The following is a 56959-nucleotide window of genomic DNA, read 5'->3' as shown; positions in this document are numbered from 1 at the left end:
GACGGACTTCTCCGCCACGGGGACGCAGGGTTCCTTGGCCATCGACAACTCAGGCATCAAGCTGATACTCGTCTCCTTGGGTGTCCGTGGCGACACCGGTCACGACCTGGCGCTTGACCTCGGGGTACCGCTTCCCGCGATCGTCTCGGCCGCCTCAGCCCAGCTCCCACCACCGCCGGGCACCCCGATGACCGGTGGGCCGCTGACGCTGACCCCCAGCATGACGAGACCGCCCGGAACGGCTGGCGTCCTCACCGGTCAGCTGCGTGTCGCCACCGCCCAGGGTTCGGTGACGTTGGACGTCAACTGGCCGCTGGCGACGACGTAGCCCGACCTGCGACAGTGCTCGAGATCGCAGCCACCTGACTGTGAGGTGCCACCTCCCACCGCTGGCAGCGCCTCCGACACCGACGGTCCACGGTTGCCTTCTTGGCCGCCGCGACGTACGGCGTGTCAGCGTCAGTGTTGGCCATAGTGTGCACACCTCGATCAGTGCTCCTGGTGCATCCAGCGTTCCTCCGCCCGTACGCGACACCGCGGAGCGCTTCCCCGCGCGGCTGCCCAAGCAGGTCGCTCAGCCGCACCCGTCTCAGTGCAGGCGTGTGCGTATGTAGCGTGTCGCCCCTCGGACACAGCACCGCCCCGGTGTCTCTGCAGGTCAGAGGCCCGGGGCGGAGTCGTTTCAAGGTCAACATAGGCCTCGTGATACCAATTTGATCCTTCGCGGGCTCTGTCAGCCCCGCAGCAGGGCGGCGTAGCGCTCGGCGGCCTGGCGGCCCACGCCGGGGTGGACGTGCTGGTAGACGGTGAGGGTGATGGTCGCGTTGGCGTGGCCGAGGCGCTCCGAGACCACCTTCACCGGCTCGCCCGCGGCCAGCAGCAGCGTGGCGTGGGTGTGGCGCAGGTCGTACAAGCGGATCCGCGGCAGCTCGTCCTCCCCCAGAGCTCGGCGGGCCTGGGCCACCTGATCGGTGAAGCGGCGGGAGAAGCGCTCGGGATGGCGATGCCCGCCGGTCAGGCTGCCGAGGACAAGGGCGCTGTCCCGCACCAGCCCTGCGTCCAGCCGGCCGCGCACGGCGCGGTAGGCCTCGAGCGCGGCGACGGTGTCCGGGTCGATGTCGACGACGCGCGCCTGACCTGTCTTCGTCGGCCCCTCGAGCAGCTGCTGCCCGTCGCCCTTGGCCTTGACGACGCCCACGCTGCGCCGCACCTGCAGACGGCCGGCCTCGAGGTCCACGTCCCGCCAGCGCAGGGCGAGAGCCTCACCGCGCCGCATACCTGTGGCCGCGAGCAGCCGCCAGGCCATGGCGAGGTCCGGATCGCGGTCCTCGGCCCAGGCCAGGAACTTCCCGAGCTTTCGGGCGGTCCAGGCCTGCATCTCCGGCGGCCTGGCCTCCGACGGGCTCGGCGGCGTGGACCGGTCGGTGGGGTTCACGGCCAGCCGCCCGTGCTTGACGGCCTCCCCCAGCGCGGACCGCAGGATCGTGTAGACGTAGCGCACCGTGCGGGCCGACAGCCCTCCTCGGCCGTCCGCACGCCCCGAGGTCTCCAACGTGCGCATCCACGCGTCCACCGCCGTCCCGGTGAGCCGGGACAGCGGCGTCGCCCCCCAGGTGGGGGTCGATGTGGAGCCGGATGTTCTTGCGGTAGGAGGAGAGCGTGGACGCCTTCAGCCGCTGGCCCTCGACCCACTCGGCCAGGTACGTGTCGAGTCGCATCTTGGCGGGCTCGACCCACTCCCCCATCTCGACGTTGCGGATCTCCGCACGGAGGGCCGCGGCGGCGTCTGCCCTGCGCATGAAGCCGCGCTTGAGGACGACGCGCTTGGTCCCGTCCTCCAGCAGGACCGGGTACTTGATCAGGAAACGTGGGCCGACCTTCGTCGCGTACTCGCTGATCCCGCCCTCGCCTGCCTGTCGCCGCCGCGGCTTCCCCATCCAGGACCTCCTCGTGACGTCCCTCGTCGCGCGTGCCGACGTGGGACGTCGCGCGATCGCAGGTCTCACCCCGGACCTATACGCATCGAGCGGCGCTCGGGTACGAGCCGGGCGTTCTGTGGACGCATGGACACCCTGTGGACGAGGCCGTCGCGCGCCAGCCGGAGCCTTTCTGCCGATCCCCGGTAGTTCTCCAGTACAGACGTCGACACTGCTGTGCGTGGGTCCTGGCGAGCCGCCGTTGTCGTGAGCCACTCGGGCTCGCAAGTCGCAGCCTCACCCTGAGCCGTGGGACGAGGGCGGCTGCAGCCCGTCCGCGCCGCCGGCATCCCGACCTGACCGCAGGCACGCTGGCCGACGGCGCGACCGGTCGGCGTGGTCCGGTGCCGCAGCAACGATGCCGTCACCAGCGCCGCCGTCGACCTCTCGGCCGCCGGTGCCCGACGTGGTGGTGGCCGCCGGCGGGACACCGATAGGCGTGCACCGTGCGCCCGTCGTACGCGCAGCGGTTGAGCGTCATCGCGCGGGCACGTGCCGCTTCCTTCATCAGGCGCTCTTTCTCCGGGAACGGACAGCTGCGGGCCACCGCATCGCCTCCTCGACTGGTGGAGGACGCGATGATGCGGGCCGATACCGACAAGGCATCACCTCCCCGCCCCGCCGAGGCGTACGCCGCGTCCGGCTCGGCCACGCGGCAGCGGACCCCTCGGGTCAGGGGGCCGTGTGAACGGAGCCAGGGTGCCCCGGTCGAGACGAAGGCGTCCCGGTGGTGCAGCCCTCTCGCGGTCCGGTCACCAGCCGACCGCCACGGCAACCCGAGTGCACGACCGGGTGCCGTCGAGCGGGGGTGGCGGGGTCAGCGGTCAGCCGCCGTCGACCGTCACGGAGTTGAAGGGCATGTAGGGCTCCACGAGGGGGAAGACGACGAAGAGCAGCAGCGCGCAGGCGGCGAGGGCGAGCAGCAGCGCGAGCACCGAGCGGCTCGCCGTCCCTCCGGGCAGGTGGCGCCAGATCCAGCCGTACACGGGGCGTCTCCTCAGTCCTCGGTTGGTCAGCACGACCAGCAGCCCCGCGCCAGCCCGCACGCCGTCTCAGGGCCGGCGGCCCGTCGGGTGCGTCCGCGCGGGCGACGCCGGGCCCGTCGGCGGTCACCGACGCCGAGCAGGGCGTAGAGGAACGCCTGGCGGAGCGCCAGCCAGGCGGACGCCGAGCTGGCCCACGCAGGTGACCAGCTGGTTCTCCGGCTGACTGCCCCAGTCGGTGATCCGGCTGACTGCCCCAGTCGATGATGTCGCCGCTGTTTAGCACGGCATCGACCCGAGACTGCTGGGCCACCTGGCGCATCCATTTCTGGTTCAGGCGCCCGCAGTACGGGTCGTGTGTCAGCGTCGCCACCTTCCTTGCGCCGCAGGACGCGCGGCACAGGTCAGGGGGTCTGGAGCGGTGATCCGGTGAGCACCGCCTCGACGACGTCGTGGATGGCGTCGGCCGATATCCCAGCGCCCTCTTCGTCCGCCAGCAGCCCCACGTGTGTGGTGTCGGCGGCCAGGTGGCTGCCGTTGGTGGAGAGCGCGGCCATCCGGGCCTGGGCGGCCGTCCAGCCGTTGATGATCTGCACTGATTCGCTCGCGGTCAGCACCACGAGTGGCGTGCTACCGAGGGTGGTGAGCGCCTGGGCTTGGCTGAACAGGGCGGGCATGGCGGCGGATTCCTCGGCTCCGTTGCGCCAGCTACGGGGGCTGTGGGCGAATGCCTGGAACTGGCCGGCGGCCGGCTCGGGAAGGTCGGACGAGGACGGGACGAGTTGCCCGATGCCGAGTCGGGCGAGGCTGGGCGTCACGGCCAGCAGGGCGGGGGCGTTCGGCTCGGCCGCGCCGTCGGCGGGCGTGGCCTCGTAGGGGTCGGACGCGTCGAGCAGGACCAATCCGGCGACCTGCTCGGGGTAGCGGGCGGCATAGGTCATGGCGTAGCTGCCGCCGATGGAGTGTCCGACGAGCACGTACGGGCCGTCCTCGCCGGCGCGGTCGAGCAGCGTGTTCAGGTCAGACGCGGCCTGCACGCCATCCTGGATCTGCGGTGCGTCGTCGCTCCAGCCCTGCCCCGCACGGTCATACGCGCACACGCGGGTGGTCCCTGCGACGGCCGGGGCGATGTGGGCCCAGGATGGCGAGAACTCGCCGAGCCCGCTCAGCAGGATGACGGTCGGACCACCGGAGCCGGTGCAGTCCAGGTGCAGGCGATGCCCACCGACGTCGTAGAGCTGCCCAGGAATGGGATAGCTGCGCTCGTCGGAGGCGAGGGCGACGGTCTCGAACGCGCCGCCCACCGCGGCCGCGGCCAGGGCGGCGACGACCGGGTAGAGCAGCCAGCGGCCGCTCCCGGCCGCCAGGCAGCGGCGCACCTGGGATCCCATCCAGACGGCGAGCACGAGAAGGACCGCCGGCCACACCCACCCGGCCGAGGTCAGGCCGGCATCGCCCGGGGCGAGGACCAGAAGCCCCAGGCCGGTCGCTGCCATACCGGCGGCCGGGACGAACGGCCAGCGCTGGGGCTGGTCGGTCATCTGCACCGACAGGACGGCCAGCATCGCCCAGCCGAGCGCGAAACCGAGCAGCGCCGTCCCGGTGATGACGTATTCGTCCGCTCCGCCGAACACCACCAAGGTGAGGACCGCGGCCGCGACCAGCCCGGCGGCCAGCGACCCGACGATGATCCGGCGGATCGGCCCGGTGTGATCGTTGCGGCCCGGGCGGGCGGGGAGCGGCGGTCGTTGGGTGGGCTGCGTGGCAGTCGTCATGACAGTCCGGCTTCCGTGAGAGGTATGCCGGATCCGATGGCGGGCCGGCGGGCGACGGTGCTTGTGGGGGGCCGTCGGGCAGGGGCCGAAGGTCCCAGTTGGGTCAGGAACGCGGTGTGACCTGCCGAGGCAGTCGGAGATGGTGGGTCGCTCACCACCCCAGGTGGAGGTGCGCGGCGATCCCGACGGCGATGAAGGCGGCGGCGACGAAGTCGACGGTGGCGCAGAACGGCGGCCACCACCGGGTGTTGGCGACGAAGCCGGTGCGGTGCTGCCAGACATCCTTGAGGCCGTGACCGGCCAGGCCCGCGACGAGAAGCCAGGCCGATCCGGTCACCGCCGCCGCGGCGACGACGACGAACACCGACGCGACGCCGATCTCGACGGCGATGACCGTGCCTCGACCGTCGGCGACGGCGAACCCGATGTAGACCGCTGCGATCAGCACGAGTCCCAGCGCGTAGACGGTGGCGTCCTCGAGCCAGAAGAACGCCAGCGGCGACGCCGCCTGCAGACAGCCCCAGACCACACCCCAGGCCACCGGCGTGCGCAGCTGGCGGCCGCGCCCGTCAACCGCGGTGCTACGTCGCCCAGCGACCACCCGCATCACGGCATCCCCGCGACGCCTCAGCACGGCGGGGCCTGCTCCCCCATACGCTCACCGAGCTGGGCGAGGACGCGTGTGCTGGTCATGGCTTCTCTCCGATCCGATGAGCTGGGGCAGGTAGGTCGGCTGGCGCGGCCGCAGGAGTGACCGCGCCAGCCGGGTCGTGTGCAGGGCGTGCGGTGGTGCTAGGCCACTACAAGCTCGCTGTCCGTGCCGTCAGCAGCCAGGCTGTCGGCGGGCTTCCTCAGCAACACGGCAGCGAGGACCGCACCGACGGCGGCGATGCCGGCGGCGCCGAGCAGAGCGGCGGAGAACCCGTCGGTGAGCTCGGCCGGGTTGCCGACCGCGTCGGCACCGAACGCAGCCGCGACCGCGGTCATCGCCGCCAGGCCCAGCGCGGAGCCGATCTGGTAGCTGGTGTTGACGATCCCGGCGGCCAGGCCGCCCTCCTCCGGCGCCGCAGACGACAGCGCGGTGCCGAGCGAGGGGATGAACGCCATCGCCATACCGGCCGCCGTCACCAGCGACGCAGGCAGCACGTCCACGACGAAGCTGCCGTCGGCGTCGATGAACGACAGCCACACCAGACCAGCGGCCAGCGTGGCGAGACCTGAAACGATCATCGCATTCGGGCCGAAGCGGGCGATGAGCTTCGGCGCGACCGCGACCATCCCGATCATGATCGCGACCGTCAGGGGCAGCAGCGCGGCGCCGGACGCGAACGCACCCAGGCCGAGGATCTGCTGCAGGTACAGGTTCACGAAGAAGAACATCGGGATCCAGGCGGCTCCGAGCAGCAGCTGCGCGATGTTGGCTGCGGCGAGGTTCGGTGCGCGGAAGATGCCCAGGCGCATCAGCGGCTGACGGAGCCTGGCCTGCAGCGCGACGAACACACCCAGGAGCGCGAGGCCGCCGAGGCCGGCGAGGAGCGTGCTGCCGGACGTCCAGCCGGCCTCCGGAGCGCGCACGATCGCGAAGACGACCGCGCCGAGGCCGAGCGTGGCGGTGGTCGCACCGGCGAGGTCGAGCGAGCCGCGGCCGGTCATCCCGGCAGGCATGACCGAACGGGTCAGCAGCAGGACGACAGCGGCGACCGGGATGTTGATGAAGAACACCCACGGCCACGACGCGTACTCGGTCAGGACGCCGCCGAGGAAGACGCCGGCGGTGCCGCCGGCAGGTGCGGCCGCACCGTACAGGGCAAGGGCCTTTGGGAGCTCGTTGGTGCCGCCGAACACCTGGAACAGCAGGGTGAGCGCGGCCGGGGCGATGAGCGCCGAGCCGGCGCCCTGGATCGCACGGCCGGTCAGCTCGACCGCGACGCCGTCGGCCAGGCCGGCGACGAGCGAGCCGACGGCAAGGACCAGCCAGCCGGTGGTGAAGATCCGGCGGGCGCCGAACAGGTCGGACAGCCGCCCACCGAGCAGGAGCAGACCGCCGAAGGCGACGACGTACGCGTTGAAGACCCAGCTGAGGTCCTGCGGGTCGAAGCCGAGATCGGCCTGAATCTTCGGCAAGGCGACGCCGATGATCGAGGTGTCCAGGATGACCATGAACTGGGCGGCGGCGATGAGCGCGAGAGCCAGCCAGCGCCGGCTGCTCGTCGGACTCGCCGCGGGTGCGGTGGGTGTCATGACGGTTCCTGTCTTCCGCGAAGGACAGCCGGCGGTGGCTGTCGAGACGCAGGTTCGCGAGCCCCTCTGTCCTGCCGCTGTCCTCGCACTGTCGTTCCCGCCACCGCACAGCCGCGTCAGCCGGGGCCGTCGAGACCCGTACCGGCCCTGTCGGCTCGCGTCCGTCGCCGTGGGTATGTCTTCCGCGGCCCGTGCTGTCGCCGAGCCTGAGCGTCGTGGCTGTCGGCGTCCCAAACGACGCTCTCGCGGCCTAGCTGGTCTCGGGCGCTCTCCCGGGTCGCGTCGGTAGACAGCGGACGGACAGCGCAGCGAGGCACCTTGGGTGGCGTCAGAAGAACGCCCGCTGGACGAAGGTGAGCGCGATGCCCGAGGTGAGGCTCTCGGTCGGATCGATGCGGTGCAGGCACTGTGTGCGCGAGGTGACCGGCTGGCTCCGTGACGTCGTCGGCGTCGAGACCATCACGGCCGACGCGAAGACCGGCACGGTGGTCCTCGGCGGCACGATGACCGTCGCCGACGTCCTGGCCGTGTTCGTCGGCTCCGACTACGCCCCGCAGGTTGTGGACGCAGCACCGGTTACTGCGACGTGAGCTGATCCGACCTCGTCACGTCCCCGGGAGCTCGCGGCGCAGTCAGCCGAACGGCCGCCCCGGCTGCCTCGTCGACCTGACCCCAGAGGGCGTCGAGCTCGGCCTGCTCGTGCGGCGGTGCCGGGCGCGCCGACGCCTGCCGCACCTCGACGGCTTCGTCGAGCCGCGCCTGGGCCTCGGCCCGCTGACCCACAGCGGCGGCCACGCGCGCCAGACCTTCCAGGCCGATCGCGAGCAAGGTCGGTTCGCCGTAGTGGTGCCCGGCAGCGTGCACCTGCGTGTACCGCTCAGCCGCGTCGTCCAGCATCCCGTCACGCCAGTCGCACCATGCGACACCAGCGAGTGCGTGCCCGCCCCACAGCGGGGTCCCCAGCCGGGTCAAGCCGCGCACCGCCTCCTCGAACAGCGGCCGGGCCGACGCCGCATCCCCCTCGACCTGTGCGATCTGCGCCCGTCCCAGGCCGGCGAGAACCACACCTGCGGCGTCACCGACCTCCTCGGACGCAGACGCAGCCCGGTCGAACGCGGCCGAGGCCGCCGCGCGCTCGCCCAGAGCCAGCAGCGCGACGCCGAGGTCGGACAGCGCCCACTGGGCGGTGTTGAACACCCCAGCCGAGCTCGACACCTCGATCGCCTGCTCGAGGACGGGTATCGCCTCGGCGTACCGGCCGAACTCCTTCAGCCCCCAGCCCAGGTGGTAGAGCACAGCTGACAGGCCCCAGCCGTCATCGAGCCGGCGGAACGCCTCTGACGCGGTCCGGCCCATCGCCCGCGCCCGCAGCTCGTCGCCCCGGCGGATGAAGTTCTGCAGGCGGACGAACGCGACGACCGCATGACCCCAGTCGTCGGCCCGGGTGGTGAACTGCTCGTCCGCTTCGGCGAGCAGCTGTGCCAAGCGGCCGGGGTCCGAGCCGTTGAGCAGCTCGACGGCGAGCAGCACCTTCGACAGGGCAGCGCGATGCGCATCACCCTCAGCCTCGAACAGCTGCAAGCTCTCGAGCGCCGTTTCCGCACAGCGCGGGCTCGGATGCACCAGGCACGCCCGTGGACGCTCGACGATCGACACCGCCTGCAGCGCCCGGGCTCGTGCCTGCCGGCTCGCGCCGGGAGTGGCGATGAGCTTCGACAACACCTCTCGCCCCTCGCCGTGCCGTCCCAGGTGCCAGAACAGGGCGAGCGAGCCGGCCAGTCCTAGCCCGTCTTCGACCCGGCTCGGGTCGGCCGACAGCCACGCCAACGCTGCCCGCAGGTTGGCGTGCTCGTTGCGCAGCCGCTGCAGCGCCGCCCGCTGTCCGTGGCCGCGCAGGCCCTGCTCGGCCTGCTCGGCGACGTGCCGGAAGAACATCGCGTGCCGGGCTGCCGCGTCGTCTCGCTCCCCGGAGGTGTCGAGCTGCTCGACCGCGTAGTGCCGCAGCGTCTCGAGCATGCGGTACCGCGACGGCGAACCGGGCTCGAGCACGACCATCGACCGGTTGACCAGGTGGTCGAGCGCGTCGAACACCTCACCGGCGGGGATGTCCCCGCCCGCGACGACGGCCTCGGCTGCCTCGAGCGTCCAGCCGCCGTGGAAGACGGCCAGGCGCCGGAATGCCTGCTGTTCGGGCTGCGAGAGCAGCGCGTGGCTCCACTCGACGGTCGCGCGCAGGGTCCGTTGCCGGGCCTCCGCCGTGCGTGGTCCGCTGGTGAGCAGACCGAAGCGGTTCCCCAGTCGGTCTGCCAGGTCCGGCAGGGACAGCGACGACATGCGTGCCGCGGCGAGTTCGAGCGCGAGCGGCATGCCATCGAGCTGCCGGCACACCTGCGCCAGCGCCATCAGGTTCGGCTCGGCCAGATCCAGGCTCGCGCGGACAGCCGACGCCCGCTCGATGAACAGCGCAGCGGCTGGAAACTGCAGCACTTGCTCGGCGGGGGTCCCGTCGGGAGGCACCGCGAGCGGCGCGACGCTGACCTGCACCTCGCCAGGAACGGCGAGGGCTTCCCGGCTGGTCGCGAGCACGGTGACTTCTGCGGCCGAGCCGAGAATGAGGTCGACGAGCGTCGCGACCGCGTCGATGACGTGCTCGCAGTTGTCCAGCACGAGCAGCAGCCGCCGGTTCGCGAGATAGGCGAGCAGGCGGGCGCGCACCGCCGCATTAGGGTCGGCACCGTCCAGCGGCACGCCGAGCGCGTCCGCGACCGCCAGCGGCACATCAGAGGGGTTGCTCACCGCCGCCAGACGGGCCAGATGGACGTGCTGCTCGAAGTGGTCGGCGAGCTGGTGCGCAGACGCCATGGCCAGTGACGTCTTCCCGGCGCCGCCAGGGCCGACCAAGGTGACGATGCGCTGACGGGTGAGCGCGTCGTTCAGCCGCGCGAGCTCGTCGTCGCGTCCGATCAACCGCAACGAAGGGATCGGCAGGGTCCGCTTCGGTCCGGTGTCGGCATCCTGGCCGACCGCCGGGGTCTGCGGTGCAGGCGCGGCCGGTCCGGCCTCGGCGGCAGCCGCACGGGCCGAACCGGGCTGTGCAGGCACGGCTGTCAGCGCATCGTCCTGCTCGAGGACGCGCTGGTGCAGCGAGCGAAGCGCAGCGGAAGGCTGCAGCCCGAGCTCGTCATCGAGGTGACGGCGGGTGCGGGCGAAGACCTCCAGCGCGTCCGCCTGCCGACCGGCGCGGTACAGGGCCGTGATCAGCAGGCCGGCGAGCGCCTCCTGCCCGGGGTCCCCCGCGACGATCGGCTCGAGGTCGGCGGCGACCTCGACGTGCCGGCCCGCCACCAGGGCCGCCTCGGCCCGCTCGGCCAGCGCAGCCTGGTGCAGCTGATCCAACCGGGCCGTCTCCACGCTCGCCCAGCCCTCGCCGGCGAAGTCAGCGAGCGGATCACCACGCCACAGCGCCAGCGCCTCGTCGTACAGAGCCAGCGCGTTCGCAGCAGCGGTGTTGCGCGCGGCGGTGCGCGCAGCCTGCACGAGTCTCACGAATCGGTGCAGGTCGACGCGGTCGAGGTCGACGTCGGCGCGGTATCCGGATGCCTCCCGGACGATGACGTCAACGCCGTGCGCGGCAAGCGCCCGCCGCAGCTTCGACACCCGCAGCTGCAGGGCGTTCAGCGGGTCGGCCGGCAAAGCGGACTCCGACCACAGCCGGTCGATGAGCGAGCTGGCGGCGACGGTCCGGCCCGGTGAGAGCAGCAGCAGAGCGAGCAAGCCGCGCTCGGCCGCCCCGGGCAGCTTCGCCGGTTCAGTGTCGACGCGCAGCTGCATGGCGCCGAACAGGCGGAACTCGACCTCGGTCACGGCGCACCCCCTACTGGCCGTCCGAAGTCTGTACCCGGCGCCCCCACTCGTGCAGGAAACGGAGCGCCGCTGTCCGCGGCGGCCGCATCCGGCCGGGTGCGGACAGCGCGGCGACAGCCCCGGCCGCGATTGTGACGTCACCGGCCGGCACGCCGCCGGCACGAGGAGGAGGAGAACCCATGAGCAGCCAGACCTGCACCGTGACCGGGATGACCTGCGACCACTGCAGCCGCTCGGTCCGCGCCGAGGTCAGCGCCGTCGCCGGAGTCACCGCCGTCGACGTCGACCTGGCCACCGGCACCGTCACCGTCACCAGCGAGCAGCCCGTCAGCACCGACAAGGTCCGCGAGGCGGTCGAGGAGGCTGGCTACACCCTCGCGTCCTGAACGCCGCTCCGGCGGAGCCCAGATCTCCTGCTCCGCCGGAGCGCCGACAGGCGCAACCCGGCCATATCGCCGGGGCGAAGCCGGCCCCCACCGCTCACAGTCACCTCACCAACGAGACGCCCTGAGGAGGACGCCATGACCACCACCCCGTCCGAGAACATCCCGGCGATCTGGGACGACGCCCGCGACATCCCGTTCTTCCGCATCACCGCCCGACTGTTCACCCCCGAGCTCCGCCTCGGCGCCAGCCTCCTGCTCGCCTGCAATGACAAGGACACGGCCGCCACCGCCCACTGCATGTGAACCCCTCACGGGTCGAACACGACCGCCCCGGCCAGCGTCGACAACCACACCCAGCCCGAGCGTGACCTCATCCCCGTCCGGGTCCGCTGCAGCCGCTGAACCGCCACCCGCCAGCACCTGGCCGAGATCAGCGGGCGCAACACCGTCCGGACAGCCGCCGGACAGCGCCGCTGAGCAGCCTCACCACCGAAGCACCCACACCGCAGCGCGCCCCATCAACTCAGGAGCACCTCATGACCACCACCGCCGAGCACACCCGAGACACCGGGCGCAGCAACGACACCGCGGCGGTCGTGTGCAACCTGGAGATCACCGGCATGACGTGCGCCTCGTGCGTCCGGCGGATCGAGAAGCGCCTCAACAAGGTCGACGGCGTAGACACCGCCCAGGTCAACCTGGCGACCGAAGTCGCCACCGTCACCTACGACCCGAACACGGTCGACCTCGACGAGCTCATCGGGGCGGTCACCGCCGCCGGGTACGGCGCTACCCCCAAGCAGGAGACGAAGGCAGGCGGGCCAGTTGCGCCCACGACGGCCACGGGCGGGGACGACACCGCCGAGCGTGACCGCGAGCTGAACCGCATGAAGCGCACGTGGCAGATCGCGCTCGCCACCGGCCTTGGCCTCATGGGCCTGATGTACGTGCCCCTGTACATCGACACGATGGACTGGCTGATGCCGGCGATCTTCGTCGTCGCCACCGTCGTCCAGTACTGGGCCGGCAAGAGCATCTACGCCAGCGCGTGGCAGGCCGCCAAGCACCGCAGCACCAACATGACCACGCTCGTCGCGCTCGGCACCGGTGTGGCCTGGACATACAGCACGTTCGTCACCCTGTGGCCCGCACAGGTCGAGCAGCTCGGACTGCCGCTGCACGTGTACTACGAGACGAGCCTGATCATCGTCGCGCTGGTGCTGGCCGGGAAGTGGATGGAAGCGCGCGCCAAGAAGGCCACCGCGGCTGCCGTCACGGCCCTCGTCGGGCTGGCGCCGAAGACCGCCCGCGTCGTGCGGGACGGGCTCGAGGTCGACATCCCGGTCGAGCAGGTCGCCGTCGGCGACATCGTCCGCATCCGGCCCGGCGGGAAGATTCCCGTCGACGGCGTCGTCGCCAGCGGCACCACCACCGTCGACGAGAGCATGCTCACCGGCGAGAGCCTCCCGGTGGACAAGGCCGAAGGCGACCAGCTGATCGGCGCGACCATCAACACCACCGGCACCGTGCTCATGCGCACCACGGCCGTCGGCGACGACACCGCCCTCGCGCAGATCGTCCGGCTCGTCGAGGACGCCCAGGGCAGCAAGGTCCCGATGCAGCGCCTGGCGGACAAGGTGTCGTCCGTGTTCGTTCCGGCCGTCATCCTGACCGCGCTGCTCACCGCCCTGGCATGGGCGGTGTTCGGCCCGGACGGCGAGAGCACGACGATGGCCGTCACCACCTCGATCGCCGTGCTGATCATCGCCTGCCCGTGCGCCCTGGGCCTCGCGACGCCCACCGCCGTCATGGTCGGCACCGGCCGTGCCGCCGAACTTGGCATCCTCATCAGCAACGGAGACGCGCTCGAGCAGGCCCGCCGGCTGACCGCCGTGGTCCTCGACAAGACCGGCACCATCACCCAGGGCAAGCCGGCGCTGACCGACGTCACCGTCGTCGACGGCTGGACCTCCGAGGAGCTGCTGCGTCTGGTCGCAGCGGCCGAGACGGCCAGCGAGCACCCGGTCGCGCAGGCGATCGTCACCGCCGCCCGCGACCGCGGCCTCACGCTGCCGCCCGTCGACGGCTTCGACTCCATCCCAGGGCACGGCCTCGTCGCGACCGTCGACGGCCACCGGCTGCGTGTGGGCAACGCCGCCCTGATGGAGCGCGCCAGCGTCGACGTCAGTCTCTTGGGTGCGGCCGCGCTCGCGCGGGCCGAGCAGGGCGGCACCCCGATGTACGTCGCCGTCGACGAGCGCGCCGCCGGTCTGGTCACCGTCGCCGACACCATCAAGGCCGAGAGCCCCGAGGCGATCGCGCAGCTCAAGGCCCTCGGCCTGCAGGTGTGGATGATCACCGGCGACAACCCCGCGACCGCCCACGCCGTCGCCCGTGAGGTCGGCATCGACAACGTCCTCGCCGACGTGCTTCCTGCTGACAAGGCCGCCAAGGTCGCCGACCTACAGGCGCAGGGCCACGTCGTCGCCATGTCCGGCGACGGTGTCAACGACGCCGCCGCACTCGCCCAGGCCGACCTCGGCATCGCCATCGGCACCGGCGCCGACGTCGCCATCGCCGCCTCCGACGTCACCCTCGTCGGCGGTGACCTGCGCAGCATAGTCTCGGCGATCGCTCTGTCCCGCCGGACAGTCAGCGTCATGCGGCAGGGGCTGGCGTTCGCCTTCGCCTACAACGTGCTGCTCATCCCGGTCGCCGCCGGCGCCTTGTACTGGTTCGACGAGCTGCTGCTCGACCCGGTGCTCGCCTCCGCAGCGATGGCGATGAGCTCGGTCAGCGTACTGACCAATGCCCTGCGGCTGCGCCGGTTCCGCCGCCCGGAGACGGTGCACGAGATCGAGCACCCGCCGCTGCGTCAGCGGATCGGGCAGTACGCCTACCTGACCGGCATCGCCGTCGTTGCCGTCGCGATCGGCACTGCCCTGACCGCCGTCTCCCGGATGGACTTCGCTGAGCGCGGCATGAACGGCACGCTCGCCTGGATGCAGACAACCGGCATGCCGATGCGGCCGGCGATGAGCGTCATGATGACCGCCGAGATCGACTCGGCCAGCGCCGACGACGCCGGCATGGACGTCCAGCTCGACGTGCCCGACAGCACCCGCCCGGGCGTTCCCACCCGGGTCACCGCCACGGTCGTCGACGCCGAGACCGGCGAGCCGATCGAGGACATCACCCGCAGCCACGAGGCGTGGATGCACCTCATCGCCACCCGCGACGACCTCGGGACCTTCGCCCACGTCCACCCGGAGCCGACGGGTGAGGCGGGCCGGCTCGCCGTCGACCTCACCTTCCCGACCGCCGGGCGGTACATCGTCAACACCGAGGTCCGGCAGCAGGGGCAGATGAGCGATGTCCACCAGCGCCAGTACGTCACCGTCACCGGCGACGCCCCTGCACCGGTCGTCCTCACCGAGAGCCCGCGGGAGGTCGTCGTCGACGGCGTCCGCGTCGAGCTCGGCGGCGACGCCGTCGTCGGCGAGCGCAGCGACCTGCACTTCAAGTTCACCGACGCGACCACCGGCGAGCCGATCGACGACCTGCAGCCGTTCCTCGCCGCTGCCGGACACGTCGTCGTCATGCGGGCCGACGGAACGACATTCGCCCACGAGCACGCCGAGGTCGAAGACAGCAGAGGCCGGCCCTTGTTCGCGATGCCCGGCACGACGTTCGGCCCGGAGCTGGACGTGCACGCGCAGTTCGACGCCGCCGGCACCTACCAGTTGTGGGGCCAGTTCCGCACCGCCGACGGCGGCGTGCTCACCGTGCCGTTCACCGTCGACGCCCACTGACCCACCGCACAAGCGCTCGGCGGCCGACCGTACCCGCACCGGTCGGCCGCCGGGCCACCACCGACCCATCACCGCTGCCCTCTGGGGGATCGCCATGCGCGAGTACGACGTCATCGTCGTCGGCGCCGGCCAGGCCGGACTCGCCGCCGGTCACGCCCTCCGCACCACCGGCCTCAGCTTCACGCTGCTCGAGGGCGGCGAGCAGCCCGGCGGGTCGTGGCCGCGCTTCTCCCGAGTCGCAGCAGTCCGCCCGCACCAGGTCTTCCCGCGCTCGGCCATCACCAGCGCCGAGGCGGTGTCCGACGGGCTCGCAGCCGCCCGCGGCCTGCGTGCGCCCGGTCTGGCCATCCCTGGCCGGCGCAAGATCGGGACCTGGCGCGGCCGCGGCGCACGGCGCTTCGTCGACGTCCGCCGGGGCCAGCCGGCCCTGCGCCTGCGTCTGCAGGGGCAGCACTACGACGAGCTGCTCATCGGTCACGACGACGCCGCCGCGCTCGCCGCACGGCTGGCCCCCGTCAACTGACCCCACGACCACCCGAGGAGGCGTCCACCTGATGAGACCGCTCACCGAGAAGGAGATCCGCCGCTCCTTCGTCAACTGCTCGCGCAGCGAAGCAGCGGCCATGAACCTGCCGCCGCATCTGAACGACATGCCCTGGGACGAGCGTGAGTTCCTCGGCTGGCGCGATCCTCGCGCACCCCTGCGCGGCTACGCCGTGCTCTGGCAGGACGACCGTCCCTTGGGCATCGCACTGCGGGCCGCAGACAGCCGCATGTCGAGCAGGACGGCCGCGATGTGCCTGCTGTGCGAGAGCGCGCAGTCCGGAGCCGACGTCTCGCTCTTCACCGCCAGGCGCGCGGGAGAGGCCGGCCGCAACGGCAACACCATCGGCCAGTACATCTGCGCCGACCTCGACTGCTCCCACCGTGTCCGGACGGAGATCCCCCCGTGGCTGCGCGACCGTGACCCCGACGAGGTGCTCCCCGCCCGCATCGCCTCCCTGCAGGCGAGGCTGGACGGATTCGCCGACCACGTCGTGCGCCCGCCTGACGCGGGCTGACCTGCCCCCCGTCGGGTCCGGCAGCCGCCGGGGCCGGGCCGCAGCGAGCGGCGGCTGCCGGCCGGGCCCGCCAGGCTTCCCGGCGGGCCCGGCTCAGGCGTCGCCGAGGAACACAGCCGTACACGCCGATCTCGCTCGGGATGGCGTGCACCGCTCGTCCACCTGCCAGACCAGACGGTCACGGCGACTTCAGTGAGCGGCGAGCCCCGTGCGGTAGGCGTAGGCGACGGCCTGGGCGCGGTCGCGGGCGCCGGTCTTGGCGAAGATATGGTTGACGTGCGTCTTCACGGTGGCCTGGCTGACAACGAGTCGCGCGGCGATCTCGGCGTTGGACAGGCCCTCGGCGATGAGGCCCAGCACCTCCGCCTCCCTCTCGGTGAGGTCGTCGGGCAAGGATCGGACGTCCGGCGTCCGGGCGCCCTCCGGTCGACCGCCGAGGCTCTCGACGACCCGCAACTGGGCGGCGGTGTCCAGGACCATCTGCCCGGAGGCCACCACCGCGATGGCCCGCGCGATCTCGTCCGCCCCCGCGTCCTTGGTCAGATAGCCGCGGGCGCCGGCGCGCAGGGCACCCACCACGGACTCGTCGTCCGCGTACGTGGTCAGCGCCAGGACGGCCACGGCCGGGTGGTCTGCGCGCAGGCGCCGGGTGGCCTCGATGCCGTCCATCCGCGGCATGCGCAGGTCCATCAGGACGACGTCGGGAAGGAACCGGGCCACGGCGCCGAGGGCCTGCTCGCCGTCCTCGACGCTGCCGACCACCTCAATGTCGGGGAGCAGGCCCAGCAGGACGGCTAGACCGTCGCGCACCACCCGCTGGTCGTCGACGACGAGGACCCGGACGGTCACGACGTCACCGGGACGGCGAGCTCGACCCGGAACCCGTCGGCGCCGTGCGTGGCGCGGAATCGCCCACCCAACAAGTCCGCCCGTTCGGCGATACCGGTCAGGCCGTAACCGGTCAGACCGGACGCGGGCTCCCCCGCCGGCGCCCCGCCGTGGTCCTGGACGACGACCACCACCGCACTGCCTCCCCATCGGATGGTGACCTCGGCCGGAGCGTCCGGCGCGTGCTTGCGGATGTTGCTCAGCCCTTCCTGCACGGTGCGGTAGACGGCGAGCCGTGCGTCCGGGTCCAGCGGAACGGGGTCCCCGCTGACCGTCAGGGTGCAGCTGCCACCGGCTCGGCGGTGCTCCTCGACCAGCTGGGGCACCAGCTCGGGGCCGGGGAGCTCGTCGCCCCGCAGCGTGGCGACGGCCCGGCGGGCCTCGGAGAGACCGGCCCGGGCCAGCCGGTGTGCGTCGTCCAGGGCCGTGACGACCTCGGGAGCCGTGTGCCTGGCCCGCGCCAGCAGGCGGGCACCTTCGAGGTGGACGGCCAGACCGGAGAGCGTGTGGGCGAGCACGTCGTGCATCTCCCGGGCCAGCCGGGAGCGCTCCGCCAGCGCGGCGGCCACCCGCTCGGCGTCCCGGGTGGCCTCCAGCTCCTGGCGCTGCTCGTGCTCCCGGCGCAGCAGCCACCCCATGAGGAAGAAGAACGCCGCACCGCCATCGGTGACCAGGACAAACAGCGCGGGTGACTCCGCGCTGTGGACCTGTTCGAGGTTGAACAGCAGCGCCGAGGCGACAGCGGTCGCTGCCGCCTCCCGGACCGGGAGTCGGAGCGGGGCGAACGCCATGATGAGGAAGAGCGCCACCACCGGCCCGTCGGGGTCGGCGTTGCGGACCGCGGTGGCGGCGACCGCCATCGCGACCAGCAGGCCGACCACGACCCGGCGCGGCGCTTCCACCCACAGCAAGAACACTCCCGCGGCCACCGCGTACGCCGCGCTGGCCGTGGTGACCTGCGCTGCCGGACCGCTGAGGCCGAAGCCGACGACGCCGGCGGCGTTGGCCACGACGACCAAGGCGACGACGGCGAACCCCACCGAGGTCAGCAACCGGGCGCGAACCTGCACCCGGCGACAGTGCCAGGTCCGCCCGCTCCGCGGGATCCACCTCCGGGTGGACCTCGAACGTGTCGGGTGGAGATCGCCGATTCCACCCGGACGCCGACGACGGGGACCGCGGCCGCGGCCAGGCTTCTGTCATCCGTTCGGAAAGGAGCCGAGATGGTCCTCAGCGCACTCCAGGGCGCCAACCTGGCCGCCCGCTTCGCCCTCGAGCTCAGCGCACTGGGCGCGCTGGCCTACTGGGGCTTCCAGCTCTCCGCCTCGCCCGCGGTCCGGGTGCTGGCCGGGCTCGGCGCGCCGCTGGTCGCCGCCGTCGCGTGGGGTCTGTTCGCCTCGCCGCGGGCCACCGTGCAGCTCCCGGCGCCGGCGCAGCTGGCCGTCCAGCTCGCCGTCTTCGCCTCGGCCGTCGCCGCCCTCGTCGCTGCCGGCCGGCCGCAGATGGCCGGTGCGCTCGGCGTCGCCGCGGCCGTCAACGCGGCGCTGCTGGCCTGGTGGGACCAGTGAGGTCCCCCGCCGCCGGCCCCGCGCGCTGGGCGGCAGCCGCGTCGGTCACCTACGTCCTGGCCTGGGCCGTCGGACTCCTCGCAGCCCCCGCTGTACCCGCCGGTGCATCGCCGGTCGAGGTGCACGAACAGCTCGCGGACCACCGGCTCGGTGCGCTCATCCAGTCACTGCTCGTCCACGGCACGGCGGGGGCCGCCCTGGCGGTGCTGGCCGTCAGCCTGGTCCTGCTGGCCGCCCATCGGCTCGGCGGCCGCGGTCCCGTCCTGGCCGCCGGTGTGGCGGCAGCCGTGCTGTCCTGGGTGCAGGTCGCGCTGTTCGTCGTCCTCCTCGCGGGGATCGACGGCGACGACCCCGATCGGACCTCGGCCCTGCGGGCAGCCATCGACGGGGTGGACGGCGTCAAGCTGGTCACACTGGCCGTCTTCGCTGTTGCCGCAACCATCGGAGCGCATAGGGCCCGGCTGTGCCCGCGCTGGCTCGTCGTGGCGGCTTGGGCGCTGGCGCCGCTGCTCCTGGCCGGCGCGACGTCTTTTGTCGTTCCGTCGCCACTACTGACGGCGACGCTCTACGTCGGCCTGCCGCTGCTGCTGCTCGTCGTGGGCGGCACCGGGATCGCCGCATCGCGGCGATCCCGGTGCCGCCCGGATGGATCCGGCGGTCAGGCGTGACGGCGGGGCAGCGCCACCGCGCCGACGGCGAACGAGCGAAGAACGGCAACCAGCCCACCGGGCATGGCGGCCGATCCGTCTATTTCCCTCGGCTGACCGCGGCTCCGACGCAGCCGTCGTCCCGCGACTGCCAGCCGCTAGGCGACCGGCGCGGGGGTCACGGGGGCGGGGCCACTGGGCACACCGGACGGCGGCGGAGGCGTGGGAATGGCCGGGGTCGAGCCAGGGTCGATGCCGCCCTGATCGAGGCGGAAAGGCGGGTACCGGTCGGTCATCAGCGCGGCGTAGGCGGCAACCCGGAGGGCCCAGCGGTCCATGCCGAGGATGAAGTCGTACAGCGGCCGGGGGTATCGGCCGGTGAACAGCACGACGATGCCGGTGATGAGCACGAGCAGCCCGACCAGCCCGCCGGCCGCCCAGCTGTCGTTCGCGTCGCTTCCCTGGGTGCCGAACCACAGGCCGCCGCCGACGAAGATCCCCACGATCACGTAGTGCGGGATGGCCAGCAGCCACCACTTGACCAGGACGAGCCCCCGGGACAGCCGCTCGGGATAGTCGACGTCCAGGTGCGCCGGATAGTCCGCCACCTCCTTCAGCGTGAACGGCGGGTAGCGGTCGGTGGCCAGCGCCCCGTAGCCGTAGTAGTGCACCCGCCACGACCAGCGCAGGACGCCGACGTTGAAGTCGAACATCGCCCGCGGGTAGCGGCCGGTGATCAGGATGGCGAAGAACGCCACGATGCCAACCGCGTAGAAGGCCAGCCACAGGAACAGCAGCACCACCAGATGCGGTATCAGCAACAGCCACTTGACCAGCCACAGCCCGCGGGAGACGGCTTCGGGGTCCGACGTCCCGTCGACCCGGACCGGATAGGAGGTGCGGTGCTCGGTCACGACGACCTCTCCGCCCGGCGGCTGCCCGTTCCGGCGACCGCCGGAGTGGCGGCCGAGCTCCCCCGCTGGTGCTGCACCCCACGGCGTGAGGTGGCGGGGGCGACGCTCCTCGCGGCCGGGAGGGGTGTCAACGGGATCGCGGGCGGCTGCGCGAGTTCGGCTCCGACGACGGTCACGCGGGCGTTCCCACCCGTGCGCTGCCGATCGGTCATCCCCATCGGCCGGGCGAACTCGTCGTCAGCCATGGTGGTAGCTCTGCAGGGTGTCGGCGAGAGCTTGGTCGAGTGGCGTGGCCCGGATGCCCAGCTTGTCGGTGATGGTGCTGCTGTCGACGATGAACGGCTCGTCGAACTGGTACTGCATCTCGACCAGTTCCCGCAGGGTCGGGTTGAGCAGGCCCAGTGCGCGGAGTAGCAGCGGGGACATCGCGCGCAGCTTGCCGGCCGGGTGACCGGCGTGTCGGTAGACAGTGTCGACCAGCTTTCGGGTGGTGCGGGTGTCGGGGTCGTTGGGCAGGTGCCACACGTGTCCGGGGGCGTCGGGGTGCTCGCCCAGGACGGCGAGGCCTTCGCCGATGTCGGGGATGTAGGTGTAGGTGTGCGGCTGGTCGGGGTTGCCGAGCACGGTGGCCGTCTTGCCGGCGAGTGCGGCCGGGAAGAGTCGGTCGCCGAGGTTGGATTGGGCGCCGCCGCGGGGGCCGAAGTAGTCCGAGGCTCGGCCGATCGCCACCTCGACGCGTCCCGCGTCGTGCGCGGCGAGCAGGTCGCCGGCCATTCGGCCGCGGAGTTGTCCCTTGGTGGTGTGCGCGTCGTAGGCGCGGTCCTCGGTGAGCGGCCGGCCGGCCGGGCGTCCGTACATATAGACGTTCTCCATGCTGACCAGCCGGGCACCGGCGGTCTCGGCGGCGGCGAGCACACCGGCCTGCAGCGGGGGGAACTGCGCGGTCCACTCCGAGTAGGCAGGGTTGAGGGTCTGGTAGACGACGCCGGCGCCCCGGGTCACGTCGGTGCTGAAGGCGGGGTCGCGGGCGTCGCCGCCGATGACCTCGACGTCGTCGGGGACGCGGGCGGTCCCTGAGCGGTTGATCAGCCGGGCGGTCTCGCCGCGGCGGCGCAGCGCGTCGAGTGTCGCCAGGCCGATGGCGCCGGTGCCAAAGATGACGTGCCGTGGCGCGGTGTTCATGCGCGCGCCTCGCTCGGTGTCGGGTCCGCGGCGGAGTGGGCCGCGCGGTGGGTGGGCAGGAGGGGAAGCAGGAGCAGCCCGGACAGGGCGGAGAAGGTGATCGCGCCGTAGGCGCCGAAGACGGTGAACTGGTTGTCCACGACGATCCCGCCGAGGGTGGTGGCGCTCCAGCCCAGCGCCCACAGGGCGGGCATCGCGGCGGCCCAGAGCCAGCGCAGGCGGGTGGCGCGGGGCAGCGCCAGTGCTTGCGCAGGACCGAGGACCAGTCCGGTGACCGCGCCCATCAGGGCCAGGTCGGCCAGGGAGGTGCGGTAGCCGACGGTGACCGCGCCGAGGAGGAGTCCGACGCCCATGCCGATCGCGGTGGCCGGCACCCACGTGCGGATGTCCAGCCTTCCGCGGCTGGCCAGCGTTTGTCCGGCGCCGAGCACGGCTCCGGCGACGGCCCCGCCCAGCAGCGCGGCGATCGGGTCGTCGACGCGGCCGGCGACCGCGTTGCCGGCGAGGCCGGCGATGGGGAAGGCGAGGAATCCGGCGGTCCAGATCAGCCACGCACGGACACGGGACATCGGGGAGGAACCGAAGATGGTCATGGGGGTCAGCTCCCTACAGTTGCGGCAGCGGCGGCGGCCGGCGGGACGGGGACGGTGGTCCGGCGGCGGTGCCGCAGGATCAGGACGGCGGCGAAGGCAAGCAGCCAGGCGCTCCACAGGACGTAGCCGACGAAGTTGGCGGTGTCGACCAACGGCAGGTCCAGGGGTGAGAGCACCCCGGCTGCGACCAGAGCAGCTGACACCGAGCCGAGGGCGACGAACCAGCGGCCGGCGAACGCGGTCCCGAGGGCAGCGAGAACGAACAGCGTCCAGGCGGCGGTGAGCAGATAGCCGCCGGTCTCGCCGATCACGTTGCCGAGCACGCGGTTGGCGGTGCCGAACGACGAGCGGGCGTCCGCGGCGGCGACCGGGTCGGCGCCGGCGGCGGTGGTGGCCCATCCGGGTACCAGCAGCGGCCAGCGGAGCAGACCGACGACCTGGACGGCGGCGGCGGCCATCCCGATGGGCACCGCCCACCGCATGGGGCGGGCGGTCGAGAGCCGGCCCACGCCCACCGCGATGGGTGCCAGCAGCGCCGCGCTCAGGGCAAGGGCCAAGAACCAGGCGGTGACGGCGCCCTGGGAGTCGCGGAAGGAGGCGAGAACGTCGCCGGCGGGCTGCTTGAGCACGTCGGGGTAGTCGAAGACGGCCCCGAGGCCGGTGAAGGCCACGTTGGCGAGCACGGCTGCGGTGATCAGGAGGGCGGCGGTGCGGCGAGGGGTCATGACGGGATTCCTTGTCGGTGAGGGCTTGGTGGGCGGTCAGCGCTGGGTGGACAGCGCGGCGATGTGGGCGACCAGCAGGGAGTCGGGATGGGTGGCCAGGTGGTCGCGGGCCAGCAGGAGGGCACGGTCGTGGTCGCCGCGCAGGTGAGCCGTGGCGATCGCGACCAGCTGGCGGTCGCGGGTGCCGTTGGCGGCCGCGGCGGCCCGGTCGAGCAGGTCGGTCCCCGCGGGGGTGATGAGGGCGGCGGCGACGAGCACCGCCGGGTGGGCGCTGGTGCGGGCGGCCTCGCGAAGAGCGGCGGTGCTGCCGTCGCTGCCCGCGATGAGGTCCCGGATCAGTTGTTCCGGGTCTGTGCTGGCTGCCATGCGGGGAAGCCTCGACGGGACGGCTGACGACGCACTGACGGCGGGCTGACGGCCCTAGGCTCGCTCGGTGATCACCGTCGCGGTGCTGGGTCGGGTGGAGGTGCGGCGCGACGGGGCGCCCGCGCCCGTGCCCAGCGGCCTGACCACCGAGCTGCTGGTGCGCCTCGCGCTGGACGCCGGCCGTCCGGTCCGCGCCGAGCGGTTGGTCGAGGAGCTGTGGCCCGGCACCCCGGGGACTCGGCTGAACACCCTGCAGACGAAGGTGTCGCAGTTGCGCCGGGCCCTGGGCGCCCCGTCCGCGCTGACCGGCGGACCCGAGGGGTACACGCTGGCCATCGACCCCGGCCGGGTGGACGCCCTGCACGTCCTCCGGCTCGCCGACGAGGGCGGCGCGCTGCTGGCCGCGGGGAAAGCCGACGCGGCAGAGGCCACCTGCCGGGAGGGGCTGGCCCTGTTCGACGGCGAGGTGCTGCCCGCGGCGGGCGCGGCGGAGTGGGTCCTGCCGCACCGCGTCCGCCTCGAGGAGACACGAGTCCGGCTGATCGAGGACGAGCTCGCCGCGCGCCTGGCCCTGGGCGCCACCGGGGAGGTCGTCGGCGAGCTGGAGTCGCTGGTCGCCGCGCACCCCCTGCGCGAGCGGCTGTGGGCGCTGCTGATCACCGCTCTCTACGGCGCCGGGCGCCAGTCCGATGCCCTGGCGGCCTCCCGGCGGGTGTCGCGCATCCTGTCCGACGAGCTCGGCGTGGACCCGGGCGCCGAGCTGGCAGCACTCGAGCGCCAGGTGTTGAGACACGACCCGGGGCTCGCGCCCGCCGTCCGGTCGCCGCCTCCAGCGCGCCGTCTCGGGAACGTACCGATGCCGGCGACCCCGCTCGTGGGGCGCGTCGACGACCTGGCCGGGCTGCTGCAGGCCCTCGGCGGGAACCGCCTGGTCACGGTCGTGGGTCCCGCCGGCGTGGGCAAGACGCGGCTGGCGGTGGAAGCCGCCGGCCGGAACACCGCCCCGGACGGTGCGTGGCTGGTCCGGCTGGAGGGCGCCCGGACCGCTGATGAGGTGCCCGTCGCCATCGCAGACGCCGTTCCAGCGGTGGACGGCGTCCGCCGGGATGTCGCCACCTACCTGCGCGGAAGCGACATGCTGCTGCTGCTCGACAACTGCGAGCACCTCGCGGAGCCGGTCGCGGCGCTTGTCGCGGCCGTCCTCACCGGCGCGCCGCGGGTGCGGCTGCTGGTCACCAGCCAACGGTCGCTCGGGCTCGACGGCGAGCTGGTCGTTTCGCTCGGCCCGCTGCCGGAGGCCGACGCCGTATCCCTGTTCGCACAGCGCGCCACCGAGCGGCGGCCCTCATTCACCCTGACGGCGGACGCCACGCCGTCCGTGGCGCAGCTCTGCCACGCCCTGGACTGCCTTCCGCTGGCCATCGAGCTGGCAGCGGCGCGGACGCGGATCATGTCGGTGCCCGAGATTGTCCGGCGGCTCGATGACCGGTTCACGCTCCTCGCCGATCCGACGTCGACCCGCCCGGAGCGCCGGCGCACCCTCGCCGCCGCGCTGTCCTGGAGCTACGACCTGCTCTTCCCCGACGACCAGCGCGGCCTGTGGGCCCTGGCGCAGTACCCGGGCGGGGCCACCATGCCGGCCCTCGAGCACGTCCTGGCCGCACTCGGGGTGCCACGCGCCGCCGCGCTCGACGTCGTCGACCGCCTGGTCGACCGCTCGCTGGTCACCGCCGACGCGGACGCCGCCGGAGGAACCCGCTACCGGCTGCTGGACAGCATCCGCGCCTTCGCCGCCGACCGGGCGACCGAGGCCGGGGCCGCCGGTGCGGCAGCCGACGCACTCGTCTCCTGGACCGCGCAACTGGCCGCCGACGTCGCCGCGACGGTGCGCGGCCCCGCCCAGGCCGCGCAGGTCGCCGTCACTGCGGCCGAGCGGGCCACGATCGACGCCGCCCTCGCTCGGGCCCAGGGCACCAATCCCCTCACCGGGCTGCGGATCGCCGTCGACCTCGGCTGGGCGTGGGTGCTGCTCGATGACGGGGCCGCCGCCGGCCGGCTGCGCGCCGCGCGCCTCGCCGCCGACCACCCACCGCGCGACCTCGAGGTGCGCGCGCTGCTGCTGGAGAGCTGGTTCGAGGCGATGTCGGGAGACCTCAAACCGGCCCGCAGCCTCCTCGACCGGGCCACCGCCCTGGCCGGGAACGACGCGTCGCTGGCCCTGCAGGCCCGTTGGTACAACGGCTTCGTCCTACCCCAGGAAGGCCGTGCCGCCGAGGCGCTGACCGACCTGGCGCACTGCCGGGACGCCTACGCCGCCACGGGAGCCACCTGGGAGGAGGGCGGCAGCCTGCTGCTCACGGCGTTCGCAGCCCTCGCACTCGGCGACACGACCGGCGGCCGCGCCGCCTGTGAGCAGGCCATCAGGATCCTGCGGCCGATCGGAGACAACTGGGCGCTGCTGCACGCCGAAGGCGCGCTCGGCAGAATCGCCCACGCCGAAGGGCGCTTCTCCGACGCCGTAGCCCACCACGGGGACGCCGCCGAGTCTGCAGACAGGCTCGGATTCGGCGGGGCAGCCTCGCTGCACCGCGTGCACCTCGGCCGCGCCCAGCACCAGTCCGGCGACCCAGCCGCAGCCGACACCCTGCACAGGGCCGTCGCCGGTGCCCAACTCGCCGGAGACCGCCGGCTGCTCACGCTCGCCCACGTAGCCCAGGCGGAGGTCCTGCGCGGCGCCGGCGACCGACCCGCCGCACGCACACTGCTGGACGCAGCCCACCGCTGGTACGACGAGTCCGGCGCCGGCGAGGGCGCCCTGCTCGCCGCCTGCCTGCGGGCGACCATGCGTGCAGAGGACGGTGAACCCGGCGCCGAGGAAGACCTCCGGGCCATCGGCGCCGACGCCGAGCGCATCGGTGATCGCGAAGTGCACGCCCTGGCGACCGCCGCACGCGGCGGTCCATCCGGGTGATCGATGAACAGCCGGTGGCTGCACCTGCTCGCCACGTTCCCCTGGTGAATCCTCCTGCCCCTCGCGGCCGGTCTGTGGCGGCTGCTGCACCGGGAGATCGCGTAGCGGCCGCTCGACCCGACGTCGTTCCCACCGCCGCGGCGTCGCGGAGGTGGGCACGATGCTGCGTCAGGCGCGGCGCTCGAGGTCGATGACGACCTTGCCGCGGGCCTGGCCGTCGCGGACCCGGGCGACGGCCGCCGGGGCCTCGCCGAGCGGGTACGTCCGGTCGACGGCCGGGGTCACCGCGCCGGACTCGATGAGATCGGCGAGGACGACGAGGTCGGCCGCGTTCTCCGAGTTCATGAAACCGCGCAGCTGCTGGCCGACGAACGGGGAGAGCGCCATCGCGCGCAGCAGGCGGTCCATGCCACCGAGCCACCGCCCGCCGGTCTCCGAGCCGACGAGCACGAGGGTCCCCTGGGAGGTGAGGGCTCGGCGCAACTGCCGCAGGGAGCGGTGCCCTCCGGTGTCCAGGATGACGTCGTAGCGCTGGTCTCCGCAGGTCAGCGCGTCGTCGGTCTGGTAGTCGATGACGTGGTCGGCGCCGATGGAGCGGACGAGGTCGATCTTGGCGGTGCTGCAGACGCCGGTGACCTCGGCGCCGAAGGCCTTGGCGATCTGGACGGCGAAGGTGCCGACGCCACCGGAGGCGCCGATGACGAGGACCCGCTGCCCCGGTCGCACCCGGGCGTGGTCGCGCAGGGCCTGCAGCGCGGTCAGGCCAGAGACGGGGACGGCCGCCGCCTGCACGAAGGTCAGGTTCTCCGGCTTCTGCGCGAGCTTGGCCTCGGGGGCGGCCGCGTACTCGGCGAAGGAGCCGATGCCGTAGCCGAATACGGCGTCGCCCGGGTGCAGCGTGGTGACGTCCGTGCCGACCGCCTCGACGACTCCCGCGAGATCGGAGCCCCGCACGCGCGTCTTGGGAGCCCGGGCGCCGTACCCGGCCAGCCGGACGGGGTAGGCCAGGCCGGTCATGAGGTGCCAGACACCGCGGTCGACACCGGCCGCATGCACGCGGACCAGCACCTCGCTGTCCCCGATCTCGGGCCGGTGGATCTGCTCCTCGCGCAGGACGTCTTCGGCCTCGCCGTACCGGTCCTGGACGACCGCCCGCATGGTGAGGCGTCCGGCGGGGGGCGCTGCCGGGCCGGTCATTCGGTGTCCCGGCGGTACAGCAGGAGCGTTCCGACGGCGAGCGCCACGGCTGCGTAGCCCCCGAAGACGGCGGCGTTCTCGGCGCGGGTCAGGGCGATGGCGATCGCGTGGGCGGACTCCAGGTCGGAGTCGTAGGCGAGCAGGTGGTTGCCCGCGACGAAGGGGAGGAATCGGGCGGCTTCTTCGGCGAGGAAGAGCTTGACCAGGTTCTCCACGACGAAGCCCCAGACGAGGATGCCGGCGATGGCCCCCGTGCTCTGCCGGACGATCATGCTGATCCCCAGGCCGAGGAGGGCGGAGAGCGCGCTGAACAGCAGGGCCCAGCCGACCGTGGCGGGCAGGGACGCGATGTCCCCCGCGCCGAGGCCGGCGATCGCCGCGCCTCCGAAGCCGGCCGCGAGGCCGACGGCTCCGACCAGCAGGCCCAGGCCGGCCGCCGTGATCGTCTTGGACGTCGCGAGCACCCACCGTGCGGGGCGGGCGGCGACCGCGGGGCCCAGGGTCCCGTGCTGGACCTCGGAGCCGAAGAGCAGCACCCCGGCGATGGCGGCCAGCATGGAGGACACGCTGCTCCAGTAGAAGCCGACCTCGGCCACGGTCAGCACCTCGTCGGTGACGAGCACCGAGACGGCCCAGGAGACGACGAGACCGCCCACGGCGGTGAGGCCGAGGACGGCCCGGTTCGAACGGACGGTGGAGGCCTTGATCCAGTCGCTGCGGAGGGCGGCGCCGATGGCCCTGGCGTCGTCGCCGCGGGCTCGGACGGGCGGGCGGCGCTCGGTGAGGTGGGGTGCCGCCGGGAGCGGCTGCACGGTCACGTCGGTGATGTCCATCGGTGGGTCCTCTTCTCGGGTGCGGGTCAGCGGGTGGCGGACGGGGCGGAGGCGAACTCCGCGGAGGACCTGGTCATGTCGAGCAGGCTGTCCTCGAGCGAGCGGGAGGTCTCGGTGAGACCGACGACGTGGATGCCGGAGTCGTAGGCGACCTGGGAGACCGCGGCCCGGCTGGTGCCGCGGACGACCACCCGGCCGGCGACGGCGTCGGCGGCGAGACCGCGCTCGGCGAGCAGGTCCAGGAGCCGGACCGCGTCCGGGGTCTCGATGACCACGGCGACGGCGTTACGTGCGGTGATCGCCACGACGGGCTCGGCGGCGAGGAGTTTTCCGCCGCCGATGACCACGAGGTCGTGGGCGAACATGCTGAGCTCGCTGATGAGGTGGCTGGAGACGAAGACCGTGCCGCCCCGAGCGGCGAAGGCGCTGTGGTGGTCGCGCAGCCAGCGGATGCCGGCGGGGTCCAGGCCGTTGGACGGCTCGTCGAGGAGCAGGATCTCCGGGTCTCCGAGCAGTGCGCCGGCCAGGGCGAGGCGCTGCCGCATGCCGAGGGAGAAGGTGCCCGCCCGCTGATCCGCCGCGGTCTCGAGGCCGACCTCGGCCAGGACGGCCTCGACCCGGCTGCCCGGGATCCTGCTGAGGGCGGCGGTGGCACGCAGGTGGTTGCGGGCCGTTCGGCCGGGGTGCATGCACCGGGCGTCGAGGACGGAGCCGACGGTCCGTGCGGGGCTCTTGAGGTCGCGGTAGGGGACGCCGGAGCAGCGGACCTCACCGCGGTCGGGCCGGGTGAGGCCGACCATCATCCGCATTGTCGTGGACTTGCCGGCGCCGTTGGGGCCGATGAACCCGGTGACCCGGCTGGCGGCGACCTCGAAGGTCAGGTCGTCGACGGCGACGTGGCTGCCGTACTGCTTCGTGAGTCCGGAGACGGTGATCATCGGTGTGCGCTCCGGTCGTGGGGTTGCTCCGGTCGTGGGGTTGAGGTGTCATGTCGCTCTCCTGGGCTGGGGTGGATGCGATAGAGGCTGCTCGGGGACGGCGGTCGGTCGCCTCCGTGGAACCACGGGGTTTCCACGTGGTCGCGGGCTCGCGGGCCGGTTCGCCGGTGTCCGGGCGGAGTACGGTCCGGCACGTGCTCCACGGGCGAGGAGCGGAGCGCGCACGGCTGGACGGGGTCGTCGCCGGCGCCGCGGCGTCCCGGGGCGGTGCGCTCGTCGTGCGCGGTGAGCCCGGCGTTGGCAAGACCGCCTTGCTGTCCGATCTCGGCGAGCGGACCGGCGACGCGACCGTGCTGTGGACCGCCGGCATCGAATCGGAGTCCCCGCTGGCCTTCGCGGCGCTGCACCGGTTGCTGCGGCCCCTCCTGGGCAGGCTGGATGACATCCCGCCCGTCCAGGCGCACGCCCTCCGCCGAGCGCTCGGTGAACGCCAGGCCCTGGTCCGGGCAGCTGATGCAGGCGGCGACGACCGGTTCCTCGTCTTCGCCGCGGTCCTCTCACTGCTTGCCGAGGCCGCGGAGCAGCAGCCGCTCGTCTGCGTCGTCGACGACGCCCACTGGCTCGACACCGCGTCCGCCGAGGCTCTCTTGTTCGTCGCCCGCCGCATCGCCGCGGACCGCATCGCGATGGTCTTCGCCGTCCGTGACGACCAGGCACGCCGCTTCGACGGGGTCGGTCTGCCCCAACTGACCGTGTCCGGGCTGGACGCCGACGCCGCCGACGCCCTGCTCGCCGAGCACCCGGGAACCGCGATGAGTGGCGCGGTACGAGCGGCACTGCGGGAACGCACCGGCGGGAACCCGCTCGCGCTCGTCGAGCTCCCGAACGTGCTGTCGGAGGGGCAGCTGACCGGCCGGGACCGCCTTCCGGCGCACTTGCCGCTGACCGAGGGAGTCGAGCGGGCGTTCCTCGACCGGTCGCGCCGGCTACCCGGGGACGCCCAGACCATGCTGCTCGTCGCCGCGGCCGACGACTCCGGGCACCTGTCGGTCGTCCAGCAGGCCGCCACGAGACTCGGTGCCGGGGAGGCCGCCCTCGACGGCGCCGAACTCTCCGGGCTGGTCCGGGTCAGTGGCGGCGAGGTACGGCTGCGCCATCCGCTGGTGCGGTCGACGGTCTACGCCGCGGCGACTACCTCCCAGCGGCAGGCCGCGCACCGGGCTCTCGCGGCGGTCCTCGTGCGGGCGGGCGACGCGGACCGCGCGTCCTGGCACGCCGCGCTGGCCACCACCGGCCCCGATGACGTCGTCGCCGACGGGCTCGACGCAGTCGCCGAGCGCGCCACCCACCGCGGCGGCCACGAGGCCGCGAGCGCCGCTGCCGAACGCGCCGCGCAACTCAGCAGCACCGCGGGCGCACGCGCCACTCGACTGCTCGCCGCCGCCCGGAGCGCGTGGCTGGCCGGCGACGGCATGCACGCCCGTGAGCTGGCCGACGAAGCCCGGCACGACACCGTCGATCCCCTGCTGCGGGCCGACGTGGACGCCCTCCGCGGCCGCATCGAGTGGCACATCGGCTCACCGGAGACGGGACGGCGAATCATCCTGAAAGCCGCCGGTGAGGTTGCCGAGCTCGATGCCTCCCGCGCCCTGGGCATGCGCATGCAGGCCACCGCACTCGCGACCTGGGGAGCCGGCGTCTCCCCCGACGACGAGGGTCTCGACTTCAGCCTGCCGTCGCTGCCGGAGGCATCGCCGCCGCGATTGCGGTGCTTCTCGGCGCTCCTGCGTGGACACCGCCACTTCCTGCTCCGGGAGATGGGCCCCACCGCGACCGCGTGGCGAGAGGCGTTCAGGGCAGCGGAGACGCTGCCACCGGAGGCCGATCTGCTGGTCGTCGTCGGCATCGCCGCCATGCACCTCGGTGACGTGACCGTCGTGCAGCGCAGCTACGAGGCGCTGCTCACGCTCGCGCGGGACAACGGATCGGTCACCACCGCGGTGCAGGCGCTGTCCCGGCTGCCGTCGGGCCGCGTTCCCACCGGCGAGTGGAGCACCGCGGCCGCGGCGGCCAACGAGGCACTGGTGCTGGCCCGCGGCACGGGACAGCTGCCGCTCACCACCATGCCCCTGGCCTGGGTAGGTCTGCTCGGCGCACTGCGCGGGGAGGCCTCCTCGACCGACGCCCTTGACGAGCTGGACGCCATCCTCGCCGCGCAACCGGTCGGCATCGTCGGGGTCGCGGCTGCCGACATGGCGGCCTGGGCACACGGGGAGTCCTCGCCGCCAACGCATCCGACGTCGAGGGAGCGCTGCACCACCTGGGCCGCATCCGGCATCCCACGATCGGCAGGACCGCCGCGATCGACCGGCTGGAGGCAGCCACCCGGGCAGGACGACCCGACCTCGTACACAGCTGGGCCGATGACCTCGATGCGTTCGCCGCCGCCGTCGACGAGCCATGGCCGGCGGCGATGGCCGAGCACGGGCGAGCGCGGATCAGCACCGGCGAGGACGCCGAACGACATTTCAGCCAGGCGCTCCTGCTCCACAGCCGCAGCACCCGTCCGGCCTCCCAGGCCCGAACCCAGCTGGCGTACGGCGAGTTCCTGCGCCGCAACCGGCGCCGCGTCGACGCCCGCACCCACCTCGGCGCCGCCCTGCGGGTGTTCACCGAGCTCCGAGCCGAACCATGGGCCGAGCGCGCGCGGCAGGAGCTGCGAGCGTCCGGGGCCACGGCCCGCAAGCGCGACGTCGCGACCGCCGGGGACCTCACAGCCCAGGAACGGCAGACAGCGCTGCTCGTCAGCGCCGGCCTGGCCAACCGTGACATCGCCGCTCGGTTGTTCCTCAGTCCCCGGACGGTGGAGTACCACCTGAGCAACGTCTACTCCAAGCTCGGTGTCCGGTCCCGCGTCGAGCTGGCCCAGCTCCAGCTCCAGCTCAGCTGACGCGGCTGCGGGCGGCGGCCAGGGCAGTCTCAGCGCGGGCCGCCACGTCCACGTCCCCCGCCTCCAGGGCCGACGTGAACACGCCGCGCAGCTGCGCGTCGGCGCCGCGCTCCCCGTCCTCCACTCGCTGGGCGGCGAGCAGGCAGATCGCCACTGCGTAATAGCGGTGCACAGGCGCCGCTGTGTCCGTCAGGTCCTCGGAGCCACGTAGGGCAGCAGGATGTGGTCGACGACGTGTTCGATGAGTTCGGTGGTGACCGGGTCGCCGGTGACGAGGAAGCGGTGCCAGAGCACGGCCTGACCGAGTTCGCGGGCGATCTCCACCTCCACGTCCGGGCGCACCTCCCCACGGGCGATGCCTCGCTCGAGCGTTTCTGACATGGCCTTCTTCCGCCAGCCGATCACGCCGCCCCGGAAGGCCTCGGCCAGCTCGGGGTCATGGGGCATGGCGCCCACGATGGCCGGACCGATGACGCCCACGGGGCTGGCGAAGAAGTCGGCCCACCCATGCAGGATGGCCAACATGTCACCGCGATAACTGCCGGTGTCGGTGTGCGGAATGGCCGACATCGCCAGCGGGACGAGCGTGTCCCGCAGCAGGGCCGCGCGACCGTCCCATCGCCGGTAGAGAACCGGCTTGCTGGTGGCGGCCCGTGCCGCGACCGACTCCATGCTGACGCCGCCGACGCCCTGCTCGATGACGATGTCGAGCACCGCCGCCTTGATCGCATCATCGAGGGCCGCCCCTCGGCGTCGCCGCGCGGGAGCCGACTTCATGCGGGCAGGGCCGGACCGAGCGACATGCCGCGGAGCGTACAAGAAACGGTTGCGTTTCCTCGGATGGCACGCCAGTCTCCGCCCTACGACACGGGGACGTATCTAGGGAGGCCGTCATGGTCGAGAAGTCCTTCTCCCCGGCGCGAACGGGTGCGCGTGTTGCACCGGCTCACACCGCCTGCCACGAGACGCAGTCATGACGGACGCGGACAAGGTCCACGTGGTGGTCGGCGCCAGCGGGGGCACCGGTAGCGCGCTGGTGCGCGAGCTCGTCGGCCGTGGCCGGCGGGTTCGCGCCGTCAACCGCAGCGGCCGGATGGCGGTGCCGGCAGGGGTGGAGGTCATGGCCGCGGACGCCACCGACGCCCGGCGGATGCAGGAGGTCTGTCGGGGTGCTGGAGTGGTCTACAACGCGGTCAACGTCCCGTTCATGCAGTGGCGGGAGAGCTTTCCGGCGGCCATCGACGGCGTGCTCGCTGGTGCGGGCGCCGCCGGCGCGCGGATGGTCTTCGTCGACGACACCTGGATGTACGGCCGGGTCAGCGGCTCGATGACCGAGGACCTGCCCTACCGGCCGGTCAGCAACAAGGGCGTGCTGCGCGCGTGGCTCGCCGAGCGGGTCCTGGCGGCGCACACCAGCGGCCGGGTGCGGACCGTCATCGGGCGGGCTCCCGAGCTCTACGGCCCCGCCGTGGAGTCCGTGCTCGGTCGCAACCTGTTCAGGCCGGCTCTGGGCAAGGGACCGGCCCTGTGGGTCGGCGACATGGATCAGCCCCTGGGCCCCATGTTCATCGACGACTTCGCGCACGGTCTGGCCGACCTAGGCGAGCACGAGGCGACTCTCGGCAAGTCGTGGCACCTCCCGACCCCGGCACCGACCACGGCGCGAGGGTTTCTCGACCTGCTGTCCGCTCAGGCGCAGCGACCACTCCGAGTGCTCCGGCTGGGTGCGACCACCGCCCGCGTCCTCGGGCTCGCTTGGCCCGTTCTCCAGGAGGGCGCCGAGATGCTCTACCAGTTCCGGCAGCCGCACAGCGTCGATGCCACCGCCTACCGCACGGCCGTCGGCCCCGGCCAGGTCACCTCCTACGCCGATGGCATCGACGCGACCCTGCAGTGGTACACGAGAACCCCGAGCCGACCCCTGACAGCGATCGGACGATGACGACCATCCGCGCTCCGGGGAACATCCCGCCGTCCCGGAATCGGGCATGCAGGCTGCCTGAACTGGTTCGGCGCCACCCGGTCACAGCCTCGCTCCTGTGGTTCTTCACGGTCGGTCAAGCCATCGCCTTCATCCTGGTGGTCTGTCACGTGAACGGCATCGACGTCGCAATCACACGCCGTTCGTACTCGCCAGCAACCCGGTCGGCCTGCTGCCGACCCTGATCATCACGCGGATCGCCGGTGAGTCCCGGACCGCTGCACATCTTCGCCTTCGCAGTTCTCGGCCTGCTCGTCCTGGGTGCGACCCGAGCCCGGCTGGGCCTCCCACGCGGGCATGCACGCGGAGGAGGGCCCCGGATGTCTCGAGCGGCGAGGTCGTCAACTGGTCACTCGTCACCCCGTCGCAACCGTGTGCGTATGTAGCGTGTCGCCCCTCGGACACACGATCGCCCCGGCGTTCCTGCAGGTCAGGAGCCCGGGGCGCTTCCATGTCCGGGGTCCGAACGGCTCCGTGATACGGGTTTGATACTCGGCGGCCGGATCAGCCGTCGAGCAGTGCCGCGAAGCGGTCGGCGGCCTCGCGGCCCATGCCGGGGTGCACGTGCTGGTAGACGGTGAGCGTGATGGTGGCGCTCGCGTGCCCGAGGCGCTCGGAGACAACCTTCACCGGCACGCCGTCGGCGAGCAGCAGGGTGGCGTGGGTGTGCCGGAGGTCGTGCAGCCGGATCACCGGCGACAGGTGCTTCCCCAGCGCCTTCCCGGCCCGCGTCACCCGGGTGGTGAAGCGGCGGGAGGACCGTTCGGGGCGCTGGTGCCTGCCGTCGATCCCGCCGAGGACGAGCGCGGAGTCCCGGACGAGTTCGACGGTCACCTCAGCCCGCGCGGCGCGGGAGGTCCAGAGCGCGGCCACGATGCCGGTGTCGACCACCCGCGCCCGTCCCGGCGCACGCCCGCGCCTCGACGCCGTGCCGGGACCGGCCAGTCAGTCCCTGGTGCCGGAGGACCTCGTCGGGTTCAGGCGCCACAGCCGGTAGGTCCACGGCAGGTCGTAGAGGAGGACGTAGGCCGTGTACGGGGCCAGGACGCGCCGCGCGCGCGTGTCACCCGCGACCGACCGCTGCAGCGCCGCGAGAGGGAGCAAGAACGAGCACAGGCCGACGAAGCCAGCACGAGTGCTCCGCCGGCCGAAGAAGACACCGTTCCAGGCCTCGTTGCCCACGAGCACCGCCAGGCTCCATGCGGTGCTCCGGGCGTCGCGACGGTCCATGCTCCGTGCCAGCACGTAGCCGACGACCCCGTAGTACGCCGCGCCCACGCTCAGGAAGGCAGGCATCGGCAACTGCCAGCGGGGCGCGGTGAGGCCCCGGAACCAGGCCATCGCCGGCTTCCCGATGAAGGCGTTCCCGGCGACGGCGGCCCCGCCCGCGCAGGCGCTCGCCTGGAGCACGCATCGCCGCCTCATGACGTGCCCGACCCCGAGCCGTCGGCGCTCGCGCCGGTACGCGCTCCGGTGGAGGCGGGCTCCTCCGCCCGCCTCTTGAGCGCCTCGTTCATCGCCACGAAGGCGGGCAGGGTGCTCCGGTCCAGCGACGCAGCCACGAACGGGACGAGGATCCCCCGGAAGGTCTCCGACTGGACCAGCCGGGTGCCACCGGACTGCGGCTGCAGCCCGAACGTGTGCTCGGCGTCCATCAGCCCGGGCAGGCCCAGCCTGCCGCGCCACCGCAGCACGCGGTCGGCGGCGACCTCCATCAGGCGGGGGCGCAGGGTCATCGCCCGCCCGCCGACCGGCTGCATCGTCAGCGTGAGCCGACGGCCCGGGCCGACGGCTCCCTCCGCCCGGACGATGAACGGGTTCCACTCCGGGTACGCGGCGAGATCGGTGAGCACCTCCCACACCCGCTCGGGCGTCGCCCCGATGTCGACGTGGGCGGACAGTCGCTTGGACATGGCGTTCTCCTTCGAAGGTGGAGGGGCGTTGCGGGACGGAACAGGGGACGGCCGTTCGGGCTCCAGGTCCTCGCGGAGGAAGGCGGCCTGCGCGGCCACTGCCCGATCGGCTGCGGGGCCGGCGCCGAGGATGGGGTACGCGTGCAGTGCGCCGGGCTCCTCGAGGAAGTCGACGGCCACGCCCGCGTCCAGGAGTCGCTGTCGCAGCAGGCGGACGTCGTGGACGAGGATGTCGCGGGTCCCCGCGGTGATGTGCACGGGCGGGAGTCCGGCCAGGTCGCTCCGCAGCGGCGACAGCCGGTGGTCGGCCAGCGGGGTCCGGCCGGCGTAGGCCGCGGCCGACGGCTGCAGGAACCGGCGGCTGAGCACCGGGTCGTCCGGCTCGGTCCCGGGGATCTGTGGATTGGCGAGGGCCAGGTCGACCCACGGCGCCATGAGCACGAGCGCCGCGGGCAGGGGACTCCCGTCGGCGACCAGGGTCTGGGTCGCGGCGAGGGCCAGGGCGCCCCCGGCGCTGTCCCCCGCCAGCGCCCAGCGGCCCGGTCGGAGCACCCGGGCCGACACCAGGGCCCGCAGGGCGGTGACGACGTCGTCCAGCGCCGCCGGGTGCGGGTGCTCGGGCGCCAGCCGGTAATCGACCATGACGGCCGCCATTGACAGCTCCGCGCTGAGCTCGCTCAACCAGCGCCACTGCCGGGCCACCGGCCCGGTCACGTACGACCCGCCGTGCACATAGACCAGCACGCCGCGGTCGGCCAGCGCGGGGTCCAGCCACGAGACAGGCACCCCGCCCGCGGTCCGCGTCTCCACCTGCCGACCGGCCCGCAGCGTCTTGCCCGGACGGGGCATCCGCCCCAGCCGCTGGATCCCGACGTTCAGCGAGAAGGGCAACCGCGGGAGCCCGCGGCTGACCAGGCGGTAGAGCGCCGTGCCGGTCACCGTCGCCCCGCCGGGACGGGGCCGGTCGCGCGCACGGCGCCCACCTCGGGCGTGGGAGCCCGGTGACCCAGCCGGCCGCGGGTGGCGGCCAGGACGACCAGGCCCAGGACCGCGCTGGCCACCAGGTGCACCGGGCCCACCGCGTCGTCGAGGTAGAGCCGGGGCAGCAGGCCGGGACCGCCGAACCCGCTGCCGTCGGTCGTCGCGTTCCCCGCCGCGTGGACCAGGCCGACGACGAGCAGGCTGCCGGTCCGGTTGGCGACCCAGCCCTGCAGGAAGCGGAACGGGATCGACGTCGCGGTGACGAACAGCAGGACGGCCGCCCCACCGAGCCAGCCGTTGCCGGCCGCCAGGGAGGCGTGCTGCAGCGCGAACAGCGGCCCGGTGGCCAGTGCGGCTCTGACCGGCCCGTGCCGGTCCTGCAGGCGGGTCTGGAGGAAGCCCGTCCAGGCGACCTCCTCCGCCCAGTTGGTGGTGAGGAACCCCAGCAGCAGCTGGACCAGCAGTCCCCACACCAGGGCCGAGGCGAGCGCCCAGCCGGTGACCTCCGGCGACCCGAGCAGGGCCACGGCCACCGCCGTGGTGGCCACCGGGACGACGACCAGGGCCAGGCCGTACCAGCGCAGGGGCAACCGCACCCGGACCGCGCGCCTCCGCAGCGCGCGCACCCCCGCCCGCCCGTCGACGACGCGGGTGATCACCAGCGCCGGCAGCAGCAGGCCGACCAGGTTGGCCAGGACGACGAACGGAGCCGTGGGCAGGTCGACGTCCCACCACGCGCGCGCGACGACGGGCTGGAAGGCGATTGCCTGCCCGACGGGGAAGGACCAGGCCAGGAAGCTCGCGACGGGGTGCCGGCGGATGATCCCGGCCAGCCGGCGCTCCGGCGCGACGGGCGCACTCACCGTGGACTCCCGGCCGCCGCGGGCACCGCCTGCGCCGGGAAGGCCACGTGCTCGTTGCGGATCCCGACGGCCATGAAGCGGGAGAACAGCCGCAGCATCGGTGGCACCCGCGACATGACGCGCAACGGCACGGGGACCCCTCGCGCCGGGACCGGGTCTCCGGCGGCGCCGAACATCTGTCGCTGGACGCCGCGCTGCACCAGCTGGGTGACCCGGGTGGGGAGGTCGCGGCGGCGCTGCACCCGCCGGAGGTCCCGCGGTGTCACCGCACCTCTGCGCAGGGGGAGGACCAGGGCGTTGGCGGCGGCCACCGCGTCCTGGACGGCGAGGTTGATCCCGACGCCCGCGACGGGGGACATGGCGTGGGCGGCGTCACCGATGCACAGCAGTCCCGGCCGGTACCAGCGGCGCAGCCGGTTGACCCGGACCTCCAGGAAGCCGGTGTCGTCCCAGCTGCGGAGGGCACCCTCGAGTCGGTCGGCCAGGAAGGGCATGGCGCGCGCCAGGTCCGCCCGGAGTGCCTCGATGCCCGCCGCCCGGAGCGACGCGACCGTGCCCTTCGGCATGGTGTAGGCGCCCTGCCAGTAGCTGCCCCGGTCGATCATCGGGAGCAACCGGCCGGGCACCAGCCGGGCGAAGGACGTCCCCGGATCCCCCGGGCCCTTGGGCAGGGGGTACCAGAGCACGTCCATCGGGGCGCCGAACTCGACCGGGGACATGTCCGCCGCCCGTCGCACCGCGGAGGAGCGTCCGTCGGCGGCGACCGTGAGCAGTGCACGCAGCTCCCGCTCGGAGCCGTCCGTCCGCCGGTAGCGGACCCCGGTCACCGTGCCGTTCTCCTCGATCAGCCCCACCACCTCCACCTGCCGGTGCAGGGCGAAGGAGGAGGACCGCGCGGCCTCGGTGGTGAGGAAGTCGAGCAACTCGTACTGCGGCACCATCGACAGGCACTGGAAGCGACCTGGGAGCCGGGTGAAGTCGCCGAGCGTGACGAACCCGTCGTCGGTCATCCGCGAGATGCTGGTCGTGCGCTGCTGCGGCAGCTCCTCGAACCCCTGCAGCAGGTCGAGTTTCGCGAGCACCTGCATCGTCGAGGCGTGCACCGTGTCGCCGCGGAAGTCGCGCAGGAAGTCCGCGTGCTTCTCGAGGACGACGACGTCGATGCCGGCGCGGCCGAGGAGGAGCCCGAGCACCGCCCCGGCAGGGCCACATCCGGCGATGCAGACGGTCGTCGTCGCGGGGAGATCCCGGGTGTTCATGGTGTCGTCCTTCGAGATCGGGGATGGGCGGAGCGGGCGGTCAGGAGGAACTCGACGACAGGACGGGCGGAGCCGACGTCTCCCCCGCCGGTTGCGGCCGGCGCACCCGGAACCGCCGCAGCCCCCAGAGGACGGCGGCGTCGCAGATCAGCAGGCCGACCAGCCCGGGCACGGTCATCGCCCATCCGGCGCCGTCGCCGACGACGACGCCCCACAGCAGCTTCCCGCCGGCCATGGCGTTCAGGAGCACCAGGCCCCAGACCACCGACCGCCGCCAGAAGGCCAGGCAGTAAGCGGTCAGTGCCAGGGGTGCGAGCGTCGCCTGCGCGAACTTCTCGAGGTCCCAGGTGCCGGTGATCCACTCCCGCTCGAAGTCGAGGAACTCCAGGATCTGCGGATCCGGCTGGGTGGGCGCCGGGAACCAGAAGATGCTGGTGGCCAGCGCGACCAGGGTGCCGGCGATGCCCCAGCCGCTGCGCCGGTGGGCGAACCAGGCCAGCGGGATGAGGAACAGCGGCCTGATGTACCAGCTCAGCGGGTTGGCGTGGCGGTCGAACGCCCAGTCGCCGAAGTCGGCGAGGAGCTGCGCGATGTCCATGACGTCCTCCTAGAGGCGGGTCGGCGCGGGTGCGCGGGAGTCGGCCGGCGGTGCCGTCGGGGCGACGGGCAGCCGGGAGGTCAGGACCAGCAGTGCGACGGCGGCGAGGCTGACCGCGGCCAGCGAGATCGACTGGAGGACCTGGTCGGTGACGGTCGGGAGCACCGACACGTGCGCCTGGTGGTAGAGCTGGTGCGGCAGGTCCACCACGACGACGGCCAGGCCGGCGGCGCGGGCGACCCAGACCACCCCGGTGAGCAGCGCGACGAGCGCGACCGTCCCGACGGCGAGGTTGCCCAGGCCGACGTCGCGGAGCAGGTGCTCGTTGTAGGGACCGTCCGGGCTGACCCAGTGGTGTCCCATCCCTGGGAAGTCGGCGTAGAAGGACGCCGGGAAGACGGCCTGCCACAGGCCGATCACCAGCCCGAAGAGGGCGAACCACCCCAGCAGCAGCTTGACGGCGAGACGCATGCGGGCCTCCGGGAGAGGAAGGGATCCGATCGGTGCACGGGGGCCGGCTCACCGACGTCCCGGGGAGACCGTCGGGCCCGGCCCTTGACGGATCCGGGGCATCCGCTTGACGGCACCCGGAACGCGGCGACGACAGGGGGCCGGGATCGGGCCGCCGCGGGGCAGGATGGCCCGACGGCGAGCACGGCGGGCGCCGGAGAGGCAGGTGTGCGGTGCAGTTCAACGTCCTCGGACCGCTGCAGGTCCTCGACGCGGGGCGGCCGCTGGCCCTCGGGCGGCCCAAGCAGCGCGCCGTCCTCGCGATCCTGCTGCTCCATGCCGGCACGGTGGTCCCGCTCGACCGGCTGGTCGAGGAGCTGTGGGGCCCGCACGCGCCGCCGCAGGCCCTCGCCTCGGTGCAGGCGTACGTCTCCCACCTGCGCCGGCTGCTGGAACCGCAGCGCGCACCCGGGGCGCCCGCGACGGTGATCGTGAACCAGGCGCCGGGCTACCGCATCGTGGTGGGCCCCGACGACCTCGACGCCGCGCGCTTCGAGACCCTCGCGCGGGCCGGACACGACCTCCTGCACCAGGGGGAGGCACCGCGCGCGGCGGAGACGCTGGAGGCGGCACTCGGACTGTGGCGCGGGCCGGTCCTGGCCGACTTCGCCGATGCCCCGTTCGTCCGGGCCGAGCGGGCCCGGTTGGAGGACCTCCGGCTGACCGCGCTGGAGGACCGGCTGAGCGCCGAGCTCCGCATCGGCCGGCACGCCCGGATCGTCGCCGAGCTCGAGCAGCTGACCGGTGAGCACCCGTTTCGGGAGCGCCTCCAGGGTCTGCGCATGACCGCCCTCTACCGCTGCGGGCGGCAGGCCGAGGCCCTGCAGAGCTACCAGCTGTTCCGCGTGCAGCTGCGCGAGGAGCTCGGCCTGGACCCCGGCCAGGCGCTCCGCGACCTCGAACGGGACGTCCTCCGCCAGGCCCCGAGCCTGGACTGGACGGTGGCTGCCGCCGACGACGGGAGCACCCCAGGGGCGGCTCCCGCCCCGACGCAGGGCGTGTCGTGCGCCGCCGTCGAGGCCGCGGACGTCGTTGCCGCGCTCAGCGGCCTGGTCGGACGCGACGCGGACCTGCGGGTGGTCGACGAGGCGCTGGCCGGGACGGCGACCGGCCGGGGGCGGATCGTCCTGGTGGCCGGCGAGCCCGGGATCGGCAAGACGAGGCTGGCCGAGGAGGCGGCGCGGCGCGCCCGCGCATCCGGCATGGCGGTGGGCTGGGGGCGCAGCGACCAGGACGCCGGGGCTCCGCCGTTCTGGCCGTGGACGCAGGTGCTCCGGAGCCTGCTGGGCGACGGGACGCCCGGAGTGCCGGGCGCCGGGCTGGGCCCCGCCGCCGTCGAGCTGGCGCCCATCCTGCCGGAACTGGCGGACGGCAGCTCCCGGCCGCCCGCACCGGTGGTCGACCCCGAGGCGACCCGCTTCCGGCTCTGCCAGGTGGCCACCGCGGCGCTGAAGGACCTGGCCTCCGGCCGACGCCTGCTGGTGGTCCTCGACGACCTGCAATGGGCGGACGTCGCCTCCCACCGGCTGCTGAGTCACCTCGCCACGACGCTGGCCGACGCACCCGTCGTGGTGCTGGCGACGTACCGGGACCGGGACCTCGACGCCGGGGAGCCGCTCGCCGACACCCTCGCCGAGCTGGCCCGCACGGCGCCGGTGGACCGGCTGGAGCTGGCCGGACTGGAGGTCGCCGACGTGGCCCGGGTCATGGCGTCGCACGCCGGCACGGACCCCGACGACGAGCTGGCGCGGCTGGTCAGCGACCGCACCGGCGGCAACCCGTTCTTCGTCCTCGAGGTGCTGCGCCTGCTCGGCACCAGCGGCTGGCCGGAGCGGACTCCGGGCGAGGCGGCGGCGCTGGTCGCGCAGCAGGTCCCCGCCGGCGTACGCGACGTCCTCCGCCGACGCCTGAGCCGGCTCCCCGACCAGACCCGCACCGTGCTGCTGGTCGCGGCGGTGATCGGTCAGGAGTTCGACCTCGACGTCGTCCGCGCCGTGACCGGGGTGGACGACGACGACGCGCTCGCCGCCGTGGAGCTGACCGTGTCCGCCGGCCTGGTCGTCGAGGACCCCGCGACGGTGGGCCGTTTCCGTTTCGCACACGCGCTGATCCGCGAGGCCATCTACGGCGAGATCAGCCGCGCCCGCCGGGCCCGGCTGCACGCCCGCGTTGGACAGGCCCTGCTCGACCACCGCGGCGACGACGCCGACCACGTCCTGCAGCTGGCCCAGCACTGGTGGCTGGCCGCACCGGTGGTCGGCGCCGAGCAGGCGATCCCCCACGTCATCGCGGCGGCGGAGCTGTGCCTCGACACCTTCGCCCACGAGGAGGCCGAGCAGCAGCTGCGCCGCAGCCTCGACCTCCTGGCCACCGCGGCGCCGACCACCGGGCGCAGCGCCTCCGAGCTGGCCGTCCACATGCGTCTCGGCACGTTGCTCGTCCAGCTGCACGGCAGCGGCTGCCAGCACGCACGGGTCCACTTCACCCGAGCCCGTGAGCTGGCCGACCATCTCGGCGACACCACGGCCCTGCTGGCCGCCAACCGCAGCCTGTACGAGGTGGCCTTCGCCCGGGCCGACCACGCGGTCGCCGCCAACCTGGCCGAGGTCATGCTCGATATCGCCAGGAACAGCGACGACCCGGCCGCCGTCGTCGTGAGTCACCTGGCCCTGGGTCGCACCCTGTGGTCCCAGGGCCGGCTGGCCGCCGCCAGGGACCACCTCGAGCAGGGCCTGCAGATGGCCGATCCGGTTGACGGCCGCGAATTCCTGCCGCCGAGGATCGTGCTGCAGTTGCAGCTGGCCGCGGTTCTGACGTCCCTCGACGAGCCGGACGCGGGGATCGAGCTGCTGGCGACGGCCGTCGGGGAGTCACGCGCCGGGACCCCCTTCGCGCAGGCCCTCACGCTCACCGGAGCTGCCCTCGTCTCCGCCATGCGCCGCGACGCTCCGGCGGCGCGCGCGTGGGCCACCGAGGTCCTGGAGCTGGTGGAGCGCTGGCACCTGCCCTGGCCGGCCGGGTACGCGGCGGTGGTGTCGAGCTGGGTGCACGCGATCGAGGGTGATCCGGCGTCCGCGATCCCCGCCCTTCGCGGGCACCTCGCGCGGGTCGAGGCCGGCGGCACGCAGCACCTGGTCGGGTGGGGCCTCGGCCTGCTCGCCGAGGCGCACCTGTGCGATGACCAGCCCGTCGAGGCGCTGCGCCTGCTCGACGACGCGCTGGCCCGGGTCGCGCGCACCGGTGAGCGCTCCTACGAGTCCGAGTTGCACCGCCTGCGGGCGCTGTGCCTGGCCGCGCTGACGCCACCGCGGTCCGAGGAGGCCCACGGCGCTCTCCGGCGGGCAGTCGCCGTCGCGCGCGAGCAGGGGTCCGTCATGCTGGTGCGTCGCGCCCTCGAGACCTGCCACACGGCCGCGATCTGCCGTCACAGCGGGAGCTGCGACCACCCCGCCCCGGACGTCTGATCCTGCTCGCACGGGACGAAACCGGTCCGGGCGAGCAGCGCGGCGACCCGGCGGTCGGGGGCCGGCGGGGCGGTGAGCTCCTCGACGCCCGACGCCCGCAGTGCATCGGCGACCTCGCACACCAGCCGGCGTCCGAGGGAAGGGTCCCGGTAGGCCGCCGCCACGGCGAGACCGCACAACCGGGCCGTGGCCCGTCCGACGGAGCGGACCACCGCCACCCCTGCGAGGCAGGCGTCCTCCGTCGCGGTCAGGTCGCACAGGCCGTACCAGACGCAGGCCGAGTCGTGGTCGTCGAGACCGCAGTCCGGCAGCAGCCGTGCGGCCCGTCGGCGCTCGGGGTCCGCGTCGAGCCGCCGGAAGACGATCCCGGCCGGTGAACCGCGTGGTGTCGCCGTCATCGCCCCTCCCGGCCCGTTCGACTGTCGGCCGAGGGTGCGCAGGCCGCCCTTGACGCCTGTTTGACGCCGCGCCCGTGCGCCGAGGCAACCGACCGTCAAGGCCCGGCGGCGACGCTTTCCCCGACAACCCAGCCTGACGAAGGGGATGTGCGATGACCAGCGTGCTCGTCACCGGCGGCACCGGACAGCTCGGGCGCCGCGTGGTCCGTGCCCTGGCGGCCGACGGCCACACGGTGCGGATCCTGAGCCGCAGCGCGGCCGCACCGCCGGTGCCCGACGCCGGCGTGTTCGTAGCGGACCTGCGCACCGGATTCGGCCTCGCCGAGGCGGTGGCCGGGACGTCCGCGATCGTGCACTGCGCCACGGACCCGCGGAGGTCCCGGGCGGTCGACGTGGAGGGGACGGCGCGGCTGTTGGAGGCCGCGCGCGACGCCGGCCGACCGCACGTCGTCCACGTCTCCATCGCCGGGATCGACCGCATCCCGACGGAGTACTACCGGTCCAAGCAGGCCGCCGAGCAGGCGGTCATCCGCTCCGGGCTGCCGTGGACCGTCCTGCGCACCACGCAGTTCCACCCGTTCGTGCTGCAGCTGCTCGACCGCCTGACCGCTCTCCCGGTCATCCCCGTGCCGCGCGGGTGGCGGGTCCAGTCCATCGACGTGGACGAGGTCGCCCGGCGACTGGCCGGCGCCGTGGCGTCGGGGCCGGCAGGCAGGCTGCCCGACCTGGGCGGACCGGAGGTGTTCTCCGTGGTCGACCTCGTCCGGGACCGCCTCCGCGGGACACCGCGTCGACGGCCGGTCCTGGAAGTCACTGTGCCGGGCGCGTCCGCCGCCGCCCTGCGGGCCGGCGCGAACCTCGTCCCCGGCAACCCCGCCGGTGGTCGCACCTGGCGGGAGTTCCTCGACAGCCGGCCCTCGCACCGGCTCCAGGCCCGGTGACCACCGTGACCACCGACACGGACGTCCTCGTCGTCGGCGCCGGCCCGACCGGGCTCACGCTGGCCTGCGACCTGCGCCGCCGCGGCGTCGACTGCCGGGTCGTCGACCGGGCCGCGACGCACCACACCCGGTCCCGGGGCAAGGGCCTGCAACCGCGCAGCCTCGAGGTCTTCGACGACCTGGGGATCGCCGGGGCCGCCCTCGCCGCCGGCCGGACCCACCACCACGTGCGCCTGTACTCAGGCGGGCGGCTCGCCCTGGACCTGGACCTCCCCGCACGCCCACCGCAGCCCGGGGTCCCGTACCCGAACCTGGTCGTGCTGCCGCAGTGGCGGACCGAGCAGGTGCTGAGGGACCGGCTGGCGGCGCTCGGCGGCACCGTGGAGCTCGGCCGCGAGCTGGTCGGCATCGACCAGGATGCCGACGGTGTCACCGGCACGGTCGTCGACTCCACCACCGGCGCGCCCGAGGAGATCCGGGCCGCCTTCGTGGTCGGCTCTGACGGCGGGAGCAGCCGGGTGCGGACACTGACCGGCATCGCGATGCGCGGCGCGAGCCACGAGGAGCACTTCGTCCTCGGCGACGTCCGGATCGAGGGCCTGCCGGCCGACGGCTCGTCCTTCGCCTGGTTCGACGACGACGGGTACCTGGCCGCCGATCCGCTCGACGGGAGCGGGACCTGGCAGGTGCAGGCCAGTGTCCGGCCCGACGCCTCCGGGAACCTCGAGACGGCGTCCCTGGAGCTGTTCCAGCGCCTGTTCGCCGAACGCGGCTTCGGGCACGTGCGGCTGCACGACGCCACGTGGCTGTCCGACTTCAGCCCCCGCGTCGCCATCGTGGACCGCTACCGGGCAGGCCGGGTGCTGCTGGCCGGCGACGCCGCCCACGTCCACAGCCCCGCCGGCGGGCAGGGCATGAACACCGGCATCCAGGACGCCTACAACCTCGGCTGGAAGCTCGACGCCGTCCTCCGAGGACGGGCGGGCCACGCCCTCCTGGACACGTACCAGGAGGAGCGGATGCCGGTCGCCCGCGCGGTCCTCACCAGCAGCGACCTCGGCCACAGCGCCTTCTTCTCCCCCCACCCCGCCATGACCTTCCTCCGGAACCGCGTCCTCGTGCCGGCCTTGCGGCTGGCAGTCGTCCGCAACCGGCTCCTCGACGGCGTGGCAGAACTCCGTGTGGGCTACCGGGGCTGCTCGCTGGCCGGCGAGGCGGCCACCGGAGAGCACACCGGTGACGGGGAGGCGGCCGGCGTGGTCGACGCCGTCCGCTTCCGGCACGGCCCGCGCGCCGGCGACCGTGCACCGGACGCCGAGGTGCGTTCCGGCGGCAACGGCGCGCCGACGCGCCTCTTCGACCTCTTCCGGGGCACGCACTCCACGCTGCTGCTGTTCGACGGTCCCGCCGCGACCGACGCCGGATACCGGCGGATGGCCGCGACCGCCCGGCGGGTGCGCGCCGCCCTCGGCGACGACGTCCGCGCCTGGATCGTGGTCCCCGGCGACCGGAGGCCCGAGCACCTGGACGACGTCGACGTGGTTCTCGACCCGGACCGCGACGCCCACCAGCGCTATGCAGCCGCGGCCGAATCGCTGTACCTGGTGCGACCCGACGGCTACGTCGCCTTCCGCAGCCAGCCTGCCACCGCTCAACCCGTGCTCGACCACCTCGGCTCGATGTTCAGGCTGTACGCACCCGCGTGACCTCGTCGGTGTCGACGTCCGGGGCCGGTACGCAGCCGAGGCCCCGCTGCGCGAGGCCGCTGTCTCGAGTCCGGCCGGACCACCTCCACCTGAACGCCTTGCGAAGCGAGGACCGGAGGTCGTGTGCGAATGTGGCGAGTCGCCCCTCGGACACAGCATCGCCCCGGTGTCTCTGCAGGTCAGAGGCCCGGGGCGGCTCCGTCTCAGGGGCACAAGGGCTTCGTGATACCTATTTGACACCTATCGCACCCGGTCAGCCCGCGAGCAGGGCGGCGAAGCGGTCGGCGGCCTGGCGGCCCATGCCTGGGTGCACGTGCTGGTAGACGGTGAGCGTGATCGTGGCGCTCGCATGCCCCAGTCGTTCGGACACGACCTTGACCGGCACGCCGTCGGCCAGCAGCAAGGTGGCGTGGGTGTGGCGGAGGTCGTGCAGCCGGATCGCCGGCACCTGGTCCTCTCCCGGTGCCTTGCGGGCTCGGAGGACCTGCGCGGTGAAGCGTCGGGAGAACCGCTCCGGGTGGAGGTGGGTGCCGTCGAGGGTGCTCAGCACCAGTGCGGTGTCGCGGACCAGGTCTGGGGAGGCCCGCGCCCGAGCCTCGCGGTAGGTGCGCAGCGCCGCGACCGTGCCCGCGTCGAGGTCGACGACGCGCGACTGACCGGTCTTGGTCGGCCCCTCGACCAACTCCTCGCCAGCGCCCTTGCGCTTGACCGTGCCGACGCTGCGGCGCACCGCGATCCGTTCGGCGACCAGGTGGACGGCGCGCCAGCGCAGGGCGAGGGCCTCCCCACGCCGCATGCCGGTGGCCGCGAGCAGCCGCCAGCCCATGGCCACGTCGGCGTCGTGGGCGTCGGCCCAGCGGAGGAAACGGGCGAGCTCCGGCGCCGTCCATGCCTGCATCTCGGGAGGGCGGGCCTGCGCCGGAGTCGGTGGGGTGGACCTGTCGGTCGGGTTCACCGCGAGTCGGCCCTGCGTGACCGCGTCACCCAGGGCCGACCGCAGGATGGTGAACACGTAGCGCACCGTCCGGGCGGAGAGACCGCCACGGCCGTCGGCGCGGCCGTCTGCTTCCAGCGTCCGCATCCAGGTGTCGATCATGGGTCCTGTCAGGCGGACGACCCGGTGTGCCCCCAGGTGGGGGTCGATGTGCAGGCGGATGTTCTTCAAGTAGGACGCCCGTGTTGAGGGGCTGAGGCGTTGCGTCTGGATCCACTCGGCGAGGTAGGCGTCAAGGCGCTGCTTGGACGGCTCGACCCACTCCCCCAGCTCGGCCTTGCGGATCTCCGCCCGCAGGACCGCGCCGGCCTCTCTCCGGCTCGCGAATCCGCGCGTGAGGACGACCCGTGTCGTGCCGTCCTCACGGGTCACCGCGAACTTGATCAGGAACCGAGGGCCGGACCTCGTCCGGTACTCGCTGATCCCGCCGTCGCCCTTCTGACGTCGCCGTGGCCCGGCCATCGACCGCCTCCTCGTCGCTGCTCGTCGAGGGACCCGGCATGTCGCCGCGGGAGTCGCCCCGACGACGGCCTACTGGAGATGGAAGGCCCATCACTGCTGAAGCAGAGATCTGTGGACGGGCGGACAGCCTGTGGAGCACGTGCGGTGACGACGGAGTCCTGCGGCTCGGAGCGTCGTTCCGCGTCCTCCAGTCCTCCTCCAGTGGTCGCGCGGAGACGTGGCACAGGGGACGCGTCAGATCTCGATCCGTGTCGGCGCGAGGCCGCTCAGGCCTTCGCCCCCCGGCGGCTGGCCGGACCATGACGGGTGCGAAACCGGATGGGGCCGGCCGGCCTGCGGTCCGACGACACGCCGTCCCGCCACACGGCCTCCACCGCCGTCGGATGCGCCCACGATCCTCACCGACGTCTCGGCCAGGACTGGAGTCGCCATCTCCGGAGAGGGCCGTCGCCGAGATGTCCACCGACGAGGCCTGGGGTGATGGAGTGCCAGGTGATCGCGTTGACGATCACGGCGGAGTCCTCCTCAGTAGGTGGGTGGTGCGATGCGGCCGGGCGCGGCTCGGCCCGGACCCGGGCTGGGCGAACCCCGTGTCCGGTACGTCCGCTGTCAGTGGGTGTCGCGGTGCCAGGTGACCGTCAGGCCGGCACGCGCACCGAAACGCTCGAGGCGGCTTCCGAGGGCGTGCTCGATGCGGTCCAACATCTCGACGTCGGGCGCCTCGGCGCGCAACGTGAGTACGTCGTCGCCGATGATGATCCGGCCGCGGGCGTCCCCGACGAGCGTCGTCCAGGCGCCCTCGGCGTCCTCGGTGAACGGGACCTTGCGGCTCAGGTGCGAGACCAACTGCTTGGCGTAGCGGGCCGGGGCATCGGTGCGCACGTCGGCGCGCGAGGAGAAGGTGGTCATCGGTGCCTCCTGTCTGGAGTCGGGCGGCCGGGGGCTCCGGTCAGGCCGCCTGATCGAGCGGATCGAGTTGCCGTGCCAGATGCCGTCGAAGGCAGTGGTCACGGACTGCCCGGGCGTGGTGCCCGCCCCGAGGGTGAGCAAGGTGGGTACGAAGTGGTCGGCGGTCGGGTGGGCGACGGCGGCGCCCCGGCCCTTGGTGCGGTAGTCGATCAGCGCGTCGACGTCTTGGCGCGGGAGGGCGTCGGTGGCCTCACGCTGACGCGCTTCGGGCCGGCGCCCCACGTGACCCGGGCCTCGCCTCCTGGGGAGGCGGGGCCCTGGTCACCACCGATCGGCCGCCACCCGCCACGGGCGCGGCACGGCGTCAAGCCTGCGGCTGGGCGTGCGCCGCGGCGACGGCGTCCGCCAGCGACGTCGGAGCCCGCCCGATGAGCTTCTCGAGGTCGTCGCCCTCGACATGGAGGTCCCCGGCGGCCACGGAGCGGTCGATCTCGGCGAACATGCTCGCGACCGGCGCGGGCAGGCCCGCGCCCTCGAGGATCTGGGCGAACTGCGCGGAGGGCACGTCGGTGTAGCCGACGGCGGCACCGGTGACCGCGGACACGGTGGCGGCGAGCCCGGACATCGTGAACGCCTCGCCCCCGAGCTCGTAGACCGCGCCCGCGTGCCCGTCCTCGGTCAGGACGGCGGCGGCCGCCTCGGCGTAGTCGGCCCGCGTGGCGGCGCTGATCCGGCCCTCACCGGCGGAACCGACGATGCCGTTCTGCAGGTAGCTGCCCAGCTGGCCGGTGTAGTTCTCGGTGTACCAGCCGTTGCGCAGGACCACGTGCGGGATCCCGGACTCGGCCAGGAGCTGCTCGGTGGCCCGGTGCTCCGCGGCGATGCCCAGGCTGGAGCTGTCGGCGCGGGCGACGCTGGTGTAGGCGATCAGCCGCACCCCGGCCTCCTTCGCGGCGGCGATGGCGTTGCGGTGCTGGGGCAGCCGCTGGCCGATCTCGCTGCCGGAGACCAGCAGCAGCTTCTCCGCGCCGGCGAACGCGGCGCGCAGGGCCTCGGGGTCGGTGTAGTCGGCGCGGCGGACGACGACGCCGCGGTCGGCCAGGTCGGCGAGCGTCTCGATGCGGCGGCCGATGGCGACGATCTCGGCGGCCGGCACGCCGCGTGCCAGGAGGGCCTCCACGGCCAGGCGGCCCAGGTGCCCGGTGGCTCCGGTGACGGAGATGGACATGCGGGTGCTTCCCCTTCGCTTTCCCTCGACGAGACGTCGAGGAGGTGCGTGGTGGTGGCCGGCTGCAGGTGGCGGTCGAGGCGGAGTCAGGCCGCCTGGAACGACCGCCGGGACAGCCCGAAGCTGTAGCCGTCCAGGGCGGTGACCACCGGCGCGGTGGGGTCGGTGGCCGCGCCCAGGGCCACGAACAGCGGGGTGAAGTGCTCCACCGTCGGGTGGGCGTAGCGCAGGCCCGGAGCTGCGCTGCGGTAGCGGGCGAGCTCGGCGACGTCACCGCGGGCCAGCGCGTCCGCGGCCCAGCCGTCGAAGTCCGACGACCAGCCGGGCACCTTGTTCTCGGTGAGCATCTCGCGGGTGAGGAACGGCAGGCCGTGGGTCATGTGGCCCGAGCCGACCACCAGCACACCCTGCTCACGCAGCGGGCGCAGCCGCTCGCCGATCCCCAGCAGCCGGTCCGGGTCCTCCGTGGGCAGGGAGAGCTGCAGCACCGGGACGTCGGCCTCGGGGTACATGATCTTCAGCGGCACCCAGGAGCCGTGGTCGAGGCCGCGGCTGGCGTGCTGGTGCACGTGCTCGGTGTCGGGGAGGAGTCCCACCACGTCGCGGGCGAGCTCACCGGCGTCGGGGGTGTCGTAGCGGAACGCGTGGTACACCGGGTCGAAGCCGCCGAAGTCGTAGACCAGCTCGGCCGGCCGGGTGGCGCTGACCGACAGCGGCGCGGACTCCCAGTGCGCGGAGACGACCAGGATCGCCCTCGGCTTGGGCAGCGAGCGGGCCCATCCGTACAGCGGGTCGAGCCACTCCGGGCGCTCGAAGGGCATGGGGCCGCCGCCGTGGGACAGGTAGAGGCTGGGCAGCGGCCCGTCCTCCGGCGTCCACGCCCGGTGCGGCTCCGAGGCGGCCACGCGGCGCAGGTGCCGGGCGAAGAGGTGCCCGGCCGGGATGCGGGCGTCCGCCAGCGCGGTCGTGGTGGGAACGGGCGTGGTCATGGCGGACTCCTCGGGCGGGCGGCGCAAGAGCGAGCAGATTGTTGTAGCGACAACCTGTACTGTGCCACGATGTACTTGCTCAAGCAAGTACTTCTCGTGAGGACGTGACCGTGGACGCTCCCTGGCTCGACCGACGGCAGCTGCGCGCCTGGGTCCGCCTGCGGGCCGTACTGGAACTGCTTCCCGCCACGGTGGACGCGCAGATCCGCCGGGATGCCGACGTCAACGACGTTCGAGTACCACGTCCTGGCCATGCTGTCCGAGACGCCTGCGCGGACCCTCCGCATGACGGAGGTCGCCCGGCGGATCGCCGCCACGCTGCCGCGGCTCTCACACGTCGTGACCCGACTCGAGAGCCGGGGCCTCGTGGAGCGCTTTCCCTGCTCCGAGGACCGTCGGGCGACCAACGCCCGGCTCACCGAGGCAGGGTGGGCGAAGGTGCAGCACGCGGCCGCCCAGCACGTGGCCACCGTGCGGCACCACGTCGTCGACGCCCTCACCGCCGAGCAACTCGACCAGCTCGCCGCGATCGCGGACGCCCTCCTGGCCCGACTGGACCCGACGGGGGCCATGGCCGCGACCAACACCCGCCACGACGAGCCGCCGCGGCGCCGCTAGCCAGCCGCCGCAGCGGCGACCTCGACGCGAGGCCGGACGGCAGCGCGCTCCGATTGAGAGCCCCTCCCCCATGCCCCCCGCCGCGGTCGGCGACCAGGGTCGACACCCGCCGGATCCGGCACGGGCACCTCCGCGGCATCGACGGCCCCGTCAGCGGCCCAGACCGGGGACGTCCCCGGATCCCTCGTCCGCACCACCGTCGGCGATGGCGGGCCGGGCCCACCACCACCCGGACAGGCGAGCAGCGTCGCTCAGTGCGTCAGCTGCCACTTGAGGAGGGCCGCGCCGGCGGCGATGACCGCGAGCGCGAACCCGGCCAGGAACACCCGCCTCGAACTGCGCTCCCCGGACACCCACGCCACCACCGACCCCAGCAGGGCCAGGCGGACGTCGACCAGCGCGAGTGCCAGGACGAGCGCCAGGTCGGCGTCGACCAGGTCCGTCCACGCCAGGACCAGCACCAGGACGGGCGCACCGGCGGACGTCACGATGGGCAGTGCAGCCCGGAGCTCGTGCCGGAGTGCCGTTCGGTCCAGCGTCCGGCCCTCGCGGACCCTCGATCCGACGGCCTCTCCCACCGCGTGCGCCACGTAGGTCGAGATCCCGACACCGAGCAGGTATGTGACACCCCTGGGTCCCCGTAGCTCGTCGGGGTGCAGGGCGATGAGCGCAGCCATCACGAGGACATTGCCGTACACGTAGGCCGACACCCGGCTCGCGACGTCCTCGCGGGGAGGATCCCCGGGCGCACGGGGCCGCCTGACCGGCTTTGACGACCCGGCTCTGCCCGCCTGGCCCGCACGGTGACCGGCCGGGGGGTCGTCGCGTGTCACCGCCCCTCCTCCCGGCGCGAGCCTGCTCCCCCGGACCGGAGCAGGCCGCGGGACCGGTCACCCCGCTGGGCCGCGACCCCACCGTCGTCACGCACGGTCCCGCGGCTTCCGCGACGCCGGTGCCGACGGTGTCGTCGTCGGCGCTCGTCGGGCTGCGGGGAACGGCGGCCCGCGGGCCGGTCTCGTCTCACCCGCTCGACTTAGGCGCCTGCGGTAGTGGGGTCCCCGGCGGAGTCCTGCGGGGGTGCGGACGGGCTGGAGGTGACGCCTGGGCGCCCGCGGCCTGCGACCGCCACCGCGAGGAACGACGTGGCCACACCGGCGCCCAGCGCGGCGAGCGCCACGGCCGGACCCCTTCGCTCGATGCCCAGCAGGCTGTCCAGGGAGAGGTCCCCTGGCCCGGTCTCGGCCAGCGCCGTCACCGCACCGATGAGGACGGCGTTGTACTCCCACCCGCCGTTGGCGTTCCACGGCCCGTTGGGCAGGTGGACCTTGCGGATGGAGGTCGTCATCACACCGGTGAGCGCGGAGGCCGCCACCGGCGTTGCCAACCCGGCGGCGAGCAGCGCACCGCCGGCGGTCTCGGTGATCCCGGCCAGCGTGGCGTGCACCTTCGCAGGCCGCATCTGCAGCGCCTCCATCATCCCCTCGGTGCCGGCCCGCCCCGGGCCGCCGAACCAGCCGAAGAGCTTCTGCGTGCCGTGGCCGACGAACAGTCCACCGACGAGGAGCCGGAATCCCAGACGTGCAACGCTCACGAGTCCTCCTGCGGGTTCACCGTGCGGGTACCGGGCGGTCTGCCGGACCAGGCCGCCTCGAGCAGTGCGGTGACGCCCTGCTGCGTCACTGGCGGGCGCAGGCGACGGCGAGCCCCACGATGCGCGGGTCGTGCGCATCGTGCACGCCGAAGCCGGCCGGCGATCGCGACGCCTCCGGTCGGGGCGGCGCTGCGGCTCCGACATGCGGGGATGTCGGCCGGCCGCCGGTCTCAGCGGGCCAGGGGCAGGGCGCGGTGGAAGACGGGGACGGCGATCGCAGCGACGGCGACGTGCATGAGCCCCAGCGCGATCGCGCCGGTCCAGCCCACGCTGATCCCGACGGCCACGTCGGCGAGCAGGCTGACGAGCACGACCGCCGGGACCAGGCGCCCGAGGACCACGGCGGGCCGGTCGGCCTTGGCACGCACGGCGATCCAGGCCAGGACACCGGCCACGACGCCGAGGAACGTGAGGGAGATGTAGGACGCGGGCTGCAGGCCCCGGTAGTCGGCGGTGTCCGCGCCGGCGGCCTGCGCGACCAGGGCGATGACCAGGTTCGCCACCGACGCCGCGATCGTGACGACGACGACCGCGGCGGCCGCCCGGCGCCAGGTCGACTGCGTGGTGGTCGGGGCGAGAGTGTCCGTGCTCATGGCTGTGCTCCTGGTGGTGTACAGGGGGGCCCGATGACATCGGGTCACTTGATGTCGCAAGTGAATCTTACGGACTGTCAGTTGCCGCGTCAAGTAACTGCGCAGCAGTCCTGTCCACTCCGGAGCAAGAGGAGGAGGCACCCGACCGACGCGTCGGCCTCGCCCCGCCGCCGCGGACCGCGGTGGCGGGAGGCCGCGGCTCCGCCGGGCGGCACGAGAGCCGGTGGACCCGTCGGACCACCTGCGGAGAGCGATGGAGTCGTCGAACCGCGTCCCGTCCACGCCGGAGGTCGTCGCCCGTCCGGCGGTGGTGCGGGCGCCCACGGTCAGCAGCAGGGGCACGAAGTGCTCCGGGGTGGCGTGGGAGACGTCGGGGCCAGGACCCCTGCGTCGGTGGTCGATCAGCGCGTCGACGCCACCGCGCGCGACGGCATCGGTAGCCCGTTCCTCGAAGGCCGCGGTGTGGTCGGCCAGCTCGGGCCGACGGAGGACGGTCGGGCTACGGGTCATCGCCCCCGACTCGATGACGAGGACGCCCTCCCACAGGAGGCGGGGCCGCCGCTCAGCGTCGGCACCGCGACGGGGTCCGTGTCGGCATGCCCAGCTGGACAACCGGTCCGTCAGCGCGGCCACCGCGCGGGAGATGGCGACCGGGGTGGGCGGAACGGGTCGCCGGGCGGGGCGTCCGCCGCCGGCCTGCTCCCGGGCGGGCGGCCGGCCGCGGGTCGGACGTGCCCGTCACCCGGGCGTGGGGCGACACGCCTCGCGGTCGTGCCGCCCCCACCCGGGCGACGGCTGCGGTCAGTCCTGCAGGGTGACGACGAGCTTGCCGCCGGCGCCGCCGGTGGCGAGCCGGCCAAGGCCCTCGGGGGCCTGCTCGAGGGGCAGGACGCCGGCGACGGAGACCCGCAGCTCACCGGCCGCAGCCCGCTCGGCCAGCGGGCCGACGACCTCCCTCAGAGGGGTGGCCATCACCGAGGTGCCGGTGAGCCCAGCGGCGGCGAGGGTGGCCTCGTCGGGCACCGCCGCGACGCCGGCCACCTTGCCGCCGGCGCGCACGGCCGCGATCGGGGTGCCGGAGGGATCCATGCCGTGCAGGCTGACCAGAGCGTCGACGCCGTCGGGGTAGGCCGCGCGGACCTGCTCGGCCACCGGGCCGGCGGTGTGGTCGATCACGCGGGAGGCGCCGAGCGCGGTCAGCCGCTCGTTGTCGGCGGCCGTGCCGGTGGCCACCACGGTGACGCCGCGGGCGGCCAGCAGCTGCACGGCGAAGGAGCCGACGCCGCCGGAGGCGCCGTTAACCAGGACGGTCTGCCCGGGCTGAGGGTCGATCGCGTCGATGGACTGCACGGCGGCCGCGCCGGCCAGCGGGATGGCGGCGGCCTTGGTGAAGTCCAGGCCGGCGGGCTTGGGCGTGACCGTGACGGCCGGCAGCAGCGCGTACTCCGCGAGCGTGCCGGCCGAGATCGGCGGGGCGAGCAGCACGTGACCGAGCACCTCGTCGCCGACGGCGACGTGGTCGACCCCGGCCCCGACGGCCTCCACGACACCGGCGGCGTCGCGGCCGATGACGACCGGATACTCGTGCGGCAGGCCCATCTGGGTCAGGAAGCCGGCGGCGACGGCGTTGTCGATGGGGTTGAGGCCGGCGGCCTTGACCCGGACGAGGACCGTGCCCTCGGTCGGCTCGGGGGTGGGGATGTCGGAGATCTGGGGCTGCTCACCGGCGGCGGGGACGTGCAGTGCGCGCATGACGGGGACTCCTCTGGACGCGGTGCGGGGACGGGGAGGGACTAGAAGGCGTACGGGCCGAAGCGGCCCCAGGCGACGAAGACGGCCAGGGCGAGGAGCACGAGGTTGGCGACGACCATCGGCGTCTCCTTGCGGCGGGCGTGCACGACGGCAGCGCCGGCCATGACGAGGGCCAGGCCCACGGCCGCGATCGGCACGAGCACCGGAGCGACGTCGAACACCGCGGGCAGGATCAGGCCCAGCGCGCCGAGGACCTCCAGCGCACCGATGGCCTTGACCGCGCCGTCGCTGAAGTCCTCGGCCCAGCCCATGCCGGAATCCACAATCTTCTTCCGCGGCTGCGCGAGCTTGCTCAGCCCCGAACCCAGGAAGACCGCGGCGAGCACCCCGGCGACGATCCACAAGACGACGTTCACGTTCTGACTCCTCGCATGGTTTACTTGCCGACGCAAGCAACCATATGAGCAGTCACTTGTTCCGTCAAGTATCTCGGCGGGCGGGTCGTCCGCCGGGTCGAACGAGGAGCGATGTCGTGGGCACTGTCGACGAGCCGCGGTGGCTGAACGCGGAGGAACAGGACACCTGGCTGGCCGTCCTGGCGATGGCCGTCTGGCTGCCCGACGCCATCGACGCGCAGCTGCAGCGCGACGCCGGCGTCAGCCACTTCGAGTACCAGGTCATGGCCATGCTCTCCATGTCCCCGGAGCGCACCCGGCGGATGAGCGAGGTCGCCGCCCTGGCCAACGGCTCGCTGACCCGGCTCTCCCGGACCGTCGACCGCCTCGAGAAGCGCGGCTGGGTCACCCGCCGGCCCGATCCCGACGACGGCCGCGCCACCCTCGCCGTCCTCACCGACACCGGCTGGGAGAAGGTCGTGGCCACCGCCCCCGGGCACGTCGCCGAGGTGCGCCGCCTGGTCCTCGACCCGCTGACCAGGACCCAGGTCCGCCAGCTGCACGAGATCGCCACCCGGATCCGCCAGGTCGTCCAGCCCGAGGGCAGCTTCCCGACCCTGCCGGCGCCCGGCACCGCCTGACGTCCCGACCGCCGCACCCTTCAGGATGAACGGTGCGACCCCGCTCCGACCGCGTCGATCCGATGCCGGACCCCACGGGCGGCGGCGCGGTCAGGGACCGGCGGCCCGGCGAGCCCGGGCCGGGGCGGATCGGCGGGGTTGCGCAGCGGGTCAGGCCAGGACGGGCGGGCGGAACAGCCAGCGCAACGCGGCGAACCGGACGAGTCCGATCACCCCGGTGACGACCGCGATGACCGCGAGGTC

At 73.5% G+C, this 56959-nt stretch carries 54 protein-coding genes (1 of these 54 cut by a window edge); 18 read left to right on the top strand and 36 right to left on the bottom strand.

Annotated elements, in window-relative coordinates:
• Positions 1-328 carry the end of a phosphodiester glycosidase family protein gene (locus tag BM414_RS24335; RefSeq protein ID WP_093583823.1) on the top strand. It extends 824 nt beyond the left edge of the window, so 328 of the gene's 1152 nt are visible here — the last part of the coding sequence; its start codon lies beyond the left edge, outside the window; the stop codon is at positions 326-328.
• A 405-nt stretch (positions 329-733) separates the two neighbouring features.
• Here the strand turns inward: BM414_RS24335 and BM414_RS24330 are convergent, their stop codons facing one another.
• The 6 genes from BM414_RS24330 to BM414_RS24310 all read right to left on the bottom strand — a co-directional run bounded on the left by BM414_RS24330 (position 734) and on the right by BM414_RS24310 (position 6975).
• Positions 734-1561, bottom strand: a complete 828-nt coding sequence (locus tag BM414_RS24330) for a tyrosine-type recombinase/integrase (RefSeq protein WP_139246025.1) — start codon at positions 1559-1561, stop codon at positions 734-736.
• Between the two features lie 779 nt (positions 1562-2340).
• Positions 2341-2628, bottom strand: coding sequence for a hypothetical protein (locus BM414_RS28705; RefSeq protein ID WP_139246024.1), 288 nt, complete (start codon positions 2626-2628; stop codon positions 2341-2343).
• Between the two features lie 172 nt (positions 2629-2800).
• The gene (locus BM414_RS29705) at positions 2801-2962 is read right to left on the bottom strand and encodes a hypothetical protein (RefSeq protein WP_093583819.1); all 162 of its coding nucleotides are present in this window, start codon (positions 2960-2962) and stop codon (positions 2801-2803) included.
• Between the two features lie 401 nt (positions 2963-3363).
• Positions 3364-4596, bottom strand: coding sequence for an alpha/beta hydrolase (locus BM414_RS29700; RefSeq protein ID WP_281246782.1), 1233 nt, complete (start codon positions 4594-4596; stop codon positions 3364-3366).
• 289 nt (positions 4597-4885) lie between these two features.
• Entirely contained in the window at positions 4886-5341 is a 456-nt protein-coding gene (locus BM414_RS29695; protein WP_175551779.1) for a hypothetical protein, read from the bottom strand.
• A gap of 185 nt (positions 5342-5526) precedes the next feature.
• Positions 5527-6975: an MFS transporter gene (locus tag BM414_RS24310; RefSeq protein WP_093583813.1), complete on the bottom strand. Its 1449-nt coding sequence runs from the start codon at positions 6973-6975 to the stop codon at positions 5527-5529.
• Positions 6976-7337: 362 nt separating this feature from the next.
• Between BM414_RS24310 and BM414_RS24305 the strand changes: the two genes are divergently transcribed.
• The gene (locus BM414_RS24305; RefSeq protein ID WP_139246022.1) at positions 7338-7565 is read left to right on the top strand and encodes a cation transporter; all 228 of its coding nucleotides are present in this window, start codon (positions 7338-7340) and stop codon (positions 7563-7565) included.
• Here BM414_RS24305 and BM414_RS24300 read toward each other — a convergent pair.
• Complete coding sequence (locus BM414_RS24300; RefSeq protein ID WP_093583809.1) at positions 7552-10839, bottom strand: AfsR/SARP family transcriptional regulator; 3288 nt, start codon at positions 10837-10839, stop codon at positions 7552-7554. The two genes, BM414_RS24305 and BM414_RS24300, sit on opposite strands and share 14 nt — an antisense overlap.
• 179 nt (positions 10840-11018) lie before the next feature.
• Between BM414_RS24300 and BM414_RS24295 the strand changes: the two genes are divergently transcribed.
• The 5 genes from BM414_RS24295 (at position 11019) to BM414_RS24280 (ending at position 16098) form a co-directional block, all read left to right on the top strand.
• Positions 11019-11225, top strand: a complete 207-nt coding sequence (locus BM414_RS24295; RefSeq protein WP_093583807.1) for a heavy-metal-associated domain-containing protein — start codon at positions 11019-11021, stop codon at positions 11223-11225.
• A 135-nt stretch (positions 11226-11360) separates the two neighbouring features.
• Positions 11361-11528 carry a hypothetical protein gene (locus tag BM414_RS29690; protein WP_175551778.1) on the top strand — a complete coding sequence of 56 codons (168 nt, stop codon included), beginning with the start codon at positions 11361-11363 and terminating at the stop codon, positions 11526-11528.
• Positions 11529-11761: 233 nt separating this feature from the next.
• A complete protein-coding gene (locus BM414_RS24290) occupies positions 11762-15037 on the top strand; it encodes a heavy metal translocating P-type ATPase (RefSeq protein WP_093583805.1) in 3276 nt (1091 codons plus the stop codon).
• Positions 15038-15131: 94 nt separating this feature from the next.
• On the top strand, positions 15132-15560 hold the full coding sequence (locus tag BM414_RS24285; RefSeq protein WP_093583803.1) for an NAD(P)-binding protein: 429 nt from the start codon (positions 15132-15134) through the stop codon (positions 15558-15560).
• Positions 15561-15591: 31 nt separating this feature from the next.
• Complete coding sequence (locus BM414_RS24280; protein WP_093583801.1) at positions 15592-16098, top strand: FBP domain-containing protein; 507 nt, start codon at positions 15592-15594, stop codon at positions 16096-16098.
• Positions 16099-16287: 189 nt separating this feature from the next.
• Here the strand turns inward: BM414_RS24280 and BM414_RS24275 are convergent, their stop codons facing one another.
• Together BM414_RS24275 and BM414_RS31110 are read right to left on the bottom strand one after the other, a co-directional pair.
• Positions 16288-16947, bottom strand: a complete 660-nt coding sequence (locus tag BM414_RS24275) for a response regulator (RefSeq protein WP_245784959.1) — start codon at positions 16945-16947, stop codon at positions 16288-16290.
• Positions 16944-18056: a sensor histidine kinase gene (locus BM414_RS31110; RefSeq protein ID WP_093583797.1), complete on the bottom strand. Its 1113-nt coding sequence runs from the start codon at positions 18054-18056 to the stop codon at positions 16944-16946. Before BM414_RS31110 ends, BM414_RS24275 begins: the two co-directional genes overlap by 4 nt.
• A 153-nt stretch (positions 18057-18209) precedes the next feature.
• Here BM414_RS31110 and BM414_RS24265 point away from each other — a divergent pair, with 153 nt between their 5' ends.
• Positions 18210-18554 (top strand): YrdB family protein, encoded by a 345-nt coding sequence (locus BM414_RS24265; protein WP_093583796.1) that lies wholly within the window; start codon positions 18210-18212, stop codon positions 18552-18554.
• Positions 18551-19222 (top strand): hypothetical protein, encoded by a 672-nt coding sequence (locus BM414_RS24260; protein WP_093583794.1) that lies wholly within the window; start codon positions 18551-18553, stop codon positions 19220-19222. The genes BM414_RS24265 and BM414_RS24260 overlap by 4 nt, the downstream gene beginning before the upstream one ends.
• A 137-nt stretch (positions 19223-19359) precedes the next feature.
• Here the strand turns inward: BM414_RS24260 and BM414_RS24255 are convergent, their stop codons facing one another.
• The 5 genes from BM414_RS24255 to BM414_RS24230 form a co-directional block, all read right to left on the bottom strand.
• Positions 19360-20115, bottom strand: coding sequence for a DUF4389 domain-containing protein (locus BM414_RS24255; protein WP_093583792.1), 756 nt, complete (start codon positions 20113-20115; stop codon positions 19360-19362).
• Positions 20116-20352: 237 nt separating this feature from the next.
• Entirely contained in the window at positions 20353-21297 is a 945-nt protein-coding gene (locus BM414_RS24245) for an NAD-dependent epimerase/dehydratase family protein (RefSeq protein WP_093583788.1), read from the bottom strand.
• Positions 21294-21890, bottom strand: coding sequence for a hypothetical protein (locus BM414_RS24240; protein WP_093583786.1), 597 nt, complete (start codon positions 21888-21890; stop codon positions 21294-21296). Before BM414_RS24240 ends, BM414_RS24245 begins: the two co-directional genes overlap by 4 nt.
• Before the next feature lie 5 nt (positions 21891-21895).
• Positions 21896-22615 carry a DUF4386 family protein gene (locus BM414_RS24235; protein WP_093583784.1) on the bottom strand — a complete coding sequence of 240 codons (720 nt, stop codon included), beginning with the start codon at positions 22613-22615 and terminating at the stop codon, positions 21896-21898.
• Positions 22616-22651: 36 nt separating this feature from the next.
• Positions 22652-22981 carry a hypothetical protein gene (locus tag BM414_RS24230; protein WP_093583783.1) on the bottom strand — a complete coding sequence of 110 codons (330 nt, stop codon included), beginning with the start codon at positions 22979-22981 and terminating at the stop codon, positions 22652-22654.
• A gap of 67 nt (positions 22982-23048) precedes the next feature.
• On the opposite strand from BM414_RS24230, the gene BM414_RS24225 reads away from it, so the two are divergent.
• Positions 23049-25952 carry an AfsR/SARP family transcriptional regulator gene (locus tag BM414_RS24225; RefSeq protein ID WP_093583781.1) on the top strand — a complete coding sequence of 968 codons (2904 nt, stop codon included), beginning with the start codon at positions 23049-23051 and terminating at the stop codon, positions 25950-25952.
• Positions 25953-26120: 168 nt separating this feature from the next.
• Here BM414_RS24225 and BM414_RS24220 read toward each other — a convergent pair whose 3' ends face one another.
• From BM414_RS24220 to BM414_RS24210, 3 genes are read right to left on the bottom strand one after another with little or no spacing between them, the layout of a single operon-like run.
• A complete protein-coding gene (locus BM414_RS24220) occupies positions 26121-27149 on the bottom strand; it encodes an NAD(P)-dependent alcohol dehydrogenase (protein ID WP_245784958.1) in 1029 nt (342 codons plus the stop codon).
• The gene (locus BM414_RS24215; RefSeq protein ID WP_093583779.1) at positions 27146-27982 is read right to left on the bottom strand and encodes a hypothetical protein; all 837 of its coding nucleotides are present in this window, start codon (positions 27980-27982) and stop codon (positions 27146-27148) included. Before BM414_RS24215 ends, BM414_RS24220 begins: the two co-directional genes overlap by 4 nt.
• A 26-nt stretch (positions 27983-28008) precedes the next feature.
• Positions 28009-28920: an ABC transporter ATP-binding protein gene (locus BM414_RS24210; RefSeq protein WP_093583778.1), complete on the bottom strand. Its 912-nt coding sequence runs from the start codon at positions 28918-28920 to the stop codon at positions 28009-28011.
• 194 nt (positions 28921-29114) lie between these two features.
• Between BM414_RS24210 and BM414_RS24205 the strand changes: the two genes are divergently transcribed.
• Both BM414_RS24205 and BM414_RS31945 read left to right on the top strand, forming a co-directional pair.
• Positions 29115-31799, top strand: coding sequence for an AAA family ATPase (locus BM414_RS24205; RefSeq protein ID WP_175551777.1), 2685 nt, complete (start codon positions 29115-29117; stop codon positions 31797-31799).
• Positions 31736-31870: a helix-turn-helix domain-containing protein gene (locus BM414_RS31945; RefSeq protein ID WP_425432375.1), complete on the top strand. Its 135-nt coding sequence runs from the start codon at positions 31736-31738 to the stop codon at positions 31868-31870. The genes BM414_RS24205 and BM414_RS31945 overlap by 64 nt, the downstream gene beginning before the upstream one ends.
• On the opposite strand, the gene BM414_RS24200 is transcribed toward BM414_RS31945, so the two are convergent.
• Positions 31863-32042, bottom strand: a complete 180-nt coding sequence (locus tag BM414_RS24200) for a hypothetical protein (protein ID WP_093583774.1) — start codon at positions 32040-32042, stop codon at positions 31863-31865. The genes BM414_RS31945 and BM414_RS24200 overlap by 8 nt on opposite strands.
• 17 nt (positions 32043-32059) lie before the next feature.
• Positions 32060-32647, bottom strand: a complete 588-nt coding sequence (locus BM414_RS24195) for a TetR/AcrR family transcriptional regulator (protein ID WP_093583772.1) — start codon at positions 32645-32647, stop codon at positions 32060-32062.
• Between the two features lie 196 nt (positions 32648-32843).
• Here BM414_RS24195 and BM414_RS24190 point away from each other — a divergent pair, with 196 nt between their 5' ends.
• Positions 32844-33812 (top strand): NAD-dependent epimerase/dehydratase family protein, encoded by a 969-nt coding sequence (locus tag BM414_RS24190; RefSeq protein WP_093583770.1) that lies wholly within the window; start codon positions 32844-32846, stop codon positions 33810-33812.
• A 543-nt stretch (positions 33813-34355) separates the two neighbouring features.
• Here the strand turns inward: BM414_RS24190 and BM414_RS24185 are convergent.
• From BM414_RS24185 to BM414_RS24155, 7 genes are read right to left on the bottom strand one after another with little or no spacing between them, the layout of a single operon-like run.
• A complete protein-coding gene (locus tag BM414_RS24185) occupies positions 34356-34742 on the bottom strand; it encodes a tyrosine-type recombinase/integrase (protein ID WP_245784957.1) in 387 nt (128 codons plus the stop codon).
• A gap of 54 nt (positions 34743-34796) precedes the next feature.
• Positions 34797-35261, bottom strand: a complete 465-nt coding sequence (locus BM414_RS24180; RefSeq protein ID WP_175551776.1) for a tryptophan-rich sensory protein — start codon at positions 35259-35261, stop codon at positions 34797-34799.
• Positions 35262-35272: 11 nt separating this feature from the next.
• A complete protein-coding gene (locus BM414_RS24175; RefSeq protein WP_093583764.1) occupies positions 35273-36703 on the bottom strand; it encodes an alpha/beta hydrolase fold domain-containing protein in 1431 nt (476 codons plus the stop codon).
• Positions 36700-37608, bottom strand: a complete 909-nt coding sequence (locus BM414_RS24170; RefSeq protein ID WP_093583762.1) for a CPBP family intramembrane glutamic endopeptidase — start codon at positions 37606-37608, stop codon at positions 36700-36702. Before BM414_RS24170 ends, BM414_RS24175 begins: the two co-directional genes overlap by 4 nt.
• Complete coding sequence (locus BM414_RS24165) at positions 37605-38867, bottom strand: FAD-dependent oxidoreductase (RefSeq protein WP_093583760.1); 1263 nt, start codon at positions 38865-38867, stop codon at positions 37605-37607. Before BM414_RS24165 ends, BM414_RS24170 begins: the two co-directional genes overlap by 4 nt.
• Before the next feature lie 40 nt (positions 38868-38907).
• On the bottom strand, positions 38908-39465 hold the full coding sequence (locus BM414_RS24160; RefSeq protein ID WP_093583758.1) for a hypothetical protein: 558 nt from the start codon (positions 39463-39465) through the stop codon (positions 38908-38910).
• 9 nt (positions 39466-39474) lie between these two features.
• Entirely contained in the window at positions 39475-39936 is a 462-nt protein-coding gene (locus BM414_RS24155) for a hypothetical protein (protein WP_093583756.1), read from the bottom strand.
• A 212-nt stretch (positions 39937-40148) separates the two neighbouring features.
• Between BM414_RS24155 and BM414_RS24150 the strand changes: the two genes are divergently transcribed.
• On the top strand, positions 40149-43439 hold the full coding sequence (locus tag BM414_RS24150) for an ATP-binding protein (protein ID WP_093583754.1): 3291 nt from the start codon (positions 40149-40151) through the stop codon (positions 43437-43439).
• Here BM414_RS24150 and BM414_RS24145 read toward each other — a convergent pair.
• Entirely contained in the window at positions 43400-43837 is a 438-nt protein-coding gene (locus tag BM414_RS24145) for a GNAT family N-acetyltransferase (RefSeq protein ID WP_093583752.1), read from the bottom strand. The genes BM414_RS24150 and BM414_RS24145 overlap by 40 nt on opposite strands.
• A gap of 152 nt (positions 43838-43989) precedes the next feature.
• On the opposite strand from BM414_RS24145, the gene BM414_RS24140 reads away from it, so the two are divergent.
• Both BM414_RS24140 and BM414_RS24135 read left to right on the top strand, forming a co-directional pair.
• Complete coding sequence (locus BM414_RS24140) at positions 43990-44778, top strand: SDR family oxidoreductase (RefSeq protein WP_093583750.1); 789 nt, start codon at positions 43990-43992, stop codon at positions 44776-44778.
• Between the two features lie 5 nt (positions 44779-44783).
• The gene (locus tag BM414_RS24135) at positions 44784-46484 is read left to right on the top strand and encodes an FAD-dependent monooxygenase (RefSeq protein ID WP_175551775.1); all 1701 of its coding nucleotides are present in this window, start codon (positions 44784-44786) and stop codon (positions 46482-46484) included.
• A gap of 253 nt (positions 46485-46737) precedes the next feature.
• Here the strand turns inward: BM414_RS24135 and BM414_RS24130 are convergent, their stop codons facing one another.
• From BM414_RS24130 to BM414_RS24115, 4 genes are all read right to left on the bottom strand, one after another.
• Positions 46738-47940: a tyrosine-type recombinase/integrase gene (locus BM414_RS24130; RefSeq protein ID WP_093583747.1), complete on the bottom strand. Its 1203-nt coding sequence runs from the start codon at positions 47938-47940 to the stop codon at positions 46738-46740.
• Between the two features lie 609 nt (positions 47941-48549).
• On the bottom strand, positions 48550-49131 hold the full coding sequence (locus BM414_RS24125; protein WP_093583745.1) for a DUF2218 domain-containing protein: 582 nt from the start codon (positions 49129-49131) through the stop codon (positions 48550-48552).
• Between the two features lie 82 nt (positions 49132-49213).
• A complete protein-coding gene (locus tag BM414_RS24120; RefSeq protein WP_093583743.1) occupies positions 49214-50077 on the bottom strand; it encodes an SDR family oxidoreductase in 864 nt (287 codons plus the stop codon).
• Between the two features lie 86 nt (positions 50078-50163).
• Complete coding sequence (locus tag BM414_RS24115) at positions 50164-51066, bottom strand: dioxygenase family protein (RefSeq protein WP_093583741.1); 903 nt, start codon at positions 51064-51066, stop codon at positions 50164-50166.
• Positions 51067-51279: 213 nt separating this feature from the next.
• Between BM414_RS24115 and BM414_RS24110 the strand changes: the two genes are divergently transcribed.
• The gene (locus BM414_RS24110; protein WP_217644915.1) at positions 51280-51684 is read left to right on the top strand and encodes a MarR family winged helix-turn-helix transcriptional regulator; all 405 of its coding nucleotides are present in this window, start codon (positions 51280-51282) and stop codon (positions 51682-51684) included.
• Positions 51685-51935: 251 nt separating this feature from the next.
• Here the strand turns inward: BM414_RS24110 and BM414_RS28700 are convergent, their stop codons facing one another.
• The 5 genes from BM414_RS28700 to BM414_RS24085 form a co-directional block, all read right to left on the bottom strand.
• The gene (locus tag BM414_RS28700; protein ID WP_139246021.1) at positions 51936-52172 is read right to left on the bottom strand and encodes a hypothetical protein; all 237 of its coding nucleotides are present in this window, start codon (positions 52170-52172) and stop codon (positions 51936-51938) included.
• Between the two features lie 545 nt (positions 52173-52717).
• The gene (locus BM414_RS24100) at positions 52718-53275 is read right to left on the bottom strand and encodes a DoxX family protein (protein ID WP_217644914.1); all 558 of its coding nucleotides are present in this window, start codon (positions 53273-53275) and stop codon (positions 52718-52720) included.
• A 230-nt stretch (positions 53276-53505) separates the two neighbouring features.
• Positions 53506-53928, bottom strand: coding sequence for a DUF6069 family protein (locus BM414_RS24095; protein ID WP_093583735.1), 423 nt, complete (start codon positions 53926-53928; stop codon positions 53506-53508).
• Between the two features lie 801 nt (positions 53929-54729).
• Positions 54730-55680 carry an NADP-dependent oxidoreductase gene (locus tag BM414_RS24090; protein WP_093583733.1) on the bottom strand — a complete coding sequence of 317 codons (951 nt, stop codon included), beginning with the start codon at positions 55678-55680 and terminating at the stop codon, positions 54730-54732.
• Positions 55681-55721: 41 nt separating this feature from the next.
• Positions 55722-56096 (bottom strand): DoxX family protein, encoded by a 375-nt coding sequence (locus tag BM414_RS24085; RefSeq protein ID WP_093581510.1) that lies wholly within the window; start codon positions 56094-56096, stop codon positions 55722-55724.
• Positions 56097-56212: 116 nt separating this feature from the next.
• On the opposite strand from BM414_RS24085, the gene BM414_RS24080 reads away from it, so the two are divergent.
• Entirely contained in the window at positions 56213-56716 is a 504-nt protein-coding gene (locus BM414_RS24080) for a MarR family winged helix-turn-helix transcriptional regulator (RefSeq protein WP_093581508.1), read from the top strand.
• The last annotated feature ends 243 nt before the right edge of the window (positions 56717-56959 follow it).

The organism is Geodermatophilus amargosae (genome assembly GCF_900116515.1).
In the GTDB taxonomy this organism is placed as follows: Bacteria; Actinomycetota; Actinomycetes; order Mycobacteriales; family Geodermatophilaceae; genus Geodermatophilus; species Geodermatophilus amargosae.
The sequence above is the reverse complement of the archived record's forward strand: the minus strand, read 5'-3'. Positions and strand labels throughout refer to the sequence as shown.

Coding starts and splice junctions, on each gene's coding strand:
- BM414_RS24210 (WP_093583778.1), bottom strand. CDS start 28,920: ATGATCACCGTCTCCGGACTCACGAAGCAGTACGGCAGCCACGTCGCC.
- BM414_RS24160 (WP_093583758.1), bottom strand. CDS start 39,465: ATGGACATCGCGCAGCTCCTCGCCGACTTCGGCGACTGGGCGTTCGAC.
- BM414_RS24230 (WP_093583783.1), bottom strand. CDS start 22,981: ATGGCAGCCAGCACAGACCCGGAACAACTGATCCGGGACCTCATCGCG.
- BM414_RS24265 (WP_093583796.1), top strand. CDS start 18,210: ATGGTCCTCAGCGCACTCCAGGGCGCCAACCTGGCCGCCCGCTTCGCC.
- BM414_RS24115 (WP_093583741.1), bottom strand. CDS start 51,066: ATGACCACGCCCGTTCCCACCACGACCGCGCTGGCGGACGCCCGCATC.
- BM414_RS24155 (WP_093583756.1), bottom strand. CDS start 39,936: ATGCGTCTCGCCGTCAAGCTGCTGCTGGGGTGGTTCGCCCTCTTCGGG.
- BM414_RS24235 (WP_093583784.1), bottom strand. CDS start 22,615: ATGACCCCTCGCCGCACCGCCGCCCTCCTGATCACCGCAGCCGTGCTC.
- BM414_RS24305 (WP_139246022.1), top strand. CDS start 7,338: ATGCCCGAGGTGAGGCTCTCGGTCGGATCGATGCGGTGCAGGCACTGT.
- BM414_RS24140 (WP_093583750.1), top strand. CDS start 43,990: ATGACCAGCGTGCTCGTCACCGGCGGCACCGGACAGCTCGGGCGCCGC.
- BM414_RS24130 (WP_093583747.1), bottom strand. CDS start 47,940: ATGGCCGGGCCACGGCGACGTCAGAAGGGCGACGGCGGGATCAGCGAG.
- BM414_RS24215 (WP_093583779.1), bottom strand. CDS start 27,982: ATGGACATCACCGACGTGACCGTGCAGCCGCTCCCGGCGGCACCCCAC.
- BM414_RS24330 (WP_139246025.1), bottom strand. CDS start 1,561: ATGCGCACGTTGGAGACCTCGGGGCGTGCGGACGGCCGAGGAGGGCTG.
- BM414_RS24095 (WP_093583735.1), bottom strand. CDS start 53,928: ATGAGCACGGACACTCTCGCCCCGACCACCACGCAGTCGACCTGGCGC.
- BM414_RS24145 (WP_093583752.1), bottom strand. CDS start 43,837: ATGACGGCGACACCACGCGGTTCACCGGCCGGGATCGTCTTCCGGCGG.
- BM414_RS24090 (WP_093583733.1), bottom strand. CDS start 55,680: ATGCGCGCACTGCACGTCCCCGCCGCCGGTGAGCAGCCCCAGATCTCC.
- BM414_RS24190 (WP_093583770.1), top strand. CDS start 32,844: ATGACGGACGCGGACAAGGTCCACGTGGTGGTCGGCGCCAGCGGGGGC.
- BM414_RS24240 (WP_093583786.1), bottom strand. CDS start 21,890: ATGACCATCTTCGGTTCCTCCCCGATGTCCCGTGTCCGTGCGTGGCTG.
- BM414_RS29695 (WP_175551779.1), bottom strand. CDS start 5,341: ATGCGGGTGGTCGCTGGGCGACGTAGCACCGCGGTTGACGGGCGCGGC.
- BM414_RS24110 (WP_217644915.1), top strand. CDS start 51,280: ATGCCGACGTCAACGACGTTCGAGTACCACGTCCTGGCCATGCTGTCC.
- BM414_RS24295 (WP_093583807.1), top strand. CDS start 11,019: ATGAGCAGCCAGACCTGCACCGTGACCGGGATGACCTGCGACCACTGC.
- BM414_RS24290 (WP_093583805.1), top strand. CDS start 11,762: ATGACCACCACCGCCGAGCACACCCGAGACACCGGGCGCAGCAACGAC.
- BM414_RS24280 (WP_093583801.1), top strand. CDS start 15,592: ATGAGACCGCTCACCGAGAAGGAGATCCGCCGCTCCTTCGTCAACTGC.
- BM414_RS24195 (WP_093583772.1), bottom strand. CDS start 32,647: ATGAAGTCGGCTCCCGCGCGGCGACGCCGAGGGGCGGCCCTCGATGAT.
- BM414_RS24120 (WP_093583743.1), bottom strand. CDS start 50,077: ATGTCCATCTCCGTCACCGGAGCCACCGGGCACCTGGGCCGCCTGGCC.
- BM414_RS24245 (WP_093583788.1), bottom strand. CDS start 21,297: ATGAACACCGCGCCACGGCACGTCATCTTTGGCACCGGCGCCATCGGC.
- BM414_RS24285 (WP_093583803.1), top strand. CDS start 15,132: ATGCGCGAGTACGACGTCATCGTCGTCGGCGCCGGCCAGGCCGGACTC.
- BM414_RS29690 (WP_175551778.1), top strand. CDS start 11,361: ATGACCACCACCCCGTCCGAGAACATCCCGGCGATCTGGGACGACGCC.
- BM414_RS24310 (WP_093583813.1), bottom strand. CDS start 6,975: ATGACACCCACCGCACCCGCGGCGAGTCCGACGAGCAGCCGGCGCTGG.
- BM414_RS24165 (WP_093583760.1), bottom strand. CDS start 38,867: ATGAACACCCGGGATCTCCCCGCGACGACGACCGTCTGCATCGCCGGA.
- BM414_RS24220 (WP_245784958.1), bottom strand. CDS start 27,149: ATGACCGGCCCGGCAGCGCCCCCCGCCGGACGCCTCACCATGCGGGCG.